Annotated in this window: 52 protein-coding genes and 1 pseudogene (2 of these 53 only partly in view); 10 read left to right on the top strand and 43 right to left on the bottom strand. The window is 58.3% G+C overall.

The genetic code is table 11. The annotated features are described in order from the left end of the window. Positions 1–969, bottom strand: partial view of a dual-specificity RNA methyltransferase RlmN gene (rlmN, locus tag QP965_RS00795; protein WP_034668468.1) — the 5' portion only. It extends 144 nt beyond the left edge of the window; only the first 969 of its 1,113 coding nucleotides appear in the window; the start codon lies at positions 967–969; its stop codon lies beyond the left edge, outside the window. 94 nt (positions 970–1,063) lie between these two features. Between rlmN and QP965_RS00790 the strand changes: the two genes are divergently transcribed. Beyond that, positions 1,064–1,471, top strand: coding sequence for a LapA family protein (locus QP965_RS00790; protein WP_005325219.1), 408 nt, complete (start codon positions 1,064–1,066; stop codon positions 1,469–1,471). An 83-nt stretch (positions 1,472–1,554) separates the two neighbouring features. Here the strand turns inward: QP965_RS00790 and QP965_RS00785 are convergent, their stop codons facing one another. The 5 genes from QP965_RS00785 to rpsB form a co-directional block, all read right to left on the bottom strand. After that, entirely contained in the window at positions 1,555–2,433 is an 879-nt protein-coding gene (locus tag QP965_RS00785; protein ID WP_284843822.1) for a phosphatidate cytidylyltransferase, read from the bottom strand. A 148-nt stretch (positions 2,434–2,581) separates the two neighbouring features. Then, the gene (frr, locus tag QP965_RS00780; protein ID WP_284814038.1) at positions 2,582–3,139 is read right to left on the bottom strand and encodes a ribosome recycling factor; all 558 of its coding nucleotides are present in this window, start codon (positions 3,137–3,139) and stop codon (positions 2,582–2,584) included. Between the two features lie 71 nt (positions 3,140–3,210). Continuing rightward, the gene (gene pyrH / locus QP965_RS00775) at positions 3,211–3,897 is read right to left on the bottom strand and encodes a UMP kinase (protein WP_239277749.1); all 687 of its coding nucleotides are present in this window, start codon (positions 3,895–3,897) and stop codon (positions 3,211–3,213) included. Between the two features lie 266 nt (positions 3,898–4,163). Then, a complete protein-coding gene (gene tsf / locus QP965_RS00770) occupies positions 4,164–4,976 on the bottom strand; it encodes a translation elongation factor Ts (RefSeq protein ID WP_005325225.1) in 813 nt (270 codons plus the stop codon). 300 nt (positions 4,977–5,276) lie between these two features. Beyond that, positions 5,277–6,110 (bottom strand): 30S ribosomal protein S2, encoded by an 834-nt coding sequence (gene rpsB, locus QP965_RS00765; protein ID WP_005325233.1) that lies wholly within the window; start codon positions 6,108–6,110, stop codon positions 5,277–5,279. A 379-nt stretch (positions 6,111–6,489) separates the two neighbouring features. Here rpsB and QP965_RS00760 point away from each other — a divergent pair, with 379 nt between their 5' ends. Beyond that, positions 6,490–7,011, top strand: coding sequence for a M23 family metallopeptidase (locus QP965_RS00760; protein ID WP_284843821.1), 522 nt, complete (start codon positions 6,490–6,492; stop codon positions 7,009–7,011). On the opposite strand, the gene QP965_RS00755 is transcribed toward QP965_RS00760, so the two are convergent. The 14 genes from QP965_RS00755 to rimM all read right to left on the bottom strand — a co-directional run bounded on the left by QP965_RS00755 (position 7,008) and on the right by rimM (position 21,713). Then, positions 7,008–7,925, bottom strand: coding sequence for a tyrosine recombinase XerC (locus QP965_RS00755; protein WP_284843820.1), 918 nt, complete (start codon positions 7,923–7,925; stop codon positions 7,008–7,010). The genes QP965_RS00760 and QP965_RS00755 overlap by 4 nt on opposite strands. Positions 7,926–7,946: 21 nt before the next feature. Further along, positions 7,947–9,128 carry a DNA-processing protein DprA gene (gene dprA, locus QP965_RS00750; protein ID WP_284843819.1) on the bottom strand — a complete coding sequence of 394 codons (1,182 nt, stop codon included), beginning with the start codon at positions 9,126–9,128 and terminating at the stop codon, positions 7,947–7,949. After that, on the bottom strand, positions 9,125–10,687 hold the full coding sequence (locus QP965_RS00745) for a YifB family Mg chelatase-like AAA ATPase (protein ID WP_284843818.1): 1,563 nt from the start codon (positions 10,685–10,687) through the stop codon (positions 9,125–9,127). The genes dprA and QP965_RS00745 overlap by 4 nt, the downstream gene beginning before the upstream one ends. Then, positions 10,674–11,072 (bottom strand): YraN family protein, encoded by a 399-nt coding sequence (locus QP965_RS00740; RefSeq protein ID WP_284843817.1) that lies wholly within the window; start codon positions 11,070–11,072, stop codon positions 10,674–10,676. Before QP965_RS00740 ends, QP965_RS00745 begins: the two co-directional genes overlap by 14 nt. A 173-nt stretch (positions 11,073–11,245) precedes the next feature. Next, complete coding sequence (locus QP965_RS00735; protein WP_005325239.1) at positions 11,246–11,551, bottom strand: DUF2469 domain-containing protein; 306 nt, start codon at positions 11,549–11,551, stop codon at positions 11,246–11,248. Positions 11,552–11,613: 62 nt separating this feature from the next. Continuing rightward, a complete protein-coding gene (locus tag QP965_RS00730) occupies positions 11,614–12,255 on the bottom strand; it encodes a ribonuclease HII (RefSeq protein WP_284843816.1) in 642 nt (213 codons plus the stop codon). Then, positions 12,242–12,979: a signal peptidase I gene (gene lepB, locus QP965_RS00725; protein ID WP_284843815.1), complete on the bottom strand. Its 738-nt coding sequence runs from the start codon at positions 12,977–12,979 to the stop codon at positions 12,242–12,244. Before lepB (QP965_RS00725) ends, QP965_RS00730 begins: the two co-directional genes overlap by 14 nt. Next, positions 12,957–13,760, bottom strand: a complete 804-nt coding sequence (gene lepB, locus QP965_RS00720) for a signal peptidase I (RefSeq protein WP_284843814.1) — start codon at positions 13,758–13,760, stop codon at positions 12,957–12,959. The genes lepB (QP965_RS00725) and lepB (QP965_RS00720) overlap by 23 nt, the downstream gene beginning before the upstream one ends. Before the next feature lie 186 nt (positions 13,761–13,946). After that, positions 13,947–14,291 carry a 50S ribosomal protein L19 gene (gene rplS, locus QP965_RS00715; RefSeq protein WP_005325245.1) on the bottom strand — a complete coding sequence of 115 codons (345 nt, stop codon included), beginning with the start codon at positions 14,289–14,291 and terminating at the stop codon, positions 13,947–13,949. Positions 14,292–14,439: 148 nt separating this feature from the next. Next, positions 14,440–16,554 carry a YhgE/Pip family protein gene (locus QP965_RS00710; protein WP_284843813.1) on the bottom strand — a complete coding sequence of 705 codons (2,115 nt, stop codon included), beginning with the start codon at positions 16,552–16,554 and terminating at the stop codon, positions 14,440–14,442. Positions 16,555–16,756: 202 nt separating this feature from the next. Continuing rightward, positions 16,757–19,093, bottom strand: coding sequence for a Tex family protein (locus QP965_RS00705; RefSeq protein WP_284843812.1), 2,337 nt, complete (start codon positions 19,091–19,093; stop codon positions 16,757–16,759). 146 nt (positions 19,094–19,239) lie between these two features. After that, positions 19,240–19,851: a hypothetical protein gene (locus tag QP965_RS00700; protein ID WP_284814021.1), complete on the bottom strand. Its 612-nt coding sequence runs from the start codon at positions 19,849–19,851 to the stop codon at positions 19,240–19,242. A 495-nt stretch (positions 19,852–20,346) separates the two neighbouring features. Then, positions 20,347–21,219 carry a tRNA (guanosine(37)-N1)-methyltransferase TrmD gene (gene trmD / locus QP965_RS00695; RefSeq protein ID WP_284765823.1) on the bottom strand — a complete coding sequence of 291 codons (873 nt, stop codon included), beginning with the start codon at positions 21,217–21,219 and terminating at the stop codon, positions 20,347–20,349. After that, complete coding sequence (rimM, locus tag QP965_RS00690) at positions 21,216–21,713, bottom strand: ribosome maturation factor RimM (RefSeq protein WP_284814019.1); 498 nt, start codon at positions 21,711–21,713, stop codon at positions 21,216–21,218. Before rimM ends, trmD begins: the two co-directional genes overlap by 4 nt. A gap of 107 nt (positions 21,714–21,820) precedes the next feature. Here rimM and QP965_RS00685 point away from each other — a divergent pair, with 107 nt between their 5' ends. After that, entirely contained in the window at positions 21,821–22,222 is a 402-nt protein-coding gene (locus tag QP965_RS00685; RefSeq protein WP_284843811.1) for a cupin domain-containing protein, read from the top strand. Between the two features lie 41 nt (positions 22,223–22,263). Next, a complete protein-coding gene (locus tag QP965_RS00680; RefSeq protein WP_284814014.1) occupies positions 22,264–22,950 on the top strand; it encodes a TetR/AcrR family transcriptional regulator in 687 nt (228 codons plus the stop codon). Positions 22,951–23,171: 221 nt separating this feature from the next. On the opposite strand, the gene rpsP is transcribed toward QP965_RS00680, so the two are convergent. Further along, positions 23,172–23,687, bottom strand: coding sequence for a 30S ribosomal protein S16 (gene rpsP, locus QP965_RS00675; protein ID WP_005325261.1), 516 nt, complete (start codon positions 23,685–23,687; stop codon positions 23,172–23,174). A gap of 353 nt (positions 23,688–24,040) precedes the next feature. Here rpsP and QP965_RS00670 point away from each other — a divergent pair, with 353 nt between their 5' ends. After that, positions 24,041–26,308 carry an acyltransferase family protein gene (locus QP965_RS00670; RefSeq protein ID WP_284843810.1) on the top strand — a complete coding sequence of 756 codons (2,268 nt, stop codon included), beginning with the start codon at positions 24,041–24,043 and terminating at the stop codon, positions 26,306–26,308. A gap of 130 nt (positions 26,309–26,438) precedes the next feature. Here QP965_RS00670 and ffh read toward each other — a convergent pair whose 3' ends face one another. The 16 genes from ffh to QP965_RS00590 all read right to left on the bottom strand — a co-directional run bounded on the left by ffh (position 26,439) and on the right by QP965_RS00590 (position 47,010). Next, a complete protein-coding gene (gene ffh, locus QP965_RS00665) occupies positions 26,439–28,091 on the bottom strand; it encodes a signal recognition particle protein (protein ID WP_284843809.1) in 1,653 nt (550 codons plus the stop codon). Between the two features lie 51 nt (positions 28,092–28,142). Then, a complete protein-coding gene (locus QP965_RS00660; RefSeq protein WP_284843808.1) occupies positions 28,143–30,266 on the bottom strand; it encodes a [protein-PII] uridylyltransferase in 2,124 nt (707 codons plus the stop codon). 6 nt (positions 30,267–30,272) lie between these two features. After that, a complete protein-coding gene (locus tag QP965_RS00655) occupies positions 30,273–30,611 on the bottom strand; it encodes a P-II family nitrogen regulator (protein ID WP_005325265.1) in 339 nt (112 codons plus the stop codon). 228 nt (positions 30,612–30,839) lie between these two features. Then, entirely contained in the window at positions 30,840–31,208 is a 369-nt protein-coding gene (locus QP965_RS00650) for a Na+/H+ antiporter subunit G (protein WP_239277421.1), read from the bottom strand. A gap of 3 nt (positions 31,209–31,211) precedes the next feature. Next, the gene (locus tag QP965_RS00645; RefSeq protein WP_239277420.1) at positions 31,212–31,502 is read right to left on the bottom strand and encodes a cation:proton antiporter; all 291 of its coding nucleotides are present in this window, start codon (positions 31,500–31,502) and stop codon (positions 31,212–31,214) included. After that, positions 31,499–32,032 carry a monovalent cation/H+ antiporter subunit E gene (locus tag QP965_RS00640; RefSeq protein WP_239277418.1) on the bottom strand — a complete coding sequence of 178 codons (534 nt, stop codon included), beginning with the start codon at positions 32,030–32,032 and terminating at the stop codon, positions 31,499–31,501. The genes QP965_RS00645 and QP965_RS00640 overlap by 4 nt, the downstream gene beginning before the upstream one ends. After that, complete coding sequence (locus QP965_RS00635) at positions 32,033–33,574, bottom strand: monovalent cation/H+ antiporter subunit D family protein (RefSeq protein WP_284843807.1); 1,542 nt, start codon at positions 33,572–33,574, stop codon at positions 32,033–32,035. Continuing rightward, positions 33,574–34,050: a sodium:proton antiporter gene (locus tag QP965_RS00630; protein ID WP_284843806.1), complete on the bottom strand. Its 477-nt coding sequence runs from the start codon at positions 34,048–34,050 to the stop codon at positions 33,574–33,576. Before QP965_RS00630 ends, QP965_RS00635 begins: the two co-directional genes overlap by 1 nt. Then, entirely contained in the window at positions 34,050–37,028 is a 2,979-nt protein-coding gene (locus QP965_RS00625; RefSeq protein WP_284843805.1) for a DUF4040 family protein, read from the bottom strand. Before QP965_RS00625 ends, QP965_RS00630 begins: the two co-directional genes overlap by 1 nt. Before the next feature lie 370 nt (positions 37,029–37,398). Next, positions 37,399–39,336 (bottom strand): signal recognition particle-docking protein FtsY, encoded by a 1,938-nt coding sequence (gene ftsY, locus QP965_RS00620; protein ID WP_284843804.1) that lies wholly within the window; start codon positions 39,334–39,336, stop codon positions 37,399–37,401. A gap of 89 nt (positions 39,337–39,425) precedes the next feature. Next, positions 39,426–42,947, bottom strand: a complete 3,522-nt coding sequence (smc, locus tag QP965_RS00615; protein WP_284843803.1) for a chromosome segregation protein SMC — start codon at positions 42,945–42,947, stop codon at positions 39,426–39,428. A 78-nt stretch (positions 42,948–43,025) separates the two neighbouring features. Continuing rightward, a complete protein-coding gene (locus QP965_RS00610) occupies positions 43,026–43,310 on the bottom strand; it encodes an acylphosphatase (protein ID WP_284597138.1) in 285 nt (94 codons plus the stop codon). Positions 43,311–43,326: 16 nt separating this feature from the next. Beyond that, complete coding sequence (locus QP965_RS00605; RefSeq protein WP_239234713.1) at positions 43,327–44,826, bottom strand: alanine/glycine:cation symporter family protein; 1,500 nt, start codon at positions 44,824–44,826, stop codon at positions 43,327–43,329. A gap of 53 nt (positions 44,827–44,879) precedes the next feature. After that, positions 44,880–45,695 (bottom strand): bifunctional DNA-formamidopyrimidine glycosylase/DNA-(apurinic or apyrimidinic site) lyase, encoded by an 816-nt coding sequence (gene mutM, locus QP965_RS00600; RefSeq protein ID WP_284843802.1) that lies wholly within the window; start codon positions 45,693–45,695, stop codon positions 44,880–44,882. A 2-nt stretch (positions 45,696–45,697) separates the two neighbouring features. Continuing rightward, the gene (gene rnc, locus QP965_RS00595; RefSeq protein WP_239277409.1) at positions 45,698–46,468 is read right to left on the bottom strand and encodes a ribonuclease III; all 771 of its coding nucleotides are present in this window, start codon (positions 46,466–46,468) and stop codon (positions 45,698–45,700) included. After that, complete coding sequence (locus QP965_RS00590; RefSeq protein ID WP_284765811.1) at positions 46,465–47,010, bottom strand: YceD family protein; 546 nt, start codon at positions 47,008–47,010, stop codon at positions 46,465–46,467. The genes rnc and QP965_RS00590 overlap by 4 nt, the downstream gene beginning before the upstream one ends. Positions 47,011–47,160: 150 nt before the next feature. On the opposite strand from QP965_RS00590, the gene QP965_RS00585 reads away from it, so the two are divergent. Next, complete coding sequence (locus QP965_RS00585) at positions 47,161–47,808, top strand: hypothetical protein (protein ID WP_284843801.1); 648 nt, start codon at positions 47,161–47,163, stop codon at positions 47,806–47,808. A gap of 191 nt (positions 47,809–47,999) precedes the next feature. Here QP965_RS00585 and QP965_RS00580 read toward each other — a convergent pair whose 3' ends face one another. Beyond that, on the bottom strand, positions 48,000–48,758 hold the full coding sequence (locus QP965_RS00580; RefSeq protein WP_239277404.1) for a DivIVA domain-containing protein: 759 nt from the start codon (positions 48,756–48,758) through the stop codon (positions 48,000–48,002). A gap of 200 nt (positions 48,759–48,958) precedes the next feature. Further along, positions 48,959–50,305, bottom strand: a complete 1,347-nt coding sequence (gene gdhA / locus QP965_RS00575) for an NADP-specific glutamate dehydrogenase (RefSeq protein WP_239277402.1) — start codon at positions 50,303–50,305, stop codon at positions 48,959–48,961. Positions 50,306–50,503: 198 nt separating this feature from the next. Here gdhA and QP965_RS00570 point away from each other — a divergent pair, with 198 nt between their 5' ends. Further along, complete coding sequence (locus tag QP965_RS00570) at positions 50,504–51,586, top strand: glycerate kinase (protein WP_284843800.1); 1,083 nt, start codon at positions 50,504–50,506, stop codon at positions 51,584–51,586. Here the strand turns inward: QP965_RS00570 and QP965_RS00565 are convergent. Beyond that, positions 51,583–51,981 carry a hypothetical protein gene (locus tag QP965_RS00565; protein ID WP_239277400.1) on the bottom strand — a complete coding sequence of 133 codons (399 nt, stop codon included), beginning with the start codon at positions 51,979–51,981 and terminating at the stop codon, positions 51,583–51,585. The two genes, QP965_RS00570 and QP965_RS00565, sit on opposite strands and share 4 nt — an antisense overlap. 36 nt (positions 51,982–52,017) lie before the next feature. On the opposite strand from QP965_RS00565, the gene QP965_RS00560 reads away from it, so the two are divergent. Both QP965_RS00560 and QP965_RS00555 read left to right on the top strand, forming a co-directional pair. Next, positions 52,018–53,223 carry an amidohydrolase gene (locus tag QP965_RS00560; protein ID WP_284843799.1) on the top strand — a complete coding sequence of 402 codons (1,206 nt, stop codon included), beginning with the start codon at positions 52,018–52,020 and terminating at the stop codon, positions 53,221–53,223. A gap of 99 nt (positions 53,224–53,322) precedes the next feature. Beyond that, positions 53,323–55,713 carry a glycogen/starch/alpha-glucan phosphorylase gene (locus QP965_RS00555; RefSeq protein WP_284843798.1) on the top strand — a complete coding sequence of 797 codons (2,391 nt, stop codon included), beginning with the start codon at positions 53,323–53,325 and terminating at the stop codon, positions 55,711–55,713. Between the two features lie 72 nt (positions 55,714–55,785). On the opposite strand, the gene QP965_RS00550 is transcribed toward QP965_RS00555, so the two are convergent. Genes QP965_RS00550 through QP965_RS00540 form a run of 3 tightly spaced genes read right to left on the bottom strand, consistent with a single transcriptional unit; the run spans position 55,786 to position 56,814 of the window. Then, the gene (locus tag QP965_RS00550; RefSeq protein WP_239234725.1) at positions 55,786–56,301 is read right to left on the bottom strand and encodes a hypothetical protein; all 516 of its coding nucleotides are present in this window, start codon (positions 56,299–56,301) and stop codon (positions 55,786–55,788) included. 39 nt (positions 56,302–56,340) lie between these two features. Continuing rightward, entirely contained in the window at positions 56,341–56,577 is a 237-nt protein-coding gene (locus QP965_RS00545) for an alkaline phosphatase (protein ID WP_239234727.1), read from the bottom strand. A 36-nt stretch (positions 56,578–56,613) separates the two neighbouring features. Next, positions 56,614–56,814, bottom strand: coding sequence for a hypothetical protein (locus QP965_RS00540; protein WP_239234729.1), 201 nt, complete (start codon positions 56,812–56,814; stop codon positions 56,614–56,616). 132 nt (positions 56,815–56,946) lie between these two features. On the opposite strand from QP965_RS00540, the pseudogene QP965_RS00535 reads away from it, so the two are divergent. Beyond that, a pseudogene (locus QP965_RS00535) lies at positions 56,947–57,277 on the top strand (IS256 family transposase); it runs 1,014 nt beyond the window's last position.

The following is a 57,277-nucleotide window of genomic DNA, read 5'->3' as shown; positions in this document are numbered from 1 at the left end:
CGCATCCCACTCCGAGCCCGGCGTGGGGTTCAGCGGAATGACATTGACGTGAACCTTGGAGCCCAGCTTCTGATGCAGCTTGCGGCCCAGCATATCCGCGCGGAAATCCTGGTCATTCTTATCGCGAATCAGGGCATACTCGATGGACACGCGGCGAGCAGACTTATCCGCGTAATAGCGCGCAGCATCGAGCACCTCATCGACGGACCAACGGTTATTGACTGGCACGAGACCATCGCGCAGCTCATCATCCGGAGTGTGCAAGGAAACGGCGAGCGTGCAGGCCAAATCTTCGTCCGCCAGCTTACGGATTGCCGGTGCCAAGCCCACGGTAGACACGGTCACGTTGCGCTGGGAAAGACCAAAGCCGGCACCATCCTGGCCGGTAATCTGTCGCACGGCCTGCACCACGCGCTTGTAGTTGGCCAGTGGCTCACCCATGCCCATGAAGACCACGTTGGACAGGCGGCCACCTTCTGCTGCCATCGCGGCTGCAGCATGGCGGAACTGCTCAACGATCTCGCCCGTGGACAAGTTGCGGTCTAGACCGCCCTGGCCTGTAGCGCAGAACGGGCAGGCCATACCGCAGCCGGCTTGGGAAGAAATACACAACGTGGCGCGTCCTGGGTAGCGCATCAGAACCGACTCCAGCAGCGTGCCATCATGCAAACGCCACAGGGACTTAGTGGTCTCGCCGTCATCCGTGGAAGTAGTCCGGATAGGCTGCATGAGCTCAGGGAAGAAGGCTTCCTTAACTGCTTCGCGCTTGCCGGCGGGGATATCGGTCATATCCTCTACATTGTCGGTATAGTGCTCGTAATAGTGCTTAGCCAGCTGCTTTGCGCGGAATTTAGGCAGGCCAATTTCTGCGAGCTTGTCAATACGCTCGGTTTCGGTCAGGTCCGCGAAGTGCTTAGGGGGAAGTCCGCGGCGCGGGGCGGAGAAGTTAAGTTTCACTGGTTGAGCCATAGTGTTGCCCATCTTTCCACGGTCTGCGTGGGTTTTTCCAATTGAAAGCCATGCCAAGTGGCATAATCGACAGGTTTAAAGAAATAATGGATGCATGACAAATCCGAATTACCCCGCAGATGACTTTTCTTCTTCCGACGCAGACCTCTCCTCGACGGAGCTGAACACTTCTGCACCGGAGACCGATTCTAGCCTAGAGCCGACGGTCTCTGACTCTACTTCTCACTCCACCCAGCCTTCCGGCAAGGCGAAGGGATCTTTCGCAGCCAGCACTTGGATCGCGCTCATCGTAGATTTCCTGCTGCTGATTGTCCTCATTGTTTTCATCATGCAAAACCAGCACGAGGTTCCCATGAACTTCCTAGGCTGGTCCGGTGAGTTCCCTGCCGGAATTGCTTTCCTCATCTTCGCCATTGGCGGAGCACTCATCATGGCTCTGGTGGGTGGCTGGCGCATGTTTGAGTTGCGCCGCCAACTGCGCAAACAGGCTCAGCAGGTATAAGTCTCAACAAGCCGCCTCTCCCCCTTTCCTGCCTTCTTAAGAAGGACTCTTGGGAAGAGGCGACTTTTGCGTACCCGCTGCTTCTATGGCGTAAACGTTGCCAGGAAGCTAATGGCCACCCAGGTGACCATGGCGGAAGGCAGCATGCCATCCAGGCGGTCCATCAGTCCACCGTGGCCTGGCAGCAAGGCCGACATATCCTTGATTCCCAGCTCACGCTTAAACTGTGATTCCACTAAGTCGCCCAAGGTGGCACAAATGACAAGGCCAAGCCCCATTAGGCCGCCCACCCAGGCATCGTGATGGAGCAGGAGCTTCACGGTAAGCGCACCGGTGACCACGCCAAAGAGGATGGACCCGGCAAAGCCCTCCCACGATTTCTTGGGGCTTACTGCAGGGGCCATGGGATGCGAGCCAAACATCACTCCGGCGATATAGCCACCGGTATCGGAGGCCACCACACACAGCATGAAGACCACAATGGAAGCGGCACCACTGGCAAATGGGGTCGATACCAGCGATAGCATGGCCGCGAAGGTGGCAAAAAGCGGAATCCACGTCAAGACAAAAATGCCGACGGACATATCCCGCAGGTAGTTAATTGGTGGGCGATGGCGACCATTATGGAAGAGGCGACCAAACATAAGCGCCAGCACAGCGGTGACATAGACCGCGACAAGGCCGGGCGCGCCCAGTGGCCACGAGACCCAGACCATGGCTTGGCCCAAAATAATGAGCAACGTGCGCGGAATATAGTAGGAATGCTCCCGCAGGCGGCTGAGCACCTCCCACATGGCAACGCCAACTGCAAGGGCCACGACCGCGTACCACGCGAGTGGTCCAGCCCATACGGCGAGCACGACAAGTGCGCCGAGGCCTACGCCAACGCCGATAGCAGCCGGCAAATCGCGGCCTGCACCATTCTTCGGCTGAGGCAATCGGCGGTTAATGGCGTCACTCACCGTGACCGGCTCCTTTCACTGCTTCTTTCGCGCCCCTCGCTGACTTCTACTGCTCGACCTCCCCTACTCCTAACTTCGGAGCTGTAGGCCGCGGAACAGAAAAAGCGCCGCCGGCCGGGGACGGGCACGGCGGCAATGACGGGAGGTCTTAGACCTCCATCAGCTCGTTTTCCTTATTATCTACCAGCTTATCCACCTGCTCGATGTAGCCGGAAGTAATCTTTTCCATTTCCTTTTCCGCTGCGATGACCTCGTCCTCGCCGGCGTCGCCGTCCTTCTGCAGCTTCTTCAACTGCTCCATGGCCTTGCGGCGAATATTACGGATAGCAATCTTGCCGTCCTCGCCCTTGCTCTTGGCCAGCTTCACCATTTCCTTACGACGCTCCTCCGTCAGCTGCGGAACGGTCACGCGCAGAACCTGACCATCGTTGGTGGGATTCACGCCCAAATCCGAGTTGCGGATGGAGTTTTCAATCTCATGAATCATGGACTGCTCATAAGGCTTGATGAGCAGCATGCGCGGCTCCGGTACGGAAATGGTAGCCATCTGGGTAATTGGGGTAGGTACACCGTAGTATTCGGCTACCAAGCCGTTGAACATGGTGGGGTTCGCGCGGCCGGTACGAATGGTCACCAGCTGCTCGCGGGTGTGCTCGACGGAAGCGGTCATGTGCTCTTCTGCTTCGAGCTGAATCTCATCGATCATGAGGCTAAATCATCCTTAAACGAATAGGGGTGGCTGTATAAAAAGGTAGCAGGTTCGCAGCCCTTACAGTATTAGGACTGCACCAGCGTGCCGATAACTTCGCCTCCTGCGGCACGGGCGATATTGCCCTCCTCCAGCAGGTTAAAGACCAAAATTGGCATATCATTGTCCATGCACAGGCTAAACGCCGTAGCATCTGCAACCTTAAGGCCCTTTTCAATGACCTCACGCGGAGTGATTTCGGAGTACAGTTCCGCATCCGGGTTGGTACGTGGGTCATCGGAGTAGACGCCGTCGACTGCCTTGGCCAAGAAAAGAACCTCGGCGCCAATTTCTAGGGCACGCTGCGCGGCAGTGGTATCCGTGGAGAAGTACGGCATGCCCATGCCGGCGCCAAAGATAACCACGCGACCCTTTTCTAGGTGGCGCTCAGCGCGCAGCGGCAGGTACGGCTCGGCAATCTGCGCCATGTTGATGGATGTCTGCACGCGGCAGTCCACGCCTTGCTGCTTGAGGAAGTCCTGTAGTGCGAGGGAATTCATTACCGTGCCCAGCATGCCCATGTAGTCCGAGCGAGCACGATCCATGCCGCGCTGGGAGAGCTCTGCGCCGCGGAAGAAGTTTCCGCCACCGATAACCACTGCAATCTCGATTCCCTGACGGGAAACCTCGGCGATCTGGCGGGCTACGTTTTCAACCACATCTGGGTCGATGCCGACCTTGCCGCCGCCGAACATCTCACCGCCCAGCTTCAGCATTACTCGCTTGTATCCGGTTCGCTTAATATCTGCAGCAGTCACGCCTACTTCGTCTCCTTAACGCGGGGCAGTTTCAATCTCCGCCCTATCTTACCCATATATCTTTCGCATCCTCACACCGCCCGCCGGTGCAGGCCAGTAGGCAATTGCTACGTGCCGGTCCCTCTCCTGCGGATAGACAATCCGCACTAGTCGGCACGGTGAGCGCACAACAAAGCCCACGAAGGATAGTCCTTCGTGGGCTAGTCGTTAAAGCGGGGGTGGGCTTAAGCGCCAACCTCGTAGCGAACGAAGCCGGTGATGGTGGTGCCAGCTTCTTCAGCAACCTGCTTTACGGTCTTCTTGTTATCAGACAGGGAAGCCTGCTCCAGCAGAACGATGGACTTGAAGAAGCCGTTCAGGCGGCCTTCCACGATCTTCGGCAGGGCTGCCTCTGGCTTGCCCTCCTCACGAGTGGTGGCCTCAGCGATCTCGCGCTCCTTTTCAACGATCTCTGCAGGAACGTCCTCGCGGGTGAGGTACTCAGCGTTCATTGCAGCAATCTGCAGGGCTGCAGCGTGAGCGCCCTCCTCGCTACCCTCGTAGGAGACCAGAACGCCCACTGCCGGCGGCAGGTCAGCGGAACGCTGGTGCAGGTAAACGGCAACGTTGTCGCCCTCTACGGTAACTGCACGGCGTGCCTGCAGCTTCTCACCGGTCTTTGCGGACTCCTCGTCCACGACCTCGGAGACCTTCTTGCCGTCGATCTCAATGTTGTTGAGCTCGTCAGCGGAGTTGGCCTTGGCCTCAGCAGCAGCGTCAGCAATCTTGGCTGCGAAAGTCTTGAAAGCCTCGTTCTTAGCAACGAAGTCGGTCTCACAGTTGATCTCGACCATGGTGTTGCCAGAAACGGCGATGAGGCCCTCGGTAGCCTCACGGTCAGCGCGCTTGGAGACGTTCTTAGCGCCCTTGATGCGCAGGTACTCAACAGCCTTGTCGTAGTCGCCGTTGGACTCTTCCAGAGCCTTCTTGCAATCGAGCATGCCGGAGCCGGTAGCTTCGCGCAGTGCCTTGACGTCTGCAGCAGTGTAGTTCGCCATAGTTGGGGCGATCCTCCTTGAAAATCAAACAGTGTTCGTTCAAACAGCGTAGTCGACGCGGTGAAATCGCGCCGCTTTAGGGTGGCAGAAACCACCCCTTTCCCACCTATGCATGAAAGTGGAGCTGGTTTCAGCAGCACCCAGCATAGATAAAACCAACCCCCGCCGCCGTTAAAGCACGGTGGCGGGGGTTGGTAAACAGCCTTGGGCAGGAATTACTCCCCTTGCTGCCCCACACCAAAAGTGCGTGGGGTATTCAGTTAAACGCAGGTGAGGAAATTTCCTAGCGAGAAGTTAAGACTACTTCTCGGCCTTGTCTGCGGATGCTTCCTCAGACTTTTCCGCGGAAGCCGGGTCGGAAGCTGCGGCAGCTGCCTCAGCGTCACGCTTTTCCTTCTCAGCGGAGTCGCCGGCAGCTTCCTTAGCTGCAGCCAGCTGACGCTCCTCACGAGCCTTCTTGCCTTCCTCAACAGCGGAGGCAACGATGCCGGAGAGCAGCTTGGTGGAGCGGATGGCGTCGTCGTTGCCCGGGATCGGGAAGTCAACGTCGTCCGGGTCGCAGTTGGTGTCCAGGATGGCAACAACTGGGATGTTCAGCTTGTGAGCTTCCTTGACCGCAATGTGCTCCTTGTTGGTATCAACAATCCACAGTGCGGACGGGGTCTTGGCCATATCGGAGATGCCACCCAGAACGCGCTCGAGCTTGGCGCGCTCACGGTTGAGCATGAGAACTTCCTTCTTGGTGCGGCCCTTGTAGCCGTCCTCACGCTCGTCCATTGCCTGAAGCTCCTTCATGCGCTTCAGACGCTTGGAAACGGTCTGGAAGTTGGTGAGCATGCCGCCCAACCAGCGGTGGTTGACGTAAGGCATACCGACGCGGGTTGCTTCCTCAGCAACTGCTTCCTGAGCCTGCTTCTTGGTACCAACGAACAGGATGGTGCCGCCGTGTGCAACGGTTTCCTTGACGAACTCGTAAGCCTCGTCAATGTAGGTCAGCGTCTGCTGCAGGTCGATGATGTAGATGCCGTTACGGTCGGTGAAGATGAAACGACGCATCTTCGGATTCCAGCGACGGGTCTGGTGGCCAAAGTGCACACCAGCGTCGAGGAGCTCGCGCATGGTTACAACTGCCATGATTCGCTCGCTTTCTTTTATCTTGTCTTTCGGTTTTCCAATTGTGCGGTGTTTTATTCCGCACCCTAGCAACGAAGGCCCCGCTGACACCTTGTTTCCAAGGACCACGTCAACCGTCAGGCTGTCTCTTCCTTCCAGCAGGAAGCGACAACTTCGCCGCGCGTAGTCAATGCCTCCACGAGGTGGACACACTGCTGCCACAAAGAATAATCCCCATACGCTGGTTTTTCCAAACCGAAGTCAGCTTATCCACAACTTCGCCGCAGCCACTTTGCCTCAATCGTCACAACCGACTCAAACACACCATGTAACCCAAGTTGTCCACAGTTATAAGGAGAACGGACTTCCCAAACGCTTCATTCCAGCGAACACTGTGCCCATGAATCAGTTCCTTTCCTCCTCCACATTTGCCGCTTGCCGACGCCCCACCTTCCTCCCCACCACTTTCCTCACCCTTCTTTCGATTCTTATTCTGTGTTGCCCACCGGCCACGGCCTATGTCGACCCTGCCTCCGGAAAACCTAGCCCGGCACGGGTACTGCGTGGATTCGATGCCCCCGAACAAAAGTGGAGCCCTGGCCACCGCGGCGTCGACATGGCCCTATCCGTAGGCTCGCCGGTAGTAGCCGCCGAAGACGGCGAAGTCGCCTTTGTGGGCACGGTGGCCGGCAAACCAGTTGTCTCCATTGCCCACGCGGATGGAGTGAGAACGACGTATCAGCCCGTGCACGGCTCCGTAAAGCAGGGCCAAGAAGTCCGCGAGGGCCAAGTGATAGGCCGTTTAGGCAATCCAGTCGATGGCTATCCCGGACTGCACTGGGGCGCACTCATCGCAAAAGATACTTACATCGATCCTTTAACCCTGCTGGATATGCCGGCAATTCGCCTCAAACCGCTTTAGGCTCGGGGATGGGCTTGGTCGTATACGCGCTGCAAGCGCTGCGCGGACACGTGGGTATAAATCTGCGTGGTATTAAGCGAGGAGTGCCCCAGTAGTTCTTGCACTACGCGCAAATCTGCCCCGCCTTCTAAAAGGTGGGTTGCGGCAGAGTGGCGAACCCCGTGCGGGGTAAGCCCCTGTGTACCAGTGACTTTGGCGGCCTTTTCTACAATGCGGCGCACCTGGCGCTGATCGATGCGCCCTCCCCTGCTGCCAACAAAAACCGCTTCAGTATCGGCCGCAGCGATTTCTCCACGGCCGTTGCCAATCCACTGCTTTAAGGCGTCTTCCGCTGCGTGCCCGAAAGGCACTACACGCTGCTTATTGCCCTTACCTGTGACGTGCAAGGTACCGCGTTGAAAATCAATATCGCCCAAGTCCAGCCGTACCAACTCCGCCACGCGCATACCGGAGGCATAGAGCAACTCCAGGATGGCACTATCGCGAAGGAAGTGGACTTCATCGGCAGAGACCGCATTGCCCATAAGCTCGTCGGCCTGCTCAGGAGCGAGAACCGTGGGAAGGTGACGCCCCACTTTGGGCGTAACTAGGCGGGCAGCAACGTCTCGCTTCAAGTGCCCTTCGCGCACTGCCCAAGTAGAAAATCCCTTCGCTGCCGCGGTGCGCCGTGCCAGGGTGGAACGCGACTTTCCTTCCGCAACAGCCTCTGCCAACCATTGGCGCAGGCTGTTGAGGTCAAACTCCGCGAAGGTAGGCACACTGCGTGCAAGGTCGCGCAAGTCGGAGCGATACCCGCGCACCGTCGCTTCTGCGCGACCTTTGACATGTAGTTGGAAATCCGCAAAGTCCTCGATAGCTTCAGCCATTTGACCCTCAACTTTCGGAGCCTTCGCGGACTTTCCATCTTCACTCATGCCACAGCAGTGTACTCGCTTTTATTCTGTTTCCCGGCGCGCCCAGGTATTGCCATGCCGGACGACAACGCACATCTTCTCCAGCGCCAGTAGTAAATGAACTGTAAGCGGTAAACGAAGCCCCGCTTCGCGGGCAATGTCTTCTGCCGTTGCTTTCTCCTGTCCTAGCGGTGGCGTCGCGTCAAAGACGCGCAACTCATTGCGGGAGAGGCGTTGGGTCATGGTGGCTGCAAAATTGATTTCGTACTGTGCGCCTGGGTCCACTTCCCCGGCGCGACTTACTAAGGCGCGAATTTCATCAGCACTGGTAACCAACTGTGCGCGGCCTTCTTGAATGCGCTGGTGGCAGCCCAACGAACCGCTAGTAGTTATCGGCCCCGGCACCGCCATCGCAACTCGCCCAAGCGCTTCTGCCCAGTTGAGGGTGTTCAATGCACCAGATCGAAACGCCGCCTCCATAACTACTGTGCCGTGGCTCAATGCTGCCACTAAGCGATTGCGCGTTAAGAACCGGTGGCGCTTCGGCGCGGTTTCCGGCGCGAATTCAGAGATGATGCAACCATTGTCCGCAATCTTAGCGAATAAGTTGGCATTGTGGGCTGGGTAATCCCTATCGATGCCACACGCTGCTATGGCTACCGTGCGCCCGTTGTTGTGCAACGCTGTTTCGTGCGCGACGCTATCCACTCCCAGCGCGCCGCCGGATATTGGAGTCCATTCATGCTGAACCAATCCGGACACGACGTTCTGGGTGGCCTGCCAGCCATAGCGAGAAATGGCACGAGTACCGACGATGGCCACAGCTTGAGCAACCTCTGCCTGCAATGGCGCACCGCGCACCCACAGGCTATGTGGTGGCAATGCTTGGTCATCAAAAGTAGCTGGGGCCTCCCCGCCGTGCTGATAGAAGCCGAATGCAGAGTCAAACTCCTCTGTGGGCCACTCTGGACTTTCTGCCGTAATGAGCCGAGCCCCGACCCTTTCGGCTGCCGCCATATCTTCGGCCTGCCGCAACCAGTCATAGCGGGAGGCCGTACGCGCCAAAAGCGGGCCAATCCAGTCGGCGCGATTGTAGATTCCGTGGGCGATTTCCTCAGCTGGGTATTGCGTAAGCAGGGCCTGCAAAGCAGCAGAGGGGCCTTCCACCACTCGATTGAGGTATACCCAGGTCACATACGAGGAAGAGAGATCAAGGTCGCTCATGCTGCGAGCCTCCCGACGTTTATTGAGCCGCGCAGATCGAGCGCGCGCCCCACTTCGTCCAGGTCCGGCTGTGCCTTTCCTGCTAGATCGGCCAGAGTCCAGGAGAGTTTCAATACGCGGTCCACTCCGCGCTGGGATATTTCACCTTCAGCCAAGTAGGCAGACAACATGACCATCGCAGCCTCTGCAGCGGGTCTCTTTCGGCGCAAATAGGACGAAGGAACTTCCCCATTGGTGCGTGCGGTGATGCCATCCGCCCACCAGCGTGCGGCGGCGCGCTCACGGGCAGCGGCGACGCGCTCGGCGATGACTGCGGATTCCTCTTCACCGTCCGCGTTAATTGTTGCCGCCTGCCCGCTTAAGGTGACCACCATATCCAGACGGTCTCGCAGCGGACCGGAGAGATTGGAGAGGTAGTTCATTCGTTCATGGGGGTTGCATCTGCACTTAGACGGGTCTTCGGCCGCACACCTGCACGGGTTTGCCGCCATGACCAATTGGAAGCGAGCAGGATACGTAACCTCGCGGCGCGAGCGCGCCAACCGCACCTGTCCTTCCTCCAACGGTGCACGCAGACCATCGAGTACCGGCGCGGCTACCTCACTGGCCTCGTCGAGAAAGAGCACACCATTGTGAGCCAAACTCACCGCACCAGGGCGCGGATGTCCGGAACCGCCGCCAAGTAATGCCGCCCGAGTAACTGAGGCATGCGGGGCGATGAACGGGGCGCGCTCGATGACCTCACCTGGGGTTCCGGTAAGCGAATGAATCGCGGTGGTTTCGACCTGCTGGTCCGGGGTAAGTGTAGGCAGGATGGTGGGCAGGCGTGAGGCAATCATGGACTTTCCTGATCCTGGCGGCCCAATCATCATTAAGTGATGGCCTCCGGCTGCAGCAACCTCGGCAGCCCATTTGGCATTAGCTTGGCCAGCGATATCGCCAAAGTCGAGTCGCGACGCCGCCGCAGGCGCGGGGCTGAGCGACCCCGAAAAGCTTCCAGCCTGCGGCAGCCCACGGTTTCCGCAGGCCCATCCGAAAGCTTCCTTCAAAGACGACGCAACCAGTACGTCCATGTCCGGCACCAATGTCGCCTCGGCGGCATTGCCAGGCGGAACAAGGAGAGTTGTTATTCCTTGTTCCCGTGCGGCAAGGAGGGCAGGGATGATGCCTGCTACAGGCCGAACGGAGCCGTCGAGACCGAGCTCGCCTAAGACCAAGGTGCGCTGGAGACGTTGGGCGGGCGAGGGAGTACTGCCATAAGACGGGAAGTCGGCCTCCGCCTGGGCCGCCAGAATCGCAAGCGCTATGGGTAGGTCAAAGTGGGACCCGGATTTGGGAAGCGACGCCGGGGACATGGAGACAACCACTTTCGTCTTGGGCCAGGGCAGATGGGAGTTAAAGGCTGCGGTCTTGATTCGGTCCCGAGATTCGGAAATTGCGGTATCCGTCTGGCCTACAACGTGAATGCCCGGCAGTCCGTGACCGACGTTCGCTTCCACGTCAACCAACTGGGCTAAGACTCCGTTGAGGGACATGGTCAAACAATTACCTAGAGCCATCTTCAACCCCCTTGAAGTGTTCCAGCGCAAACCCCTGCCCGCGCGCGACCAAGGCAATAACGTCGAATCGCACCTCAGATAGTGGCTTTCCATCAAGCCACTGCGCCGCAGCTTTACGCAGTCGCGCGAGCTTCTGCGGGGTCACGGCCTCAGCTACCCCGTAGCGGGAATTGGCGCGGGTCTTAACCTCAACAAAGACGATGGTTCCATCCGCCTCCCGGGCGATGAGGTCGATTTCTCCCACCCGATAAGTGACGTTGGCAGCAATTATTTCTGCCCCGCGTTCGCGCAGATAGCGCGCTGCGAAGGCCTCTCCCCTTTTTCCTAAGACTTGTTTATGACGGGGCTTCTTCGTGGCCAAGCGGTGTTCTGAACTAATGTGCATTGCGGTTTATCCTTGTGCGTCGAGAGAATCATTGACTAGCACAGGACACCGCAGGTGAAAGGGCCTACACAAGGGACACAAAAGCAAAAAAGACCCTAGCTGTGGATAACTACGCTCTGCAGCGCTGTTATCCACAGCTAGGGTGCGGCACGTTGTGCGCCAGCTTGACAAAGTTATTCCGGCATCATGAATTCCGGCTTATCCAGCTCCTCGATATTGACATCCTTGTATGTAATAACGCGGACGTAGCGCACAAAGCGCGCGGAGCGGTACATATCCCATACCCAGGCATCCGACATGCGCACCTCGTAGTAGACATCAGGCCCAGAGGTATGCGGAATAAGCTCTACCGCGTTAGCCAGATAAAAGCGCCGCTCAGTTTCAACGACATAGGAAAACTGGCTGACAACGTCCCGGTACTCGCGGTAGAGGGACAGCTCTACCTCAGCCTCGTAGTTATCGAGTTCCTCTGCACTCACGGTGGACCTCCAGGTTGTGGGTTAGCTCGCTTTAGCTTAGCGCGAGAAAGGCTAGATTTTAGCTAGGCACGCGCGGCAAACTCCGCTTGAGCGCGGCGGACATTCTCGTAGCTCATCCGGTGCTCCGGACACGCTCCAAGCGTCGCAATTGCGGCCTCGTGCACCTTGGTTCCGTACCCCTTATGGCTGGCTAACCCGTAGCCGGGGTACCGCGCATCCAGCTCGTACATCAGGTGGTCACGGCTGACTTTGGCCAACACACTCGCCGCGGCGATACACCGCGCGGCCGCATCGCCGCCGATAATGGGCAGGTGGGGTTGGGTGAGGCCGGGGACAAAAAGGGCGTCGGTAAGCACATAGCCCGGACGTGCTTCCAGGCGCGCAACTGCCCTGCGCATGCCGGAAATATTGGCGTGCTGGATGCCGCGCTTATCGATGTCCCCGGCAGCAATATGCACCACAGACCAGTCCACAGCCTTGTCTTTAATGAGTGGAAAAAGCTTCTCGCGCTGTTTGGGGGTGAGCTTCTTGGAGTCAGTAAGTTCCGATAACTCCTTGATCGGCCGATCAGGCATCACACAGGCCGCGATGGTGATTGGTCCACAGCAGGCACCGCGCCCAGCCTCATCCACGCCAGCTACAGGACCTAAACCGGCCTTGCTCAATGCGACCTCGTAGGTGCGCCGCTGTTTAAGCCGCCGCATGCGAAATTTCCGGGTGCTCCACCCCACCCCAACGCGAAAGCGGCAAAATGACGGCCTCGACGCGCCCGCGGACATTGTCCACCGGCACGGTGCCCTGCAGATGGTCACCCAAGTGCGCACGGGAATCGAGGGAGTTGGTGCGATTATCACCCATCACCCAGAGGCTTCCTTCTGGGACGGTGACTGGGCCAAAATACTCACCGCCGCACTCTTGCGAGCCCACACTGGGATCTACGGGAATCTCCGGCGGATCGAGGACGAAGGATTGGTCAATGGACTTTCCGTTCACCATGACCGCAGGATCGCCAGCCTGACAACTCACCGTCTGCCCGCCAGTAGCAATGACGCGCTTTACCAGGATATTCTCCCCATTAGGAAGCAGCCCTAGGGCCGACAAAGCGTTCTGCGCGCCGCGCACAAAAATATTGTGCGAGCGATTGACCTCAAACTCGTTATTCCATGAGTCGGGCCCTTCAAAAACCACAACCTCCCCGGGCTTGGGGTCCGTGAAGTAGTAGCTGACCTTTTGCACGGCAATGCGGTCATTTTTACAGCCGGGACACCCGTGCAGGGTCGGCTCCATCGAAGCAGAAGGAATGACATACATCCGCCCCACCAGCGCCTGCAGGAGCACCAGCAGGACAAAGCCTGCCACCACGGGGATGAGAAAATCCCGGGTGCGCAGGCGTTGGGAGGAAGGCTTATTCCTGAATGTCCGGGTCATCGACCCCACCAATGCGGGTAAACGGCCAGAATACGAATTTCACCTTGCCGCGGACGTTTTCTACTGGAACCGTGCCGTGGAACTTATCGGTCATGTGGTAGCGCGAATCGGCCGAAGCAGTACGGTTATCGCCCATCACCCAGATATTGTCCTCCGGTACCTCGACGGGACCAAAGTACGGACCGCCGCAGGCCTCCGAGCCGGTCGATTCATCTACCGGGTACGTTGGCGGGTCTTGCACGTAGTCTTGCTCGATGGGCTTGCCATCTACCATGACTGCAGGATCGCCCTCTTGGCAGGACACCGTCTGTCCGCCGGTAGCAACCACACGCTTGACCAGAGTATTTTCGTCTGGCGGTGCCAGGGATACGAAGCTCAACGCATCCTGCACGCCATGAATGACTGGATTGGACGAGCGCGGTGAGACGAAGCTGGAATTCCAGTCCTCGGTGCCTTTAAAGACGACGACATCACCTGGTTCTGGCTCGCCGTCACCGTAGTAAGAGATCTTTTCCGTAAAGATACGGTCATTTGTGCAGCCCTCGCAGCCGTGGAGAGTCGGCTCCATCGAACCCGATGGGATCACATACTGCCGGCCGATAAAGTTCTGGAATAGTCCGACGATCACGAGAACCGTCGCCACTACCAGAAGGGTTTCCAGCAGCCACGGCATTTCCTTCTTCTTAGTCGCCTCTTTGCCTTGCTGGGTGGCGTCTCCCTGTACTGGGTGGGCCCCCTCGCCTTCTGGCGGCTGTTCCTGCGAGATGCTGTCTTTATTCACGCGCTAGATCCTAGCAACCCCACGCCCGATGTCCGGTCTTATCCCCCTCGCGGCAGGGGGATTCACAGCCAACTTTTCGCTTGCCCCCTTCCCCCTCGGCATAGGGATGAAGGGAATTAGGAAAATAGAAATCCCCCTGCACCCACGGTTGGTTGCAGGGGGATGCTGGCGCGCAGCGCGCTAGTACTAGCGACGCTCCTTGATGCGAGCCTTCTTGCCGCGCAGATCGCGCAGGTAGTAGAGCTTCGCACGGCGGACGCGGCCACGGCGGGAGACCTTGATGGACTCCAGGTTCGGGGAGTGAACCGGGAAGGTACGCTCAACGCCGATACCGAAGGAAACCTTACGGACAGTGAAGGTCTCACGGATGCCGGAGCCCTGACGACGGATGCAGATGCCCTTGAAGAGCTGTGCACGCTCGTTGTTGCCCTCGATAACCTTTACGTTAACGTCAAGGGTATCGCCTGGGCGGAAGGACGGGATATCGTCGCGCAGCTGTGCTGCATCAACCTTGTCAATAATGTTGGACATGCCAATATTCCTTTTCAGTTTGGGACAGAGGACCCTAGCGGCATACTGCCTAACCGGTTCGTGCCCGTTACATAGAACGGTGTACTACTTTTCCATATTCGCCAGCAAGAACCAAATTCTTCTATAGCTGGCCCTGGCCCCACCCAAACTATGCCGCCGCAGTGGACTTTGCACGAAAGAGGTGTTCATCAACAATTCTTGCAGTACCTAGGTGACGCGCACGGAAAACCGCTTGAGACGCTAAAAGCGCAAGCAGTGCGGTCACGACCAGCACCCCCATGCCGGTCCAGAAAGTCGTATCATAAATTCCGTCAGTAGCGCGCGTGAAGGCATCCTTTGCATAGGCCATCGGATGGAGGGGGTGAACAACGCTGAGCGGCCGCGGAATAGCGGCTACCGGCCACACACCGCCGAAGACCATCACACCTAAAGCGAAGAGTCCCGCGGCAAACACACCACCTACCTTTCGCCCAAACGTCACCAAGAAGAACTGGTAGGTTGCCGCGCCTGCTGCAGCTATCGCCGCTATCACCCCGAGTATCATTGGCCAGCTTTCAGGTACCCAGCCCAGCGTCGCAGACATGAGTGCCATAAATGCTAGAATAAGAAAGTTGAGAATAGTTAGTACGCCAAAAGCTCCAAGTATTCCGCGCGCTGGATGCACCACACGGACCCCTCGTCGGCCTAAGTAATACGGAAGCATCAGAGCTACAAGCAGCATGACGAGGAAGCCAAAGACGAGGACCAAAAGAAGTGAGGCACCGCCGGTAATGTCCTTGCGAGTAGGGTCCAAGGGGTTTACCACGGTTTGAACCGGATGCACATTGGACGCCGTGAAGTTGATAGGCACGGCCATGTTTTGAGCCGACTTATCGGGCTTGGAAATAGTTGGCGCTTTGGCTACTCCATCCGTCAGCTTCTGGGATAGTTCACCGGAACCAGACTTGAGCTTATCCATACCGCCTTTAAGCTCTGCGCCTCCGGCCGCTAACCGATCGGTTCCTTCTTTAAGAGTACCGGTACCTGCATGAAGGCGGGTGGCACCATCGTGCAGCTGCGAGGCTCCATCGCTTAGCTCTCCCACGCCTCCACGAAGCTGCTTGGTTCCATCCGAAAGACGATGGGCGCCAACATTGAGCTTATTCATTCCCCCCAGATACTCCGAGTTGGGATCTGAAAGGTTGTAATGTAGCTGACCAGTCCCCTCCGAAAGCTGCTCGAGTTTGTCCACCATGTTTCCGCTCGCTTCAGGGTCAAGCTTGGATACGAGCGAATTGAGTTGCTCTGCCTGCTGCTCCATACCTAAATTGCGCAATGCGCCTACCAGCTGCGACAGTGCTGGGACCACAATCTGGGCCTGCTTAAGCACTGGAATAAGCATTCCCGTGAGCTGATTGACTCCGCCATCGATCTGACCGGCGCCGTCAGCAAGACGGCCAGTTCCAGAAAGCAGTTTATCGGACCCTGTGGCAAGCTGAGCCGCACCTTCATCGAGCTGGACCGCACCCTCATCGAGGCGCCCAACCCCTTCATTGAGACGAGCGGTTCCATCGACCAAAGACGAGGTTCCGTCATTAATCTTTCCGGCACCAGCTCCCAATTCCCTGATTCCAGCGACAGCACGGCTACCACCCTCCTGAAGCTTCCCAGCGCCCTGATCAAGACGCCCAGCGCCGTCGGCGGCATTGCCTAGGCCGTCACTTAGTTTGTTGAGCCCCTCAATTACCTGGTCAGCGTATTTCTTCGAAATCGCGTTTTCCACACTGGTTTGCACCTGGGGAATCAGACTTGAGGAAATGACGGAACCATTGGACCCGTAAAAGTCGTTACTAGCAAAATGGATTTCAGGTTTGACGGGATTGTCACTAATGATGGTCACCGCCTGCTGGGAAAAATCTTTGGGGATGGTCACCACCATCAAATACTTGCCCTTGATTAGGCCTTCATCACCCTCAGTCTTTTCCACCTCTGTGAAATTGAGGTAGTTGGTATCTAGCAATCCTTCTACCACCTGTTCACCGTAGTTGGTGTACGTGTCCTGCTTATCTACGCCCACGTCCTCATTGACCACCGCCAAGTCGATCTTGCGCATGTACTTGGAAGGGTCCCACATCGCCCACATCATGGTCCCGGCAATAATGATGGGCGCAACCAAGAAGAACACTATGCATACTCGGGCCAACACGCTGCGGGGCCGCCAATCGAGTAGGCGGTGCCAACCCAATACTCCCCTGCTGTAACCTCTTTTAGCCCCGTTGCTCATTTCTTTCTCCTTGCACTAAACAGTGACTCGAACCAGCAGATATTTAGTTTTGCTCAACTTACCATTTTGGGTTGATATCCGCGCATTTTAGACACCAATCCATCCAAAACTTGCTTCCGAACAGGAAAAACTCCCATCGCCCACGGCGATGGGAGCTACACAGCTGGGCGAATCGGGGCTTCCCAACGGCAGTTGAAAGCGGTTAGAATCCTGCCTTCTTCAGGGCATCGGCCATGGCTCCACCGCCGCCGGTGCTGCCTGCCCCACCCGTGCGGCCGCGCGAGCCACCCCGGGATCCGCGCCCAGAGTTGTGGCCGGAGCGCTTTCCTTCTCCTCTGCCGCCGGACTTAGCGGAACCGCGTGGGGAATCACCGCGGCGCTTGGGAGCCGGCTTCCCCGGTTCATCATCCAAACGGAGCGAGAGACCGATGCGCTGGCGCTCCACATCAACCTCCATGACCTTCACCTTGACCACCTGGCCAGAGCGCACGACCTCGTGCGGATCAGAGACAAACTTGTGGCTCATGGCAGAAACGTGGACGAGACCATCCTGATGGACTCCGACATCCACGAAGGCGCCGAATGCCGCCACGTTTGTCACCGTGCCCTCAAGAATCATGCCTGGGGTGAGATCGGAAACCTTATGTACGCCCTCTTTAAAGGTGGCGGTCTTGAACTCAGGGCGCGGGTCGCGTCCGGGTTTATCCAGCTCGGCGATGATATCGGTCACCGTAGGAATGCCGAAAGTCTCGTCTGCAAAGTCTGCTGGCGCCAGCGTGCTGAGCACTCGGGTATTGCCAATAAGTTCAGAAATACCCAGGCCCGTCTTCTCCGCGATGCGGGAGACGACAGGATAGGCCTCGGGGTGTACGGCAGAGGAATCCAGCGGATCGGTACCGCCGTTGATGCGGAGGAAGCCTGCAGATTGCTCAAAGGCCTTAGGCCCAAGACGCGGTACCTTCTTCAGTTCCTTGCGGGAAGCAAAAGAACCGTGTTCATTGCGGTAGGCCACAATATTGGTGGCGATGGTGGAATTGACACCAGCTACGCGCTCAAGCAGCGGGACGGAAGCGGTATTGAGATCAACGCCCACGCCGTTTACCGCACTTTCCACGACGCCATCAAGGGTGCGGGCGAGCGCCGTCTGATTAACGTCGTGCTGGTACTGCCCCACACCAATGGCCTTCGGATCAATCTTGACCAACTCAGCCAAAGGATCCTGCAAGCGGCGTGCGATGGAGACCGCGCCGCGCAGTGAGACATCCATGTCGGGGAATTCCTCCGCCGCAAGCGGCGAGGCTGAGTAAACCGAAGCGCCGGACTCCGATACCACTACAGGAGTGGGTCGCTGACCGCCGGCTTGCTTGATGAGGTCCGCAATTTCCTGGGCAAGCTTCTCGGTCTCGCGGGAGGCAGTGCCGTTGCCGATGGCCATAAGGTCTACAGAATGCTTGGCGCACAGGGTCGACAGCGTCTGAACTGCTTGGCCCCACTGGTTCTGCGGCTGATGCGGGTAGACAATGGCGGTGTCGAGCACCTTGCCGGTTTTGTCCACTACCGCGCACTTCACACCATTGCGGTAACCCGGATCCAAGCCGATGGTGGCACGCTGGCCAGCAGGTGCCGCGAGCAGCACATCGCGCAAATTGGTCGCAAAGATCTGCAGCGCGCCTTCCTCCGCAATCTCTTTGAGCCGCATGCGAACGTCCAGGCTAGAGGAAATATAGAGCTTGGTGCGCCATCCCCAATGGACGGCGTTGGCGAGCCACTTGGAGGAGCGATCCAGCTCGAAGCGGGAGGCGATTACATCCTCGTAGTCGGCGTCATCGCCGGCATCTAGCTTCAACTGCAGCACGCCCTCATTCTCGCCACGCAGCAGCGCCAAAATGCGGTGCGAAGGCAGCTTGTGGAGGGGCTCGTTGAAATCAAAGTAGTCCTTAAACTTCGCGCCTTCGGCTTCCTTGCCCTCAACAACGCGCGCGCCCATGGAGCCCTCAATGAACATACGCTCGCGCACTTCACCCACCAGATCCGCGTCGAGCGCGAAGCGGTCCACCAAAATGGCGCGGGCGCCGTCGAGGGCCTTCTTGGTGTCCTCAAAGCCCTCGGTGGTAAAGGCCTGTGCCAACTCTTCTGGAGCGGCGTTGGGATCCGCAATGAGCTTATCGGTCAGTTCCTCAAGACCGGCTTCGCGGGCAATATCGGCCTTCGTTTTGCGGCGCTTTTTATACGGCAGATACAAATCTTCTAGGCGCGCCTTGGATTCGCAGGCAAGGATTTGTTCCTTGAGGGCGTCGCTAAGCTTGCCCTGCTCTTCAATCGCCGCAAGGATGGTCTCCTTGCGGTCTTGCAGTTCCTTCAAATAGTTCGCGCGCTCTTCAATGGTGCGCAGCTGGGAGTCATCCAGCCCACCGGTGGCCTCCTTGCGGTAGCGGGCGATAAAGGGCACTGTATTGCCCTCCGCAAGCAGCTGCAACGCGGTAGAAACCTGCGATTCCTTGACGTTGAGCTCGGCGGCGATAGTGGCCGCAATATTCACGTGGTCTCCTCACTCTTTCTCGAGGCTTGGGATTAGACCCACCCAATTTACCGCACGGCCCCTTTACTGCCTTCGCTTGCCGACGCCCCCAATACGCACAAAACCTCCTTTCCCCAGTAAGGAAAGGAGGTTGCCGTAGTGCGTTCTTAGTAGATAACCACGCGGGCGTTATCGCCGCCGGAGCAGGAAACGCGCGAAGAGCTACCGGAGCAGTACATGGTGTAGGTACCACCTGTTGCCGGCGAGTAGACACTCAAGGTAGCGCCGGTTCCGCCGCCAGCGACCCAGTTATTCATAAACGCGGTATAGACGTTGTTGGCAAACCCACTGGAGGTTTTGCTGGTAGCCGCATAGTAGCTAGTGAAGTCACTCCAAGAGTGCCCATTGCTGCTGCCAGAAGACGCTGCCTGTGCCGGCGCTGGAGCTGGAGCATCCTTGGTCTTGGTGACCGTGACCGGGCTGGAATCTTCATCCTCATCGTCTGCATCGTCCTTGGAGGAGCCGGAGCCACTATTCGCATCCGCCTGTTGGAATTGACTATCGGCAGCCGCGCTAGTCGATGCATCATCCTTGTTAGTGGTCACGAACATGATGACCATGGCAGCCACCGCGATAACCGCCACAATGGCTGCGATAATCGCGGCGATCGTGGCGCCACCTACGCCACCGCTTCGCTGCGGCTGGGAATAATACTGCTGATTGTACTGGGGCGGTTGTTGGTTATATCCACCGTAGTTATTGCCATTGGGAGCCGTCATGGTTAAGGGACCACCTTGGGAATAGGAATCTGAAGGGAAAGTCCCCTTTACTATAACCCTAGAAGGCATATGCGCTGCAGTTTAGGCAGGAAAAAGCGCTAAAGAGTTTTCCAGATTGCGCTTATAACCCAGATTCGGCCCGCCACACCGCTGGGGCGCCAAGCCCCATCTCTGTAAAACCGATTTCCGCACTGCCCACCCACGAGGCTGCCGGCGGCAAGCAGTCTGCCACCAGGGCGGCCACTGTGGCCAGGGGCTGTGTGGTCTCTCCGTTTACGATGAGCCGCCACACCGGAATTCTCTGCGGCCACTGGCCGAATCTGAAGCGATATTCCTGCGCTAGCGGGCCGCTTTCAGTGCACTCCTCCGCTACCTGGAGGGCAAAAATGCTTATTGGCTTAAAACCCCGGACACGTATCGCCTCCGGTAATGCTTCGAGGCTTTTCTCCCACTCCTGGGTTACTAGGAGTACCGAGAGGTCAGCGCTTACCTCCATTAGCTTTCACCCTGGGTGTTGGCTTCTTGTTCCAACTGCGCGATGAAGGCCTTGTCGTCCTTATCGAGCTCAGCCGCCTCCAAAAGTTCGGGACGGCGTTGCCACGTGCGCAGCAATGCCTGTTCCCTCCGCCATTTGTCTACCAAACCGTGGTTTCCCGAGGTGAGCACGTCCGGCACGGCTAGGCCACGCCACTCTCGCGGCTTAGTATAGCTCGGGCCTTCTAAGAGACCATCAGAAAAAGAATCTTCCTCATGAGAGCGCTTATTTCCCAGCACCCCGGGGATGAGGCGCACCACAGCCTCAGCAATCACCAACGTTGCCACTTCCCCACCGATCAACACATAATCGCCGATAGAAACCTCGCGCACGCGGTAACGCCGAGCGGCGTCATCCACCACGCGCTGATCGATGCCCTCATAACGCCCGCAGGCAAAAACAATATGCTCCTCATTGGACCACGCCCGCGCATCTGCTTGGCTAAACGGTTTTCCCGTTGGCGTCGGCACGATAAGCAATGGGAGGTCGCTATCCTCATCGGCCGTGGCATCAACCGCATAGGCTTGTGCCTCTACCCCTTCTAATTCATCGTGGCGCGGACGGTTCAAATGTGGCAGCGCAGACTCTAGATTGGGCGCACTTTCCCGCGCAGCAACGCTATCGAGCGCCGGCCCCCAAACTTCTGGCTTCATAACCATGCCGGGACCACCACCGAACGGCGAGTCGTCGACAGACTTATGCGCATCCGTAGCCCACTGCCGCAGATCGTGCACACCTACTTCAAGGCGACCTTGTTCAATGGCCTTTCCCAGAAGCGCATGCCGCAACGGGTCCAGGTACTCCGGAAAGATGGTGATGACGTCAAGCCTCATAGATCAAGCAGTCCTTCCGGCGGATCGATGGTGCACGTTCCAGCCTCTAGGTTCACCTCAGGAACAATGGCATGCACGAAGGGAATGAGCGCCTCCTTGCTGTTATCGAGTTCTACCTCCAACAAATCCTGGCTTCCGCCGTGGATGACCGATGTGACCTTACCGATTTCCTTGCCCGCTAAAAGAACGCGAAGCCCTTCCAGCTCATGGTCATAAAAGCCACCATCATCACTGTCGAGCGGCGCGGCAAAGAACTTGGTACCACGTAGGCTATCCGCCACTGTTCGGTCTTTGATCTCTTCGAAGGTGACGAGCAGCCTTCCCTTATGGCTCCGGACCGCCTTGGTAGTTAGTGTGTGCCCCTTCTTGCCCTGCGTGCCATGAAGAACTTCCCCTACCGCAAAGCGCACCTTCGGCTCATCCGTAGTGGCCTCGACTACGACTTCGCCTTTCACGCCGTGCGATTTAATCACGCGACCAATCATCAATTCCATAGCGGAAAGTCTACAACACAGACCTCTTTGCCCTTGTCAGTCATAAACTTCCGCCACTTTAGAAAGCTAACCCAGAATTTGAGTGTCATTGTCGTTAAAGTGGGTCCATGAGCAACCTACCTACCAACTCCCCGGAAACCTTTGGCGCGGCTTCTCATTCCAGTGGCACCTCTGCCATGACCGCGCTCAACCTGCTCGACATCGCACCAGATACCGATCCGCAACGCCCGCGCCCAGGCGTCCAGCGCATCTTAAGCGCCGATGGTGCCAACCTCATTCTCTTTAGCTTTGCACCAGGACAGTCCCTGCCCGATCACAAGGCCGCACATCCGATCACCGTGCAGGCGCTGCGCGGTGAGCTTGACTTCAGCTACGGCAGTGAAACCATCACGCTCACCCCCGGCTCTATCGTGCACCTTCCTGCATATGAGGTACATAAAGTCGAGGCTACAAGCGAGAGCGGCGACCCTTCTACCCCCGCAATTTTGCTGCTCACCATGCTGACTTAATAGTTTATACGTACATAGGTTTTGTTGATAAAATGAGTTTTATGGAAACGTACAATAAGCCCTACCATCATGGAAACCTCCACGATGAGCTGCTCCGTATCGCTGTTCAACTAGGCAAAAGAAGCGGCCCCGACGCAATTACCGTTCGTGCGGTAACTCGCGAAGCAGGAGTGTCCCCTACCTCTGCATACCGCCATTTCAAGGACCAAGAAGAACTGCACGATAAGGTCGCTGAGCTTGCCACCGATGAGTTGGTCCGGCGTTTACACGAGACTACCGAGACTGCAGAGGGCCTAGATTTTCCAGAGCACCTGATGCAGATTGGTTACGCTTACCTCGAGTTTGCCTTGGATGAGGCCAATTTCTTCCGCTGCATGCTGGAGTGGAAGGCGCTGCGTTTCATGCTTGGTGTAGATCCCAATACGGAAGATGATCCGAAGATGGATCACCTACAGCAGATTCGCGATTTCTTCGCGCTGTTGTCCCGCCACGCGGAAGCGCTGGACAATACCACTGACGCTACGTATTTCATGCAGAATGCTCTGCTGGCCTGGTCGGCCATTCACGGTTTTACCGTACTTGCCATCAACGGCCCTATGTCCCGGCTTCCACGCGAGCAGATCCTCGAGCTTTTCACACCGGTTGTTACAGGCGCCCTGCGCGGCATGGACTTTAAGGATCCATCCAACGTCCACAGCCGCTACCCCAAATACAAGCCACAGAGCTAAAGGCGAACCGGCACATCCCCGAGAGGGACGCCGAAAGTTTCCTTGCGCGCCAATTTCACTAGCGACCGCGCACGCAGCCCCGCCACGGGCTAGCGTGCACGGTCGTTTTCGTGTGCCGGCATTATAGGCACCAAAAACTACAAAGGCCCCGCCACTACGACCAGTGATCGTAGCGACGGGCCCAAAGCTAGAAGCGCTATGCGCTTAGCAAGGGAGGCAGATTACTCTGCGGACTCCTCGGAAGCTTCCTCAGCCTTCTCCTCGGCCTCAGCGTCAGCTTCGCCGGCGGCAGCAGCGGCAGCCTCTGCAGCAGCAGCTTCCTCAGCAGCCTTCTTCTCAGCCTCTTCCTTTGCCTTCTTCTTCTTTTCGGTGATGGCCTCGATGGTCGGGCCGTTGTTGGCCTCAGCCAGTGCCTCGTTGAAGATCTCCAGCTTGGACTTCTTCTCCTCAGCAACCTTCAGGGTGCCCTCTGCGCCCGGCAGACCCTTGTGCTTCTGCCAGTCACCGGTAACCTTCAGCAGAGCGAGAACCGGCTCGGTTGGCTGTGCGCCAACGGACAGCCAGTGCTGTGCACGCTCGGAGTCGATCTGGATGAGGGAAGGCTCTTCCTTCGGGTGGTAGATACCGATGTTCTCGATGACCTTGCCGTTACGACGGGTGCGGGCATCAGCAATAACAACGCGGTACTCAGCAGCGCGGACCTTGCCCAGGCGCTGCAGCTTGATCTTGACAGCCATGTTGGCTCCTTTACTAGTCACTGGGCAGTACAGACGCGCACTAGGTTGTGCGCCGGTTCAACCCTTGGATTTTATCTGCGCGTGACATACCGGCCGACCGTAGACGGGAACGGTGCTACGCAGAATATTACGTTCTTCAATTTATCTAGCTCAGAATATCCGAGTAGATAACCTGGGATATTTTAGCGCGAGTAGCTGCATTTTCAAAAATCACTACGCCACGCACGCAGGTTCGTTATGCCTGCGATACTGAAGCAGAGTACCCTTAGGGGCCGAATATAGACATTTCGTTTCATATGTATGGCGCGCCTTCCGCCTTACCATCCAGGCATAGGCGCACGAAAAGACAGTTTATGACTAAAGAATCACCGCGAAATTTCCGGTACCGCTATGACCTTGATGGTCTGCGCGGTATTGCCATCGGCCTAGTAGTTATCTACCACGTATTCGTCGGACGCGTTTCCGGCGGCGTCGACGTATTCTTGCTGCTATCCGGCTACTTCTTCTTGGGCTCCCAACTGCGCTACGCGAGCAAGCCCAACGCCTCGCTGAACCCATGGTGGCCCATCTGGCGTACCTTGCGGCGCCTGGTACCAAGCTTGGTTTTGGTCATCGGTGTGACCTACATTCTAGTGCGCATTTTCACCCCGCAGCTCATGCGCACCGAGCTCACTCAACAGATCACAGCCACCATGCTGTACTACCAGAACTGGGAGCTAGCGGAACAAAACGCCGACTACACGGCGGCCGCGGCTGATACCTCACCGCTACAGCACATGTGGTCCATGGCCGTGCAGGGCCAGTTCTACATCATGGGCATTGCCTTCGCGCTCATCTTGGCGGCCATCATGAAGTTCCGGCCAAAGCAGCAACCTTTGGGCAAGCGCAGTTTCCCCACGGTCAACCAGATTGCTGGCCCGATCCTCATCGTGGTCACGATTGCTTCCTTTGCCTATGCTTCGCGCCACGGCCTCTACGGAACTCCGGAGAACTACTACTCCACCTGGTCGCGCGCTTGGGAGTTGACCTTGGGCGCGGTCCTGGCCATCTACGGTTCCTCCTGGAAGATTCCAGCCCGCCTCTATGATCTCTTTACTGGTTTGGGCCTTCTGATGCTCATCTTTACTGGTGCCATCATCGCGGATACCACTGCGTACCCTGGCCCGCTTTCCCTCTTGCCACTAGGCGGCGCCGTACTCATTATCTTGGGCGGCGGTGGCAAGATTTCCAAGGCCATGGCCTCCAAGCAGGCGCGCTGGCTGGGCGACGTAGCCTATCCGCTCTACCTGTGGCACTGGCCGTTGCTCATTTTGTCCACCTCCTACCTGGGTCAAGAAACCCCATCGTGGTGGTTGGGCGTCATCATTATCGTCATTTCGCTGGTGTTGGCGGACCTCACGCACCGCTTTTTGGAAAAGCCCCTACGCCAGCATCGCAAGCGCCCCACGTCGGAGGATCTACCGGTGCGCAAGGGCCTGTCGACCTTGCAGAAACCCGCCGGTGCCGCACGCGGTGTGGGTGGCGTTGTTGTCGCCGCGGCTGTTATCGGCCTCTTGGCGGTCCAACCGCTATGGATGCGCACACTGAATGATGCTGATGCAGAGCTTTTGGATCCTGCCCTTTACCCCGGCGCAACGACGTTCATCAACGACATCACCCCGCCGGATAATGTGGAAATTAAACCTGATCCGATCCTGGCCGGCGGCATCCAGCCACCGGTAGCGACAAATTGGTGCTTCGTACCAGATAGCCAGCCTGCTGACTTCTTCTTCGAAACCCGCAAGGACGGAAAGACCCCCTGCATTTTCGGTGACCCCAACGCAGAGAAGGAAGTCTATTTGGTGGGCGGTTCCCACGCGGAGCAGTATTCTGCCCCGCTGGACCGCTTAGGCAAGGAAATGGGCTTTAAGTTGGTACCGCTGCTGCGCCAGGGCTGCCCGATTGAATTGGGTGACGATGTCACCGTGACCCCAGAATGTGCCGAGTGGGGCAAGCTGGTCATGGATCGCATCGAAGAGGCGAACCCGGCCTTGGTCATCTCGAATACCACTCGCCCGCAAAATGAATATGGCACCGGCCCTGATGCCGTGCCCGCCGGCTACCAGGCGTTCTGGGATGAATTGGCCGACCGCGATATTCCTTTCTTGGGCTTCCGCGATAACCCGTGGGGATTCGATGAAGAAGGCCGCCCACGCGAGTTTGATGAATGCTACGTCGCTTCCGAAGATGCTTATGGCTGCGGCATGCGATTTGAGCAGGTCTACCAGCCTTTTGACCCCGGTGCGGTCGTGCTGTCGAAGTACCAGAATATGCTCTCGATTGATACCGCTCCGTGGTTCTGCGATGCCAATGGTGACTGCCCGGTCATCATCGGCAATACGATGGTCTACCGCGACATGCACCACATCACCAATGCTTTTGCGGAATCTGCAATGCCAATGATCCGCGAGGCCCTAAAGCCCTTCCTTAACGGGGAAAAAGTCCAGCAGGAGGCGCCGGATATTCCACCGGAGCAGGCTGCAGGAGCCGTGGAGCAAGCGCCCGCAGCGCCTACCAACGCCGGCAAGCAACATGCCAACCCAGTCCCCTACCCCAACGCTGGCCAAGATGAGGCAGTCTAGCCCCTAAGATCCAAGACCGGCTGCGCTTTCGCGAAGCCGGTTTAGGGGGGGCGTCGACAAACGCAAGCACAAAAAGGGGCTTCCGCGCGAATGCGGAAGCCCCTTTTGCTCTGGCTACGGGCCAGAAAGACTACTTTGTGCCCTTGCCAAAGTCCAGGTTGTCGAGGTCGATATTTTCCATTCCCTTCGGCATCTTTGGCATGCCGGGCATACCTGGCATGCCACCGCCACCGCCCATTTGCTGCTGGAGCTTTTGCAGCTCCTCCATGGATGGCATGCCGCCGCCACCGGGCATTCCTGGCATTCCGCCCATGCCCGGCATACCGCCCGGCATCTTCGGGCCGCGGTTGCCACCGCCGCCTTTGCCCTTCTTTCGCTTGCCATTCTTGCCCTTGCGGCCCTTGGGCTTCTTCTTGGTAGCGGAGCGACCGCCCATGCCGCCCATGCCGAATTGGCCGGCCATCTTGGACATCATCTTCTTAGCCTGGTTGAAGCGCTCAATGAGCTGGTTGACCTCGGAAACGCTTACACCAGAACCATTAGCAATGCGCTTGCGGCGCGATGCATTGAGAATCTTCGGATCCTCACGCTCCTGCGGCGTCATACCGCGAATGATCGCCTGGATGCGGTCCAGCTGCTTTTCATCCACCATGGCGGCCATTTCATTCATCTGCTTGCCGCCGGGCATCATCTTCAGCAAGTTGCCGATGGGGCCCATCTTGCGGATCATCAGCATCTGCTCAAGGAAGTCATTGAGCGTCAGCTCGCCAGAGCCCAGCTTAGTGGCTGCCTCTTCGGCCTTCTGGTGGTCTAGGGTTGCTTCAGCCTGCTCGATAAGGGAGAGCAAATCACCCATGCCCAGAATACGGCTGGACATGCGCTCTGGGTGGAAGACATCGAAATCATCGAGCTTCTCACCGGTAGAGGCGTACATGATGGGCTTGCCGGTGACCTCACGGATAGACAAGGCCGCACCACCACGGGCGTCACCATCCAGCTTGGTGAGAACGACGCCGGTAAAGTCCACGCCATCGCGGAAGGCCTCGGCCGTCTGCACGGCGTCCTGGCCGATCATGGAGTCGATGACAAAAAGGACTTCGTCCGGGTTGACGGCATCGCGGATATTGCGTGCCTGCGTCATCAGGGTCTCATCGATGCCCAAGCGGCCAGCGGTATCGATGATGACCACATCGTGCTGCTTCTGCTTGGCCTCAGCAATGCCCTGCTTGGCGACGTCCACCGGGTCCCCGTGCGAGGTACCCATTTCATGCTCATTGGAGTCCAGGGAGGTTCCCGGATCCGGTGCGAAGGTCGGCACCTCAGCGCGCTCGCCGACGATTTGCAGCTGCTGCACTGCGCCTGGGCGCTGCAAGTCACAGGCCACCAGCATCGGGGTGTGGCCCTGCTTAGCCAGGTGCTTGGCCAACTTACCGGCCAAGGTGGTTTTACCAGCACCCTGCAGGCCGGCGAGCATGATCACAGTCGGCGGGTTCTTAGCCAAGTTCAGGCGGCGAGTTTCGCCACCAAGGATCTCAATGAGCTCCTCATTGACGATCTTGACTACCTGCTGGGCTGGGTTGAGCGCCTCAGAAACTTCCGCGCCGCGGGCGCGTTCCTTGATGCGCTTGATAAAGCCACGGACGACGGTCAAAGACACGTCGGCTTCCAGCAGCGCGAGGCGGATCTCGCGGGCAGTGGCATTGATATCAGCCTCGGTCAGTTTGCCCTTACCGCGCAGGCCCGCCAGGGCTGACTGTAGGCGGTCTGATAGTGAGTCAAACACTACGGATGCGCTCCCTTTATTTAGATCGATCTAAAGTTCAACTATTCAATCTTAGTCCCTAGCCAGGGCCCTGGTCACATTCCCCACCACGGTAGCGCGAGAAACCTGCCCGGCGAGGTACACATTGACAATCATCGTCGCGCCCAAAATCTCATGGCGCAGCCACACAAAGTCCGGCAATGCCTCAACCAAGTGCCCTAAAGCGCCGATGCGCTCGACTGTCCGGATGACCAAAATGCCGCCCACATCGAATGCCGCAGTGGTCACCTCTCCAGTAATGGCCGGCAGCTCCGTATAAGTTCGTGAGTTATAGGACTGGATAAACCTTATCTCCTGCGCTGCTTCCTTTAGGGTCTGTTGCACCGTGCGGATGAAAAACTCCGCCTTATAGGCACCGTCCTCCTCGCGAACGATTTTCGCCCGCACGATGGTCCACCCCAGAGCCGATAACAAGGCAAAGATGCGCTTTAACTCTTCTTGCGAGGAACCGCACCACGACACACTAACTTCTTGGTCTTCCCAATCCACTTTGAGCGCAACGCCTTCGCTAGATAGCGGTACATGCACAGCAGGGCGGTCGAGAACACGTGGTTTGAGCGCCTCAAGTGCCCGCGCGACGATCAGCTTCTGTGCTTGCTCCACCCGCGGTGTCCACACGCCCGGCCCAGTCGATTGGGCATCCGCCTCAGCCAACACCGCTAACAGGGATATAGTCAGCTGATCATAATGCGCGGCAGCCAAGAGGGCGTCGCGAGCGGCATCGGAAGCTGGGTCCATCGTCGCTGCTAACCGCGCCAAGGTGGTATGTTCTGCCACCAGGGTTTGGGCGCGCGACCTATCGGCGACGCTCAGCCGCATACGGGCTGCCTGGCGGGTAATCATCTCCGCACCGACTTGGGCGTGGGGGCGCCCGTAGCCCTTGCCTATGTCATGGTAAAGCGCGGCCAGCAGCAATAAATCCGGACGAGCCACCGACGTACGCACCTGCGCGCACCGCGTTACCGTTGCGATGAGATGATGGTCCACTGCATTGACGTGGCTGCGCTCGCGGGGCAACAAGCCGCGCACATGCCCCCATTCTGGGACTAAGCGTTCCCATAAGCCATAGTGGTCCAAGTCCTGTATGACGCGCGGCGTGCATCGCGGGGAGGACAAAATAGCGAAGAAATCATCCACCGCTGCCCGCGGCCAGTGTGGCGGCAACTCGGGCAGGTCTTGGAGCTGGTGCCACGTGGTCTCTGCGATGATATATCCCGTGCGTGCCGCGGCAGCCGCCACGCGGGTGAGCAGCCACGGGTCCTCTACATTTGGATTGCGGGAAAGGAAAATGTTGCCGCCCTCGGACACCACGTCCACATCGAGCGGGCGGCGCCGGCCCCGGCCGGTCGCTGAAGCATTACGTCCTAGTACCCCACGGGCGGTTGCAAGGCCGCGCTCCACGGCCTTATTGACCGTGGCCGCAGCGCTGACCAAAGCTGCTGTCAAGGCATAACGGTTTTCAAACCCCAGGTCCGCGGCTACGTCCGCGGCGAACTCGGGGTCCAAGATATCCCGGTGGCGCCGGGCTGTGACGTGCAGGAGCGTGCGGGCGTCGAGAAGCAGCCGCTGCTCAATGTCTAAATCTGGAAAGTCGCACAGGTTGCCCAAAGCCATCGCGCGCAAGAGCTGAATATCGCGCAGTCCCCCGCGCCCGTTCTTCAGGTCCGGGTTCGTCATCGCTGCCACCGCGCCAGAGCGCTTCCACCGAGTAATCGCGGTATCCAAGAAATCATCAAAGCCGCGTTGCAGCTGGCGCCGCCACGCCGCGAGCAATTGTGCCCGCGCCTCATCCACCAGAACCTTGCGCCCTGCTACAAAGGCCAAATCCAACTGGGCAAAGCCGGCCGAGGCATCTTCGGCAGCAATCGCCCCGCACTCTTGTGGGGTGCGCAGGGCATAATCCAGGCGGTACTTGGCATCCCACACGGGGTACCACAGCTGCTCCACCAGGGCCGGATCTGGCTCGTGACCTTCCGGATAGATGAGGATGACATCAATATCCGAGTGCGGGGTCATCTCATTGCGCGCAAAGGATCCGGTGGCAGCGAGCGCGGTTCCAGGTGGAAGCTCGAGACTGCGCAATACACGAAGCGCCGAGGCATGGGCCTCGGCGCGAATCTGTGCGGCGGTATGCATGCGGGCTTAGAGTGCCGCCTCGCCGCGCTCGCCAGTGCGCACGCGAATAGCATCTTCAACTGGTGTTACCCACAGCTTGCCGTCGCCGATCTTGCCCGTGTAGGCAGCATCCACAATGGCGTTAATGATGTCTTCGACGTGGTCATCCGCCGCAACAACTTCCAGCTTGACCTTAGGCACAAAGTCAGTGGCGTATTCTGCCCCTCGGTATACCTCGCTGTGCCCACGTTGCTGCCCGAAGCCCTGGCTTTCTGTAACAGTGAGGCCGCGAACTTCCTGCTGCTCCAAAGCCTGGCGGATTTCCGGCAGGGTGAAGGGCTTAACGATGGCCGTGATGAGTTTCATTGTTACTCCTTGCTATCTCTTCGGGGCGGGTCTAGAGGCACCGAATAATGTGCACCCATTCTAGCCCGAGCACGGCAATTGCTGTGCAACTTTATCCACATTGCGAATCTAGGGCGCTGGTGGGTTCAGAAGACCCACTGTGCAACCGAAAAGCGACGAGCTCCTCTCCTCCCCCGCAGCTACGCGCAGGAGCAGAAAAGGCTCGCCGCCAGAAGGAGCTGGAAAAGACTAGATATCGTCTTCCTCTGCTTGTACGGTCTGAACTTCTTTATTGTTGTGCTTGGCGTGCTTGACGTCGGTGACGGTTACGCCATAGATGGAACGGCCCAGATAAAAGGAACCTACTGAGCCGATGATCCATACACCGAAGCAGGCGATCAGTGCCTGGATGAGCAGCCACAGCGAAAAGCCATCACGGCCAAAGTCCACTACTAGCTTAGCCACGATGATCAGCGGTACCGCAAGTCCCACGGTAGGGCCCAGCAGGTTGGCACGGGTCAAGGCATCGGGCGCTCGCCACAAAGACACCACCGTTGCGACCACCAAGAGGGTAGCGATGATAAGCAGGACCGAAGCGATAATTTCAGAAATGGCCATGGTTTATCGCCTGCCCTTCGAAATAATGCGGGCCATCGATAGCGTCGGTAGCACACCTGCCGCAATGGCTGCGAGGAGTGCAATGTAATACGCCATCGGGGCATTATTGGTCATCGACCAGGCTAAATACATGCAGATCATGCCGTAAAAAACGATGTCCGACGTAATGGCGCGGGTGAGCTCATCGCGCGTACGAAGCCCCAGCAGCACGCCGCACCACGTGGCGATGCCCATGATGAATACGCATACAAATACGACCCAGCCGAACGGGGACAATGTGGCAAAGTCAATCATCGCTCGGTCTCCTTTCTGCGTTGTACGTTGCGGGCGCGGCGCTTTGGCTTTTCGACGTCCGCTTCGCTTTCTGAAAGCGGAGTGTCCTCCGCCCGTGCCAAGTCAGGCGAGCGCATATAGCGTCCCACGGACTCGAGCGGGTACTCGTAGAACGCCTCATCCAATTCTGTAGTCTCCCCTTGACCCGGGACGCCGTAGTCGATGTCCTTAACCCGCGGGGCGAGGCGCTGTTCCATATCAGCCAGATCAGCGACGATTCCCGCTGGGTCGGATCCTTGGACGGCCTGTACCAGCACGATGCGCGGCAGCCCCTTGCGGGGCGGTTCACGCAAACCGAGCGAGAGCGTGCCCGGAGTTGCGGTAATGGAAGACGTAAACCAGAAGATCTCCCAGGCGCTAGTCACGCGCAGTGGGTAGCGAATGATAACCGGGTTGTATTCGGTATCGGGTTTGAAAGCCGCCAATGCCAAGCTAATGCCGGCGACGAAAATCTCCTTGATGAGCCACAATGCATACACAATTGCGTTCATTTAACGGCCCTCCTGGATGTCATCGATATTGGGAACGGCAATCGGCTCGTCACCCAAGACGGTTTCAGTATATGCGTTAGTGTCCAGCAGCTGCTCCGCTGCGGCATCCACAACATCGAGGACGATGCCGGAGAAGATGAACATGCACAGCGAACCAAGGATGAGAGCCGCGGATGGGGCCATGAGCTTTTTGCGGATGACCAATTCATCCGGGACCTTGTCCTCCGGCAGACCCTTGCCCCAGAAGACCTTGCGCCATACGCGCAGCATAGCCAAGAAGGCAGCGAAGGAAGCGATGATGATGGCCGCGATGGCAATCCAGGCCCAAGCACCGCCCACGCGGGCAATCTCGAAGACAATCATCAGCTTGCCCCACATGCCCGAGAACGGTGGGAAGCCCACGACGGAGAATGCACCGGCAGCGAAAATCCACGCGATGATGGGGTCGCGGCGAGCAAGGCCGGAAAGCTTGCTGAGCAAGCCTGTGCCGTAGGTTTCCTCAATGGCACCAGAGGCCAAAATCAGCGAACCAACGGTCAGCATGTGGTGAATCGTGTACATGATGCCAGCTGCCAGTGCGCGACGTGGGTCATCAGAGGTAAACGCAAGCATAACCAAAATGAATGGCATGCCGTTGAGCATCTGGTAGCCGAGGACGCGGCGGATGGAATTTTCCGCTAGGCCACCAAAGGCGCCGATCATCATGGAGATAATCATGATGACGATGATCAACACATTCCAGCGCTGTTCCAGATCGAATAGCTGCACGTAGAGCCGGTAGAGCATGTAGACGGCCACTTTGGTGTGTAAGCCGGAAAACAGGCCCATCACCGCGGCGGAGGTCCCTGGGTAGGTGCGCGGCAGCCACGACTGCACGGGGAACACGCCGGCCTTGGCGGTAATCGCGATGAGGATCAAGCCTGCTGCCACGGTCACCGGCCCATTGCCTGCCGCTGCGCCCTTCAGCGCGCCTAGGTTGACCGCACCGGTAACCGAATACATATAACCCACGCCAACAACCAACAAGGTAGAGGCGAAAAGGTTAACCAAGACGAAGGCACGGCCGGCTGCCAAACGCGACCACGTACCAGACATGGTGATAAGGCCGTAGGACGGCAGAAGCATGACCTCAATAAAGACGAAGAAGTTAAAGAGGTCGGCCGTGAGCAATGCACCGCACACACCGGTGATCAAAATCAGGGTAAGCGAAGGATAGTAGCGAGACTTAGTCTCCCCGCCCACAATGGCAAACCAGTTGGCACCAAACGCGACGATCATCGTAGTAATGATCATCAACGCGGAGAAGGCATCCGCCGCAAACGGAATACCCACATTGCCTTGGTAGAGGCCAACGGTGTGAGCTACTACCCCATTGTTCATGGTGTAGATGAGCAGGCCCAGGCCGGCGAAAATTCCAACACCCGGGATGATAAGCATGATGGAATCGCGTACCGCACGCCACGGTGCCAGCAGTGCGAAGGCCGCTGCAATCAGCGGGACCGCTGGAAATAGCGGAAGGAGTTGAGCTACAGCATCAGCCATTATTTGTCATCCTCCTTCTGTTCAGTTGCCCCGCGTTCTGCAACGGGAGTGTTGTGGTCCACCTGACCGATTCGGTCCAGCTGATTGGTGGACTCTTCCAAAATTTGGCGATTTTGGGCGTCTCGACCCAAGGTCGAAAAGGCATGGTCGATGGTGTTGTCATCAACCGGCTCCACCACGTCGGTGTCGTCGTTCTTGCCCATGGCCGCCATCGTCAACAAGATGGTCGAGGTTGCCATGGAAATAACAACGGCGGTCAGCACGAAGGCCTGCGGCAGCGGGTCGGCCATCTGATCGTGCGGAACCTGGGATGGGAAGGACTCTCCGCGATAGGAATACACGCCCGTAGCCAGCAGCATCAGGTTGGCACCGTGGCCAAAGGCCATCATGCCCAACACGATGCGTACCAGGCCGCGCTGCTGGATGAGATAGACAGCACTGCCGATGAGCAAAGCAATAGTCAATGCAAGGATCATTACTTCTCCCCTCCCCGGATAGCAGCGGAGCGCTTATTCTTCCTCTTCGTCTTTGCTTCCGAAGGCGTCAGCAAGGCCAACGGATCGGTCGAAGGGTTGATCGGGTCTGGGTACGGATCGTCGACGTCTTCAAGCGAAATTCGTGGAGTCGTCGGCAGCGCGGAATCATCATCATGAACCCATGGCAAGAATTCACGCTCCGTTCCTGGGCGCAGGTAGCCGCCCAATGCGTTAATCGCCATAGTCAACATACCCAGCACCGCTAAGTAGATGCCCAAGTCGAAGATGAGAGAGGTGGTCCAGTGTTGGCCAAAGGCTTCGGCATGGATTGCAGCCAGGAAGCCACCATTGCCAATGCCGTGGTGCAAGTAGCCTACAAAGCCGGCGATCAAGGCGGTGATGATGCCGATACCGGTCAGGCGAATCGGAGTCATGCGGCCGAAAACAATTTCATCAGAGCCACGGGACAGATAGATAAGCCCGATTGCTGCACCCATGATCAGCGCCGCGGGGAAGCCGCCGCCGGAGGCATTGTGCCCGCGGAAGAAAACGATGACGGACATAATGACCAACAGCGGGATGACAACGTGCACGCCCTTGCGCAATGGCACGGAGTTCAGCTGGGACTGGCCAAACGGCGCTGGGCGTGTACCCGACTTGAACGGGAATCGCGGCAACGTCGTAGTGATGGCTGCAATAACCACCGCAGCCATACCCAGAACGGAAAGCTCGCCCAAGGTATCGAGTGCACGGAACTCCACGATGATAGTAGCGACAACGTTGTCGCCGCCGGTGATGTCCGGAGCATTGTCCAGGTACCACATGGCCAAATCGGATCGCTCGTGTCGGCCCATGAGCCCCCACACGCCCAGGAACGCAGCCACACCGGCAAAGACCGCAATGACGATAGAGCCGGTCTTGCGGGATTTGTTCTTCACCGGCTGGAAGGTTTCTGGCAGGTAGCGCAGCACCATCATCATGACGATGACGGACAGGGCCTCCACCATAAACTGCGTCAGCGCTACGTCAGGTGCGCCAAGCAGGAACATCTGCAGGGTCACGCCCGAGCCGGCAATGCCAATCATGATGGCACCGGTCAAGCGGTTCTGGGTGCGCACCAGCCCAAACATCGCTAGGGCGATAATGCCCAGTGGCAGCAGGTCCCATGGGTTATCCAGACCATCCACCCGTGGCTGCAGTGCTACCCCGTCAACGCCATCGCGGATGAGAGTGGTAGCAGCCAGCACGATGATCAAAATGACAATCGGCAGCATGTGGCGGGATGGATTATGCGAGTCGGACATCTTGCCCAGGACGCGCCCCAACTGGGAGCAGCCCTTCATCAAGGAATACAGCAAATCATTGCCGCTGCGCGGAATGAACTCGTGAGCTTCAAAGCTTGCCCACATCTTCTTGCGGGCAAAGATACCGGCAATACCGAGGATGAGGACTACTAGCGAGATAAGGAAAGGAACGTTGAGCCCGTGCCAGAGGGCAAGGTGCGAATGATGCTCCAATCCCACGGCAGCCACTGCATCATCAATCGGGGCATCAAAGAGCCCGAGCACAAACACCAGTGGCAGGGACATAAAGCCCGGCAAAGCTGCGGGCAGCCACAGCGACACTGGGGCTTCATGGACATCTCCCATGTCGCGAGGTCCATCGAAGAAGGCACCGAAGACAATCTTTGCGGAGTAAGTAAAGGTAAAGAAGGCACCGATACCAGCAACGATGAGTAGGATTACCTGGCCCGCGCCGCCAATCGGGGCGTCCTCAAACGCGGTGAGCATTCCTTCCTTGGACACAAAGCCCAGAAGCGGTGGCACCGCAGCCATCGAGGCTGCACCAATTACTACGGAACCAAAAGTCCACGGCATCTTATTCCACAGTGGTCCAAGGCGGCGAATATCGCGCGACCCAGCCTCGTGGTCGATAACGCCAATGAGCATAAACAGCGAGGACTTAAACAGCGCGTGGGCCAGAGTATGGACCAACGCGGCGGCGATAGCGAACGGGGTGCCCACACCGATGGTGGCAACGATCCAACCCAGATGGGAGACGGTGGAATAGGCCGTAAGCTTCTTCAAATCCGTCTTCTGCACTGCAAATACCGCGGACATCACCGCGGTGCCCATGCCTACGACGATGAGCAACCAATTCCACACCGCCACATCGTGGAAGATGGTTGAAAAGCGAATAAGCAGGTACACACCGGCCTTGACCACTGCTGCTGCGTGAAGGAAGGCCGATACCGGGGTGGCGGCGGCCATAGCCTCTGGCAACCAGAAATGGAATGGGAACTGTGCCGCCTTAGTAAAGGCGGACACCGCAATCAACACTGCTACGGCTGCCGTTATCCCTGGGCGTTCCGTCCATACAGGGGACGCCAAGATATCAGAAACGGTAGTCGATCCGGTCACCGTCGCGGCAATACCCAAGCCGGTCAGCAGGGTCAATCCGCCAATGAAGGTCAGGATCAGTGTCCGCTGCGAACCAGCCTCGCCGCCGGAACCGGAGCGAGCAATCAACATAAACGAAGCCAAGGAGACTAGCTCCCAGGCAAGGAACAAAACCACCACGTCGTTGGCCAGAACCAGCAACAAGATGGACAGCGTGAACGCTGTCATCAAGGTATAAAAGCTGGTGTTGCCCTCATTCTTGGGCAGATAGGCCGCCGAATACGTGAAAACGACGGCGCCAATGACCAGCGCCAACATAGCGAAGAAGATGCTCAACGCGTCCCCGCGGAGAGCAAAACTTACGTCGACGCCTGGTGCGATGAAATCACGCACCCAAGTGGCGTGGAAACTTAATTCCTCCCCGGCTGCAATGGCAGGAAATTCCTTGGCGATAAGGACCGCTGCAATAAGAAAAAGGCCAGCTAGTGGATAGCCTGCCTTTCGGTCAATAACCTTTACGGTTACCGGTGCCAAGATCACTGCCAGCGCCGCGAGGAGGACTGCATAAAGTAGCGTCACGAAATACTTGCCTCACGAACCTTGATCTAGGTTTAATGCGAATTTCGCATTAAATACAGCCCTTTCAGGCTACCATTCTCGCCAAGGTCAAACCACATTGCAGCACTCCCCTACGCTTCATAAAAGGCAAGCACAACCGCCACAATTACGCTCACAAGCAGAGAATTCACAGGCGCTCAGCAGGACTTATTCCCGCGCCAATTGCATACGCTTTTTGCATAGTCTGTGAAAAGACGGAGAGATGAAAGCGAAAAGAATTCCCGAGACTGCTGCACGCTGCACCGAGACTATGAAAACGACAAGCCCCCCAGCACACCGTGGCGCACGTACGTGGCACCCGGTATGCAGGGGGGAGTTTCAAGGTTAGCTACTACTTCTCACCCAACAGGGCGTCGACGAAGCCTTCAACCTCGAATGGTGCGAGATCATCGGCGCCTTCGCCCAAGCCCACAAGCTTGACTGGAACACCCAATTCTTCTTGTACCTGGAAGACGATTCCGCCCTTGGCGGTGCCGTCCAGCTTGGTGAGAACCACACCGGTGATATCTACTACCTCGCGGAAGATTCGTGCCTGCGTAAGGCCATTTTGCCCCACCGTGGCATCCAATACCAGCAGGACCTCGTCCACATCGGTCTTCTTTTCTACCACGCGCTTGACCTTGCCTAGCTGGTCCATCAAGTCCGTGGAGGTATGGAGGCGGCCTGCGGTGTCGACCAAGACCACATCTACTTGCTGTTCCACGCCGGTTGCTACCGCATCGAAGGCTACCGATGCTGGGTCAGCGCCTTCCTTGCCGCGCACGGTATCGGCGCCAACGCGGCGGCCCCACGTCTCAAGCTGATCAGCGGCCGCAGCTCGGAAAGTATCGGCCGCGCCCAAAAGGACCTTGTGGCCCATGGCTACCAGCACGCGAGCAAGCTTGCCGGTGGTTGTGGTCTTGCCGGTGCCATTAACACCGACGACCATTACGATTGCTGGCTTGCCCTCATTCGGCATGGCCTTAATGGAGCGATCCATCTCTGGGTGGCCAGCTTCAATCAGGCATTCGCGCAGCATGGCACGTGCCTCATCCTCGCTGGAAACGCCGCGCTCAGCGATCTTCTCGCGCAGGGAATCGGTCACCTTCATCGTGGACTTGGTACCCAAATCCGCCATGATGAGCGTGTCTTCGACTTCCTCCCAGGCGTCTTCATCCAGATCGCCTGCGGACAAAATTCCCATGAGCCCCTGGCCGATGGCATTTTGCGAGCGCGAAAGGCGGCCACGCAAGCGGCCAAGACGCCCACCGGCGGGTGCAATATCATCCTGCGGAGCTGGCGCTGGAGCAGGTTCTCCCTCTGGAGCCTCGGTCTGTTCCTTGGCAGCTTCAGCTGCACCGGTTTGCGCCTCGGCAGCGGCTGCGGCTTCTTCGGCTTCCTCGCGGTCGTCCACCCGCTCCTCGATGTCTTCGGCATCATTGTCTTCAACAACCTCGTCGAAGACTGGGGACTCCTCTTCTACCTCAGCATTCTCCACGGAGACGACGTCTTCTGGATTTTCTGCCTTTTCAGCAGCTGCCGGCTCTTCTGTCTTGGGCGCAGCTTCTGGCTGCTCAGCCTTTTCTGGGGCACGGTCCGCGTGCGATTCTTCGCTTTCCGACGCCCCAGCTGCCGCACCCGCTACGCCTGCCGCGCCGGCAGTCGCCGCCGCGGCGGCAGCGCCAGTTCCCTTGGACTGTGTTTTGTCTGCCTTATCAGCGGAAGATTCTGCCGCTTGCTTCTTCTCCTCCGCTGGCGCTTGGGCCTGGGCCTGCTTAGAAGGCTCTGCCGGTTTGTCGGTCTTCGCCGGCTTCCCCTGCTGAGGTGCCGGCTTGGTTTCTGATTCCTCTGCCACAGGCTTGTCGGCCACGGGCTTGTTTGCCGTGACATCAGTCGTAGGCTGGGCAGGCTGTGGCTTATCAGCCTGCGGCTTAGCCTGTGCCTTCGGCTTTTCCTTCGACTGTGAGGTCTTGCCGCTGAGCTGCTCGTTGGCGATGTCAGTTGCGTTCGGCTCGGCCTTAGCTACCTGCTGTGCTTGAGCCGGCTTGTCCGCCTGAACCGGGGCTTTCTGCGCTTCCTTAGCGCCGCCAGCAGGAGCGAAGTTAAAGCCGGACTTGGCTTGATAGTTGCCGGACTTTTGCTCCTGGGTCAGCTGCTTCGGTTCTTCCTCAGCGGGCTTATCAAAGGACACCTTCTTGGCGTCGCCGCGCTTTTTGCCGATTACCACGAGAAGAATAATCAGCACGATCACGACGATCGCAATGCCGATCCATAACCATAAAGAATTCATGCCTCTATAGTGCCAGTCTTCTCAGCTCGCGGCACGCCAAACCCCCTCCTAACGCAGAAGAGGCCCTGCGGGAAGTCGACGAACCCAGGCTACTTCCCCACCTCGTCACCGCGAGGAGCATCTACGCCCAAGCGAGTGGCATCCTCGCTGGCTTGCTCCGTTCCAGGGGCGCTGCCTGCGGGATTCATGCGCTGCGAAATTACGCGAGTAACACCATCGCCGCGCATGGTTACGCCATAGAGGACGTTGGCGACATCCATCGTCGGCTTTTGGTGCGTAATGACGATGAGCTGCGAGTCTTTACGCAGCTCCTCAAAGAGGGCAATGAGCCGGCGCAGATTGACGTCATCAAGCGCTGCCTCGACCTCGTCCATGACATAGAACGGGCTGGGGCGGGCGCGGAAGATAGCTACCAGCATCGCAAGCGCAGTAAGCGACTTCTCGCCACCAGATAGCAAGGACAGGCGCTTGACCTTCTTGCCCGGTGGGCGCGCTTCCACCTCGATGCCGGTGGTGAGCATGTCGTCCGGCTCTGTGAGGATAAGGCGTCCCTCGCCACCGGGGAAAAGGGTCTGGAAAACCTTTGGAAATTCTGCTTCGACGTCGTGCCATGCATCGGTAAACAGTTGCAAGATCTGCGCGTCTACATCCTCGATAACGCCCGTAAGATCCTTGCGGGCTTGGATGACATCCTCCAACTGAGTGGAAAGGAAGGAATAGCGCTCCTCCAAAGCCTTATATTCTTCCAGCGCGAGCGGATTGACCTTGCCTAGTGAATTGAGGTCCTTTTCTGCTTGCTTCAAGCGCGCGTTTTCCGCCCCGCGGTCGAAATCTTCGCCTGGAGTGTAGTCCTGCAGGAGATCCGAAATCGCAATGCCCAGCTGTTCCACAATCTTGGCTTCTGCTTCGTCCACACGCACCTGCGCCTGGGAGCGAGCAATTTCCGAGTCATGGGCGCGATTGGTCAGCCGGTCCAGCTGCTGCCGCGCGGCCGAGACGTGTTGCTTGACCTGCTGCAGCTGCGAGTTGAGGGAGGTGCGCTGCGCAAAGTAGTCATCGCGCTCAGAGGTAGCGCGCTCAAGCAGCTGCGTGGCGCGCGCGGCCAGATCGCGTGAATGCTTGGCTACCGCACCGGCCAACTCTCCCTGGGCCTTGCGCCGCGCCATGGCTTGCTCATGGCGGGCCTTGGCTTGGCGTTCATGCTGCGCTTGGCGACGCAACGCCTCCCCCTTCCCCGCTACCTGACCCACGTGGTCTTGGGCCGAGCGGGCTGCCACCTGCGCCTCCATTTCCATGGACTTGACCTGCTCTAATGCTGCGGAGGCCTCGTCGCGCTCTACCGAAGAGGGCTCGTCGGGCTGCTCGTCCGCATCGACGCGGGCGAGCCTATCGCGGGCATCGGCAAGCTGCGTGCGGGCCTCGGTGAGCTTGACCTCGATCTCGGTAGCCCGCGCCGCGGCCTTCTCGTGCTCATTCTTATTGGCCTCGTACTGCTTGAGCAGGCGCTGGTGATCGCGTTTCCACGCATCAACTTCAGTATCATGCTCGCGCAAGGCAGCCTTCGCCGAGGCTGCAGTCACCCGGGCATCCTCCGCCGCGATCTTCGCGCCCTCAAGCGTGCCGGAGAGTTCTTCCAGCTCCTGCGTGGCAGATTCCAACTGCTCCTCTGCCTCCGCGATGCGGGCGGAAACCTCGACGGTGGATGAGGCACCGGTGCCTACTTCTACCCAACCTTCACCCAACACCACGCCGGATTCGGTGACGGCACGCAGGCGGGGGTCCTCGGCCACCAACTTTTTCGCCTCCGCGACATCGGAGACGAGCACTACATCCGCAAGGAGGCGGTGCAGCGCTGCGGAAACTTCCGGGACCACCACAATGTGGTCGAGCAACCACGAGGTTCCTGCGGGCAAAGTCGCATCCACGCGCCAGGAAGTGGCGGGGGCGGCCGCGGAGACGTCGATAAGCGCGGAGCGCGTGCCCTTTTCTAAGTCCGCAATCAGCTGGGCAGAAATCTCGCCGGCCTGGGCCTCTGCAAAAGCACCCAACGCGGCTGCTACCGCGGTCTCGTACTTGGTGGTAATGAACTCGGCCAACGGTTGGAAATGCTCGCCGACCTCAATCTTTTCCGGCGCAGTTTGAGCCAAGGTATCGATGCGGGAGCGCAACGTGTAGACGGCGCGCTCGCGCTCGCGCTGCTCATCGCGTAGCTGCTCCAAACGCTTATCGGCCGCACCCGATTCACTGGCCGCTCGCACATGGGCTTCCTCCAGCGGCTCACGCTCGCCGGCCAAAGACTGCAACTTATCCGCTACCTCATCGGCCTCCGCCTGGGCAGCTTGGGTGCGCTGCTTGGTAGAAGTCAGGGTTTCCTCTTGGCGCGCCAGCTCCTCTTCTGCCGAAGTAACCTGGCCTGCCGCCTTTTCCTCTGCTGCGATGAGGCGGACGACGCCCTCGCGCCTATCCGCGATGGCACGCAGCTGCGCCATGTGCTCGCGCTCAGCGGCCTCGAATGCCTCACGACGCTCTGCTACCTCTTCGCGGATAGCCTCCAGGCGTTCCGCAGCTTCCTCCGCTGCGGCGAGAAGCTCTGCATGTTCTTCGTCCGCGCGGGCAGCCCTTGCCTCTAGGTCATCCGGATCCTGGCCGGAATAGGCCACTTGCGCGCCGGCATTGGCCGCTCGTTCCTCCGCGATGCGCTGGGTGGCGGAAATGCGCTCGGATAGAGTGGACAGGTCGAACCACAGCTTTTGAGCCGACTCCGCCTTGGGGTTTACCTCTTCCAGCTGGGCTTCCACTTCTAACTGAGAAGCCGTTGCTTCTTCCAGCTGCGCGGTAACTTCTTCAACCTGCTCGGCCAAAACCTCGGCCGCGCGCTCGGCCTCCTGAAACTTGCTGCGCAGGCGCACCACCCTATCACCAGCCAGCCGCAGGCGGGCATCACGCAAATCAGCCTGCACAGTGGCGGCGCGCTGCGCGGCCTCTGCTTGGCGGGCCAAAGGCTTGAGCTGCTTGCCCAACTCATCAGTAAGGTCTTGCAGGCGATCCAAATTGGCCTGCATGCCGGTGAGCTTGCGCTGCGCTTTTTCCTTGCGGCGGCGGTGCTTGAGCACACCCGCGGCCTCTTCGATATACGAGCGCCGATCCTCGGGCCGCGATTCTAGGATCTCAGAAAGCTTGCCCTGGCCGACGATAATGTGCATCTCGCGGCCAATACCGGAATCAGAAAGCAGCTCCTGAATATCCATCAGGCGCGCTTTGGAGCCATTGATTTCGTATTCGCTGGCGCCATCGCGGAACATGCGGCGGGTGACCGATACTTCCGAGTATTCGATTGGCAGCGCACCGTCCGCATTATCGATGGTGAGGGTGACTTCGGCGCGCCCCAGCGCTTTGCGATCACCAGCGCCGGCGAAGATGACGTCCTGCATCTTTCCGCCGCGCAGCGTCTTGGCGCTTCCCTCACCCATAACCCAGGCCAGAGCGTCCACCACATTGGACTTGCCGGAGCCATTTGGCCCGACGACGGCGCAAATTCCTGGCTCGAATTTCAGAGACGTCGCCGACGCGAATGATTTGAAGCCTTTCAGCGTCAGCGATTTCAGGTGCATTTGGGTAAGTTTAGCAAGCCTTGAACGCAGCTGCCCAGCCGAGCCTCGGGGCTCGCTCCAGCGGGCTTGTGCTGCGAGTTAACGTTCGATGAAACCAGATTCGCCCTTAGGGGCAGCCCACTGTTCGACAACCAGATCCACCGTTCCCGGGCGGCGGGTAGTACTCGGCTGCTCATTGAGGAGTCCCAGTAATTCCTCGCATTTCTCCCGCGGACCTTCTGCTACCACCTGCACCCGGCCATCGCTCAGGTTGGTGGCATGCCCACTCAAGCCGAGCTCAAGGGCACGGGAGCGCGTCCACCAACGAAAGCCCACGCCTTGGACGTTCCCGTGGACAAAAGCGGTCATTCTTTCCAGTGCCATGCTGCCTTTCTAATTTCTAATAGCGGTCGTGGTGTCCCTTATCGCGCAACACGCGGCGATCCTCTTCGCTGCGGCGAGTGACAGGATCCGATCCATCCCAGCACTCTACGCCCTTCAGCTCCGGCATCATATCGCGGTGGAATACCGGATCGATGCCGTGGCTGCGCTGCTCGTTGTAATTCTTGAGCAGCTTAATCGCCACACCGGATAGTGGCACGATGGCGATGATATTGAGGATCACCATGGTTGCCGCACCGGTATCGGCCAAAGCAAAGACCAGCGGCAGGGAACCCACTGCGCCGAACCAGACAAAGAAAAGCACGACGAGGCGGAAAATTACCAGCGCAGGCTTGCTTTGGGTGAGGTACTCCAGGTTAGATTCCGCCAAGTAATAATTGCCCAGGATAGAGGAGAAAGCCAGGAAAAAGAGGATGAAGCTGACGAAGTGGATTCCCCACTCGCCCACCTCAGAAGACAAAGCCGCCTGGGTCAAGGAGACGCCTTCTGCTTCAGCACCGTAGGCAATCTCCGGCCCCAGCAAGATGATAAAGGCGGTGATGGTACACACCACCAAGGTGTCGAAGTACACGCCAAGGGTTTGCACCAGGCCCTGCTTGACCGGGTGCGAGACTGCCGCGGTAGCGGCTGCGTTCGGAGCAGAGCCCTCACCAGCTTCGTTGGAGAACAGTCCGCGCTGAATACCCTTCATCATGGCCGCGCCGAGACCGGCGCCTGCGATTTCCTTAATGCCCAGTGCGTGGCCGACAATATCGCCAATCATTCCCGGCACCTTGTCAAAGTTGGTGATGACTACAAAGCCGCCGATAAGCAGGTAGGCCACTGCCATAAAAGGCACGATGATCTGGGTGATATTGGCAATGCGGTTCACGCCGCCAAAGATGATGAGGCCCGCAACCACGGCAATAACAACACCGATAATGGAGCGGAACATGGTGTCATCGCGGTCAAAGGAGAAGGACACCGCATCTGCAATGGCGTTGGTCTGAAAGGCGTTGTAGACCAAACCAAAGGTAAAGGCGATAGCGATGGAGAAAAGCGCGCCAAGCGGGCCCCAGCCCAAGCCGCGTTTCATGTAGTACGCCGGGCCGCCGCGGTACCCGTCGCCATCGCGCACCTTCCACAGCTGCGCCAGGGTGGACTCGATAAATGCAGTTGCACCACCAAGGATGGCGATGAGCCACATCCAAAAGACAGCACCTGGGCCGCCCACGGAAATAGCCACGGCCACGCCGGCCACGTTACCGGTGCCAACGCGGGAAGCGGCCGAGATGGTAAAGGCCTTGAAAGCAGAGATGCCGCCATAGTCCTCGTCCTCATCGCGGCCCTCCCCCTTGGGTCGCTCGACGACGGCGCGGAACATGTCCGGCACCATGCGCACCTGCACCAACGCGGTACGGATGCCGAAGAATAGGCCCGCAGCGATGAGCAGCCAGGGCAGAATCCACGACCAGACGCCGTCATTAAATGTCGTTACGACATTTTCAAGAAAATCCATGCAGAATAATTTACTGCCTTGAGGTTCACAACGTGAACCCCATGCGCCATAACTTATTGACAATGGGGGCAGAAATGGGTGGAACGCCCTGAAATTACGCAGCGTTCTAAGGGCGTTCCGCAGCGCTGACAGGGCTGGCCAGCGCGCCCATACGCGGCCAAGGACCGCGAGAAGTATCCCGATTCACCATTCACGTTGACGTACAAGGAATCAAAGCTCGTGCCACCCACTTTTAGGGCGGCGGCCATGACCTCCTGGGCCGCTTCGAGCAGGGCCACGGCATCCTTTTGCCGCAACGTCGATGCCCTTTTGCGTGGCGGAATCTGTGCCGCCCACAGGGATTCATCGGCATAGATATTGCCGATTCCAGAAGCCAAGGTTTGATCCAAGAGTGCGGTCTTTACTGCAGTCTTCTTTGCCCGCAGGCGCCGGGCGGTTGCCACAATGTCGAAACCTGGTTCCAACGGGTCAATGCCTATGTGCGAGATCTTCGCCCACGGTGCATAGAGCCAATAGCCAAAGGTGCGCTGGTCCACAAAGCTAAGCTCTACCCCACCGCTTAGCTGAGCGCTAATGCGCAGATGCGGCGAATCGGTCGCACCGATTCGAACCTGACCCGACATGCCTAAGTGGATGAAGAGGACGTCGCGGTGGGGATCCATGGAATCTTCGCCCACAAATTCCAGCCACATAAACTTTCCCCGCCGAGCCACAGCGGCGATCTCTTTACCGACAAGAAGACCGGGAAGTGGCTCATCTTGGCCACGGTTGGCACGCGGGTGCAGGACGTGCACAGACTCAAAAGTCCGCCCCACCACGTGGGGCTCAAGACCCCGGCGGACGGACTCGACTTCCGGCAGTTCCGGCATACTTAGCCTTCTTTATGCGCGGTGCCCTGCACCAAAAGCGGGGTTTCGCGGAGGGTCTGGCACGCCTCTTGAGCTGCTTGCTGCTCGGCCAGCTTCTTATTGTGTCCCACTCCATTGCCCACGGTCAGACCAGCAACGGTGGCTACCGCGTTAAAGGTCTGGTCATGTTCTGGGCCGGTGGAGGTAGCCGAGTAGACCGGCATTGGTGCCTTAAGCTCGGCGCACAGCTCCTGCAAAGTGGTCTTCCAATCTAGGTGGCGACCGCTCACAGTGGCGTTGTCGATCTTTTCTGCAAATAGGCGCAGGATGACATCTCGCGCAGTTTCGAATCCATGCTCACGGTAGATAGCGCCAAAGATTGCCTCGGTGGTATCGGCAAGGATGGAATCCTTATCGCGTCCACCAGTGGACTGCTCGCCCTTGCCCAGCAAAATGTGCGGGCCGAGGTTTATCTCACGAGCGATATCCGATAGCCCGTAGCGCGAGACGATCGAGGCACGCATCTTGGAAATATCCGATTCCGGACGAGAAGGATAAGTGATGTAGAGCTGAGAGGCCACCGACAGGCCCAGCACCGCATCGCCCAGAAACTCCAAGCGCTCGTTATTAGGCAAATGCCCATTCTCATTGGCAAAAGAGCGGTGAGTAAGCGCCAAACGCAGGTGCTCCGGCTTCAACTCCACGCCGAGCGATTCCAACAGTGGGGTGTGGTCTACTGCAGCAAATTCGGCTGCCAGTGCCTCTTCCCCGGTTAGCTTCTTTTTGCGGCTCATAGGAACTTCTCCAAACCAGCCCAGCGGGGATCGACCTTATCTTCCTCTTCTTCACCAGAAATACCGGTGGTCACGCCTTCAGGCGTGTCAATCTCACAGCCATCTTCACACACCGGCGCGAAGGGAAGGTTGAGGCCTGCCTCATCGATCACGGCCTGCAAAAGGTCCAGCTCATCATCCTCGATCTCCGGAATCTCATCTCCGGAACCTTCATCATCGGTTGCAGGATCATCGCCAGAGACGAAGGATTCATCGGCAGCAAAGACCTGCGTGACATGCAAGTCCAGCTCTGGGTGCAGTTCCTTCAAGCACCGAGAGCATTCCCCTGTCAGCCGTCCAGATACGTTGGCATCCACCAAGACACCTGCACCTAGAGGGGTCAAGGTGGCGTCTACGGTGAGCTCCTCGCCCTTCGGAATGGCGATCATCTCGACGCCGATCCTCTCAGGTGCGGGGCCTGTCTGGGTGCGTTGCTCCGGCAGTGCGTCAGCGCCTTGGGCGTTCAACAATTCGCCCACATCGAACTTCAATGGTGATGTCATAACACTAGGTAGTCTACCTTGCCCCGCAAACTCCGCCTAGCGGCCAGCACAGGCAAACTTTCTGTCAAGAGTCTGTCGTTTAAAGTAAAAGGGCCTATGCCTTTCCGGAGTAGCCTTTTCCCAAGCCAAAGCCGTCTTTAGTGTGGAGACATGACTTACCACTTGGCGCTAGCCTCCCCGGATCCACGCAGCATCGCACTCGGATTCGTCATGTTCAGCTGCCTTCCTGCCGCGGTATTAACCATTTCCGGCACGCTCGTACACGCCACTCCACAGCCGGACCGTTCAGGCATCTATGGCACTAGTGGGATTCGCCTATTTACTGCACTTATCTGCAGCATCGTTGCTGGTTTAATTGCTGGCACCATCCTGGTATTGCCCACTGGCATGGATCTTTCGGTGCTTACCGGCGCACTCATCTTTTCCCTAAGCGCAGGCGCCATTACCTGGTTCTCACGGGAGACCATTCCTACCGCGCTTATTTCTGTAGGCACCATGCTAGTTGCCACAGGTGCGCTAGTGAGTATGTGCGCGGTGTGCTTTCCGCAGAACTTTAGTGATAGTTCTTTGACGTCACTGTCTTCCTATTTCTTTACCGCACTCGTTGCATTCCTTTTCCCTGGCTTAGTGACCGCAGTCATTGCAGCATGTATGGCCGTCCAGTCCGCCGCGCCTGCGCATCTCACCTCGGGGAAGGAAGGCGGCGCCACGTCTGCACACACGCCGTTAACAGCGGCTTCCCATGCAGCGAATACGGCAGTGCCCACCACACGTCCTCGCTCCCGCGCAACTTCCTGAACTGCCCGCACTGGTAGGAAAACATAAAGACCCTGGTGGGTGGGCAGACGGTGTACGACAAACCGTCTGCCCACCCACCAGGGTCTTTGGCCGTGCCTGATGTATGGGACTAAACCATCCCTCACCCCTTAAGTTCCCCAGCCCGGGTACCTCCGGGAAATGAAACTTGAGGGCAGAAAGAACTTAAAGGCTTAGCGCTCGTTATAGCGACGCTCGTAGGCCTCGCCTTCTGCGTAACGGGAGCCGCCCGCAACGCCACCGGCACGACCCGAGGACTGGTAGTCGCCGCCACGGGAACGGACTCCGGCACCGCCGCGCAGTGCAGAGCGGTCGGAGCTTACGGTGCGTAGTAGTCCATTGAGAGTGGTTTCAAATTCGCTTAGCTTGCCGTCTACAAACTCGTCGCATTCACTACGCAGACGGTTGGACTCGGTGTGGGCGGACTCCACGATGCGGTGTGCTTCCTCATCAGCGCGGCGCACAACTTCAGATTCCGAAACCATACGCTCTTGCTCGGCACGGCCTTCTGCCACGGAACGCTCATATTCATCATTGGCCTGAGCGATGGTGCGGTCTGCTTCCGCGCGGGCCTGTTCCACCATGGACTGAGCGCGAGCTTCAGCATCAGCCACTAGCTTGGCGGCATGCTGTTCTGCGTGGGACACCGTGGCATCCGCCTCCTCGCGAGCATGGCCCACGATGTCGTCGGCCTGCGCATTAGCATCATTGATGGTCTGGTCCGCGCGCTCTTCGGCGCCGTGGAGGATTTCATCCTGCTTATCCAAGACATCCTGCGCGTCATCAATTTCAACGGGCAGGGCGTTTCGGAGGTCGTCGAGAAGCGCGAGCATTTCATGGCGCGGAACCATGCAATTAGAGGTCATGGGGAGGCTATGGGCCTCTTCCAAGTGCTGGACTAGTTCATCTAGGGACTCAAAGACACGGTACATGCTGCGAATTTTACATGCCCTCACGCGCCAGACGTGGAGGCCACGCACCGAGTGTGTACTGCGGATTTACCCTCCAGTGCCGACAATCGCCTTGCAACCGCCCACTCACGCAATCTATGGCGCGTATTTACAGCACAAGCTCCCCTTCCCCACTACACAAAGGCAGCACAGAAGGGGGGCTTGAAAGAAGAAGTGAGCAGCTAGATAACGCCCTGTGCCAGCATGGCGTCCGCTACCTTCTTGAAGCCAGCAATATTTGCACCGGCAACGTAATCGCCTTCACGGTCATATTCCTTAGCCGTGCTATCGATGTTTTTAAAGATATTGGACATGATCGCATGGAGGCGATCATCGGTGTACTCAAAGGACCAGGAGTCACGGGATGCGTTTTGCTGCATTTCTAGCGCGGAGGTAGCAACGCCACCAGCGTTGGCGGCCTTGCCCGGCGCGAAATTGATCTTAGATTCTTGGAAGATGTGGACCGCCTCTGGGGTAGACGGCATATTGGCACCTTCGGCTACGTAGCGCACGCCGCCGTCAACGAGCTTCTTTGCGGATTCGCCATCGAGCTCATTTTGGGTGGCACACGGCAGAGCCACGTCTGCCTGTACTTCCCAGATATTTCCGCCTTTGTGGAATTCCACTCCGTTTCCAGCCTCTTCGGCGTAGGTGGAAATACGTTCACGGCGGGTTTCCTTTACATCCTTGAGCAGTTCAATGTCCACTCCATTCGGGGTGGTGATGTAGCCGGAGGAATCAGACATCGCAACTACGGTGGCGCCGAGCTCTTGGGCCTTAGCGGCAGCGTAGATGGCCACATTGCCAGAACCGGAGACGATAACCTTGGCGCCGTCGAAAGACTCGCCGTGCGTCTTCATCATCTCATTGGTGAGGTAGACCGTGCCAAAGCCCGTGGCCTCAGTACGAACCAGGGAGCCACCCCAGGTCAACCCCTTGCCGGTGAGGATGCCGGATTCGTGCTGGGTGGTCAGGCGACGGTACTGACCAAAGAGAAAGCCGATCTCACGGCCGCCGACGCCAATGTCACCGGCCGGCACGTCGCGGTATTCACCGATGTGGCGGTGCAGCTCCGTCATAAAGGACTGGCAAAAGCGCATGACCTCTACCTCGGACTTGCCCTTAGGATCAAAGTCAGAACCGCCCTTGCCGCCGCCAATGGGCAGGCCGGTCAGGGAGTTTTTGAAGATCTGCTCGAAGCCAAGGAACTTGATAATGCCCAGGTTGACCGAGGGGTGGAATCGCAGGCCACCCTTGTAGGGGCCGAGCGCGGAGTTGAACTGGACGCGGAAGCCGCGGTTGACCTGGATTTCGCCATTATCGTCGATCCATGGCACCCGAAAGATGAGCTGGCGTTCAGGCTCGCACAGGCGCTCCACCAGGCCGTAGTCCGCGTACTGCGGGTCTTTTTCTAGGACAATTTTCAGCGAATCCAGGACCTCAGAAACAGCTTGGTGGAATTCTGGTTCTCCCGCATTGCGCTTGAGCAATTTGTCGTAGTACTCAGAGATTTGGCTATCTACTGACATGGTGTGCATTCCATTCTGTGGACTTGTAAGAACAGATACCAGTTTCCTATCACACTACCGATAATGCAAGCAGGTTCGAGGGTTCAGGTAGATACATACCCCCTTTACCAGCCACGTTAAAGATGGATATTTTCTGTAGTCCGTTCGAATCCTAAGCCGCGCCGTGCCCCAGCGCGGGCGGGCTTTATAATCACGGGCATGCATATTGTTGTCGCCCCAGACTCGTTTAAAGGCACCGCCTCCGCGCCCGAGGCCGCAGCCAGCATTGCTATGGGAGTGCGCCAGGCGCTTCCCGACGCCACGGTGACCACCCTGCCCATGGCTGATGGCGGCGAGGGCACCGCCGCTGTCCTTGCACAGGCGGCAGCGGCCGGTGGACAATCCGCCGAGACCATCACCCTGCCCACTACCGACGCCAATGGCCGCTTGACTCAGGCGAGCTATGTTCTCGCCGGAACCACGGCATTCATTGACGCCGCCTCTGCCACCGGGTTGCCCGCTGTGCAGGACAGCCTGGATCCGCTCCACGCCGATTCCTATGGCACCGGGGTGCTGATCGCGGACGCAGAAACACGTGGCGCTACCTCGATCGTGCTGGGATTAGGCGGCACCGCCAGCATTGACGCCGGGATGGGCATCCTCACCGCACTCGGCGCCGCCGCGCACGACGCCCGCGGCTATGCCCTCCCTAAGGGCGGCGCTCCCCTCGTTCAGCTGGACCACATCGACACCGCGCAGCTCAATATCAAGGCGGGCATGCTCGACTTCACACTGCTGGCAGATACCCGCGCTACCCCAGTGCAGGCGGCAACCATGTACGGCCCCCAAAAGGGAGCTAAAGGCGAACAAGTAGCGCTGCTGGCCGGCGCCATGCTCCAGGCATGCAAGGTTACCGACACCGATGCAGATTCTGCACATTATGGCGCCGCGGGTGGCCTTCCCATTGGCCTGTCCTGGCTCTCGCGCACCCTTTGGGGTTCAGAGGAACACGTGCGCGTCCTGTCCGGCGGCACCCATGTGGCCGCAGCATTGGGGCTTCCGGAAAAGATCGCCGCTGCCGATCTCGTCATTACCGGCGAGGGCCGCTTTGATGAACAGTCTCTGACCGGCAAGGCAGTCGGAACCATCACGGATCTCGCCCGGCAAGCCGGAACACCGGTGGGCATTGTCGCCGGCTCCTTCGAGCATGACACCGACGCCTACTGCGCTCCCCTTAGCCAAGAAGGCTCGTTGGCCCAGCAGCTAGCGGCGGCCGCCGGGGACATCGTCAAGCAGCTCTAAGGCCGAATGGACAGCGACCACGGGAAGATGGCGGGCCGCTCATGTGCCAGCTCATCTTCTAGCAATACGTGGTCCTTGGGCAGCACTGCATGCGGGGTTAGAAGGCGCGAGAGCACCATGCCCAGCTGGTTGACCGAGCCGCTCACGCCCGCCACCGCAATGTCATAGCGGTGCACGCTCGCGTCCGCAAGGTCACGGTCCTCATGCTCGTCGCGATAATTTTTCCGCAGCTGCTCCTCCAGCCCCTCTGGAAACTGCGGTGCCTTGGGGTGAGTAACGTCAGCGGAAGAAAGCGAACCGCTCTCCACCAGCTTGTCGGTGGCGGTGGTAAAGATTTCCGCGACGCGCTCTGCTTGCCCGTTGGGAACCAAAACATCAAATTGAATAACCGGCATAGCGCCAACCCTACCCAATCCCTAAGGTGTGAAACCATGTCTAATTCTGCCCGCATCGCCCAGCTCGTCACGTCCCAGGAAGCCGACCTGGGGTGGCAGCAGGACTTTTACGAAGACCTGCACCGCCACCCCGAGCTTTCGCATGAAGAAGAGCGCACCGCCGGTCGTATCCGCGCCAAGCTCGCCGATTTTGACTGCGAGGTAGTAGAAAACATCGGCGGCTTTGGTATGGTCGCTATCTTCCGCAACGGCGATGGGCCTACCGCCCTGCTGCGCGCAGACTTCGATGGGTTGCCTGTCGAGGAAGCCACCGGCGTGTCCTGTGCCGCCACTAATGGAAAGATGCACGCCTGCGGGCACGATATGCACACCACGGCGCTGCTGGGCGCTTGCGCGCTTCTCGACGCCTCCCGGAGCTCTTGGTCCGGCACTTTCCTCGCCCTTTTCCAACCGGCTGAAGAATCCTCCATGGGAGCAAAGGACATGTTGGCCGATAAACTCATCGAGCGCGTGCCGCGTCCCGATATTTGCCTTGGCCAACACATCATGCCCGGCCGAGCTGGCACTGTGCGCCACACCGCAGGCCCCATCATGGCCGGCTGCGATTCCCTGCGCATTCGCGTCTTTGGAAAATCGGCCCACGCCTCCATGCCCCATAACTCCATCGACCCCACCTATATCGCGGCCATGATCGTCACCCGCCTCCAAGCTATCGTGGGCCGCGAAGTTGCCCCACACGAGTTCTTTGTCATCTCTGTAGGCGAGCTACACTCCGGCGATAAAAACAACATCATTCCCGAATCCGCCGAGCTCGTGCTCAATACGCGCTATTACGATCCCGCACTCGCGGAAAAAGTCTATGCCTCCCTCGAGCGCATGGTCAAGGCCGAGTGTGTGGCGTCCGGAAGCGAGCAAGACCCGACCTTTGAGTACTACGCTCACGGCGAGGTCACTGATAACGACGCCACGGCCCACGCACCAGTGGCCGAGGTTTTCGATGCCGCCTTCGGCTCCGATTCGGTCATCGCCTCCCCTTCTACCGCCTCTGAGGACTTTTGCTATCTACCACAGGCATGGGGCGTACCTTATGTCTTTTGGCACATCGGCTGCACCCCGGAAAATGAGTTAGAGGATCCACCTGTCAACCACCAAGCGACCTTCCTTCCGGACTATGCCCCGACTGTCTATGCCTCCACCCGGGCAGCATATGGTGCGGCATTGACCTACTTGGCTAAGTTCTAGGTACCCGGCGCGCCTTTCCCTATTCCCTCCCTGCAAGGCTGCGCCAATCCTATTAAGCTGGCAGGCGTTTCGTGACTTTCCACTAACTTAAGGTTTCACATGAGCCAGCCACGGCACTCTGTTTTCGAATCCACCGTTCCCTCCCATGTTCGTGCGGCCTCCGGTGTGAGCCCGCACAGCGCTTCCTACCGCAAGTTCTGGTCGGGCCTATCCGGCGCCGTCATGGAGCAGATTGCCGATAACTGGGAGCGCACCCGTTCCGCCTATGCCGCGACCCGCCAGCAGCATTACTTCTCTGCGGAGTTCCTGCAGGGCCGCGCGCTGCTCAATAACCTCACCAACCTGGGCTTGGTCGACGATGCCAAGGCAGCGGCCACCGCTGCCGACCACGAGCTGAGCGATGTCCTCGAAGCTGAGCACGATGCCGCGCTCGGCAACGGTGGCCTCGGCCGCCTTGCCGCCTGCTTCCTCGATTCCGCTGTCACCCAGGACTACCCCGTCACCGGTTATGGCCTGCTCTACCGTTACGGCCTTTTCCGCCAGTCCTTTGAGAATGGGTTCCAGAAGGAACAGCCTGATGAATGGATGGAAAACGGCTATGACTTCATCATCCGCCGCGCCTCCGAGCAACGTCGTGTCCACTTCGATGACATGGATGTGCGCGCCATTCCCTATGACATGCCTATCACCGGCTATGGAACCGATAACGTAGGCACGCTACGCCTGTGGAAGTCCGAGCCCATCGATGAATTCGATTACGACGCCTTCAACTCCCAGCGTTTTACGGAGGCCATTGTCGATCGCGAGCGCGTCATGGATATCTGCCGCGTGCTCTACCCCAACGACACCACCTACGAAGGCAAGGTACTGCGCGTTCGCCAACAGTATTTCTTTGTCTCCGCCTCCCTGCAAACCATGGTGGATAACTACATTGCCCAGCACGGCGAGGACCTCACCGGTTTTGCGCAGTACAACTCCATCCAGCTCAATGACACTCACCCAGTGCTCGCCATCCCAGAGCTCTTGCGCATATTGCTCGATGACCATGGTCTGAGCTGGGATGCGGCGTGGAAGATCGTCACCGAGACCTTCGCCTACACCAACCACACCGTGCTCGCAGAGGCACTGGAGAGCTGGGAAGTGTCCATCTTCCAAAAGCTGTTCTGGCGCATCTGGCAGTTGGTGGAAGAAATCGATCGCCGCTTCCGCGAAGATATGGCCCATCGCGGCCTGGATCAGGGTCGCATTGACTACATGGCGCCGGTGTCCAACGGACAGGTTCACATGGCCTGGATCGCCTGCTACGCCGCTTACTCCATTAACGGTGTCGCCGCCCTGCATACCGAAATCATCAAGGCCGATACGCTGTCCGAATGGCATGAGCTCTGGCCAGAAAAATTCAACAATAAGACCAATGGCGTCACCCCGCGCCGCTGGCTGAAGATGTGCAACCCCCGCCTGGCAGAACTGCTCACCCAGCAGGCTGGTTCCGATGCGTGGGTTACTGACCTCACCCAGCTGGCCAGACTCGCCGATAAGGCCGACGATACTGACCTGCTACGAGAACTGATCGCCATTAAGCAGGCCAATAAGCGCGACTTTGCGCAGTGGGTAAACGACCACCAAGGCGCCGAAATCGACCCTCATTCCATCTTTGACGTGCAGATCAAACGCCTGCACGAGTACAAGCGCCAGCTGATGAATGCCCTCTACGTCCTCGACCTCTACTTCCGTATCAAGGACGAGGGTGAAACCGTGCCGAAGCGCACTTTCATCTTTGGTGCCAAGGCCGCGCCGGGCTACGACCGCGCCAAGGCGATTATCAAGCTCATCAACACCATCGCGGATCTGGTCAATAACGATCCAGCGACCAAGGACATCATTCGTGTCGTCTTCGTGGAGAATTACAACGTCTCCCCCGCCGAGCACATCATCCCGGCCGCTGATATCTCCGAGCAGATTTCTGTGGCTGGCAAGGAAGCCTCCGGCACGTCCAATATGAAGTTCATGATGAATGGTGCCCTGACCTTGGGCACCATGGATGGAGCAAACGTAGAAATCGTCGAGGCGGTTGGCGAGAACAACGCTTATATCTTCGGCGCCCGCAATGAGGAGCTGCCGCAGCTGCGCGCCGAGTACAACCCGGGCGAGCTTTACCAGAGCGTGCCAGGCTTGGCCCGCGTACTGGATGCGCTTGTCGACGGCACCCTGGGCGCAGACAATGCCGGTATCTTCGGCGATCTGCGCGCCTCGCTTCTCGACGGCTTCGGGGAGCACGCCCAAGACCAGTACTACGTCCTAGGTGACTTCGCCGACTACCGCGAAACCCGTGACCGCATGGCTGCCGAATACGAGGCAGACCAACTTGCCTGGGCCAAGAAGGCGTGGCTCAATATTTGCTACTCTGGCCGCTTTTCTTCCGACCGGACCATCGCGGACTATGCCAACGAGGTCTGGAAGATCCAACCAACTCCGATTTCCCAGAGCTAAGAAAAGTCCTGCCCTCCGCTTCTGCAGCTGAGGGCAGGACTTTAACGTGGCGTTAGGCCTACTTCCGTTTGTTTAGCGCAGGCCGACGCGCTTTAGCTGCTCATAGATGGGCTTTAGGTCAATATTGAGCACACCCATCTGCGTGGCTAGGAAACCGAGTCCGCCAACGACAGCGCCCAAGATTCCTAGGCCTGTAGCTAGACCTGCGGCAAAGCCCTTGCTGCTGCCCTTCTTTCCTGCATCATCCGCCGGATTAGTAGTACTTCCCGGCTGCTCTGGCTCGTCGGCAGAGCCGGCGTCACCATTCCACCACTCATCAAAGACCAAGTTGGCCACCAAGGTGTTATCGATGAAATCGCCGCGCACCGAATCCGTACCGGAGGTATTAGCCATGATGTCCTCAGAGCCTGCACCCTTGAAGAAGAATGGCACCAATTGGTTGGTGTGCTGCCCGGAGTACCAACCGTGCCGAGCGACCTTGCCCTTTTCGCCTTCCATGGCGTTAAAGCGGTCTTCCGCATCAGGGTTGTCGTCCGTCGCTGCCTCATTCGCACCGGATAGATAACCGGTTTCGTGATCCGCGGTCACGACGAGCAAAGTGTCCTCCCACGAGGAGTTCTCCTCTACCTACTTGATGGCAGCATCAACCGACTTATTAAAGTCCTGAGTCTCCTCGATATCGCGCACTGGGTTATTTCCGTGGCCGGCCCAGTCGATGGCACCGCCCTCAATCATGATGGAAAAGCCATCCTCGTCCTGTCCCAGCGCATTGAGGGCGCCAGTCGTCATGGTGGGGAGATCGACGACGTCGTTAAGCTCGTCCGAGTATGGAGCCTTTGCCTCGCCCGAGCGGGAGTTCTGCAACGTGGAACCTACCTGCGCGATACCCCAATACTTCTGCTACGGCTTGACGTCACCTTGCGCCATCTTCTTGAAGTCATCGTTGGACTCGAAGTAATTCCAGTCGGTCTCGCCTCCGGAAAGCTTGGCGTAGTCGTCCTCGTACATGAAGCTATAGTCGGGAGTATCGACCTTCTGGTGGTCATTATCGTAGAACGGGTGGCCAGCGGCCATGACCAAGTCGAGGGCGCTGCCGAGCATCTCACGGCTAATGTCCTGCAGCTTATCGCGGTCCTTGTTGTGCGCGGCCCACGCCGCCGGAGTGGCTTCGGAATAGAGAGTGTCTGATGGTTTGTGTGTGGGTACCTAACCTGCATGAGGAGATGGACCAGAATGACTACTGTGGCGAGACGAGATCCGGCTGATAAGGCCAAGATTGATGCGATTGAAAAGAAGCTTCTTGCTAACCCTGAAATCGCGAAGCTGATTGATGACCTAGGCACGTCTACAACGGATGCCAACGACCTGGTTCGCGGCATGTTGCAAGCCTCGATTACCAGGGGGACTCAACGCTGAAATGGATGCCCACCTGGGCTACGAGTCTGGCGACAGGAGCGCTAAAGCTGCAGCTAGAACAGACAATCACCGCAACGGGTCGTATCCAAAGACTGTGGATTCTAACTACGGGCCAGTTACCGTTGATGTGCCGAGGGATAGGGCTGGC

Source organism: Corynebacterium sp. MSK074 (assembly GCF_030229735.1).
Lineage (GTDB): Bacteria > Actinomycetota > Actinomycetes > Mycobacteriales > Mycobacteriaceae > Corynebacterium.
This window is presented reverse-complemented; position numbering and strand designations above follow the sequence as displayed.

What these genes read in the sequence shown, in the direction of transcription:
- QP965_RS00670 (WP_284843810.1), top strand. Translation starts at nt 24,041, where the DNA reads ATGACTAAAGAATCACCGCGAAATTTCCGGTACCGCTATGACCTTGAT.
- rpsB (WP_005325233.1), bottom strand. Translation starts at nt 6,110, where the DNA reads ATGGCAGTTGTAACCATGCGCGAGCTCCTCGACGCTGGTGTGCACTTT.
- QP965_RS00610 (WP_284597138.1), bottom strand. Translation starts at nt 43,310, where the DNA reads ATGGCACTGGAAAGAATGACCGCTTTTGTCCACGGGAACGTCCAAGGC.
- QP965_RS00680 (WP_284814014.1), top strand. Translation starts at nt 22,264, where the DNA reads ATGGAAACGTACAATAAGCCCTACCATCATGGAAACCTCCACGATGAG.
- rpsP (WP_005325261.1), bottom strand. Translation starts at nt 23,687, where the DNA reads ATGGCTGTCAAGATCAAGCTGCAGCGCCTGGGCAAGGTCCGCGCTGCT.
- QP965_RS00790 (WP_005325219.1), top strand. Translation starts at nt 1,064, where the DNA reads ATGACAAATCCGAATTACCCCGCAGATGACTTTTCTTCTTCCGACGCA.
- QP965_RS00685 (WP_284843811.1), top strand. Translation starts at nt 21,821, where the DNA reads ATGAGCAACCTACCTACCAACTCCCCGGAAACCTTTGGCGCGGCTTCT.
- QP965_RS00740 (WP_284843817.1), bottom strand. Translation starts at nt 11,072, where the DNA reads ATGCACATTAGTTCAGAACACCGCTTGGCCACGAAGAAGCCCCGTCAT.
- QP965_RS00580 (WP_239277404.1), bottom strand. Translation starts at nt 48,758, where the DNA reads ATGTACCGTGTCTTTGAGTCCCTAGATGAACTAGTCCAGCACTTGGAA.
- pyrH (WP_239277749.1), bottom strand. Translation starts at nt 3,897, where the DNA reads ATGCTGAAGCTGGGCGGTGAGATGTTCGGCGGCGGCAAGGTCGGCATC.
- QP965_RS00570 (WP_284843800.1), top strand. Translation starts at nt 50,504, where the DNA reads ATGCATATTGTTGTCGCCCCAGACTCGTTTAAAGGCACCGCCTCCGCG.
- QP965_RS00645 (WP_239277420.1), bottom strand. Translation starts at nt 31,502, where the DNA reads ATGATTGACTTTGCCACATTGTCCCCGTTCGGCTGGGTCGTATTTGTA.
- ftsY (WP_284843804.1), bottom strand. Translation starts at nt 39,336, where the DNA reads ATGAATTCTTTATGGTTATGGATCGGCATTGCGATCGTCGTGATCGTG.
- lepB (WP_284843815.1), bottom strand. Translation starts at nt 12,979, where the DNA reads ATGACCCGGACATTCAGGAATAAGCCTTCCTCCCAACGCCTGCGCACC.
- QP965_RS00660 (WP_284843808.1), bottom strand. Translation starts at nt 30,266, where the DNA reads ATGCATACCGCCGCACAGATTCGCGCCGAGGCCCATGCCTCGGCGCTT.
- QP965_RS00710 (WP_284843813.1), bottom strand. Translation starts at nt 16,554, where the DNA reads ATGAGCAACGGGGCTAAAAGAGGTTACAGCAGGGGAGTATTGGGTTGG.
- QP965_RS00560 (WP_284843799.1), top strand. Translation starts at nt 52,018, where the DNA reads ATGTCTAATTCTGCCCGCATCGCCCAGCTCGTCACGTCCCAGGAAGCC.
- QP965_RS00635 (WP_284843807.1), bottom strand. Translation starts at nt 33,574, where the DNA reads ATGGCTGATGCTGTAGCTCAACTCCTTCCGCTATTTCCAGCGGTCCCG.
- QP965_RS00640 (WP_239277418.1), bottom strand. Translation starts at nt 32,032, where the DNA reads ATGAACGCAATTGTGTATGCATTGTGGCTCATCAAGGAGATTTTCGTC.
- QP965_RS00730 (WP_284843816.1), bottom strand. Translation starts at nt 12,255, where the DNA reads ATGCGGCGGCTTAAACAGCGGCGCACCTACGAGGTCGCATTGAGCAAG.
- gdhA (WP_239277402.1), bottom strand. Translation starts at nt 50,305, where the DNA reads ATGTCAGTAGATAGCCAAATCTCTGAGTACTACGACAAATTGCTCAAG.
- smc (WP_284843803.1), bottom strand. Translation starts at nt 42,947, where the DNA reads ATGCACCTGAAATCGCTGACGCTGAAAGGCTTCAAATCATTCGCGTCG.
- rplS (WP_005325245.1), bottom strand. Translation starts at nt 14,291, where the DNA reads ATGTCCAACATTATTGACAAGGTTGATGCAGCACAGCTGCGCGACGAT.
- QP965_RS00605 (WP_239234713.1), bottom strand. Translation starts at nt 44,826, where the DNA reads ATGGATTTTCTTGAAAATGTCGTAACGACATTTAATGACGGCGTCTGG.
- QP965_RS00590 (WP_284765811.1), bottom strand. Translation starts at nt 47,010, where the DNA reads ATGACATCACCATTGAAGTTCGATGTGGGCGAATTGTTGAACGCCCAA.
- QP965_RS00565 (WP_239277400.1), bottom strand. Translation starts at nt 51,981, where the DNA reads ATGCCGGTTATTCAATTTGATGTTTTGGTTCCCAACGGGCAAGCAGAG.
- QP965_RS00540 (WP_239234729.1), bottom strand. Translation starts at nt 56,814, where the DNA reads ATGCTCGGCAGCGCCCTCGACTTGGTCATGGCCGCTGGCCACCCGTTC.
- QP965_RS00745 (WP_284843818.1), bottom strand. Translation starts at nt 10,687, where the DNA reads ATGGCTCTAGGTAATTGTTTGACCATGTCCCTCAACGGAGTCTTAGCC.
- QP965_RS00585 (WP_284843801.1), top strand. Translation starts at nt 47,161, where the DNA reads ATGACTTACCACTTGGCGCTAGCCTCCCCGGATCCACGCAGCATCGCA.
- rnc (WP_239277409.1), bottom strand. Translation starts at nt 46,468, where the DNA reads ATGAGCCGCAAAAAGAAGCTAACCGGGGAAGAGGCACTGGCAGCCGAA.
- tsf (WP_005325225.1), bottom strand. Translation starts at nt 4,976, where the DNA reads ATGGCGAACTACACTGCTGCAGACGTCAAGGCACTGCGCGAAGCTACC.
- QP965_RS00755 (WP_284843820.1), bottom strand. Translation starts at nt 7,925, where the DNA reads ATGAGTGAAGATGGAAAGTCCGCGAAGGCTCCGAAAGTTGAGGGTCAA.
- QP965_RS00650 (WP_239277421.1), bottom strand. Translation starts at nt 31,208, where the DNA reads ATGGCCATTTCTGAAATTATCGCTTCGGTCCTGCTTATCATCGCTACC.
- QP965_RS00655 (WP_005325265.1), bottom strand. Translation starts at nt 30,611, where the DNA reads ATGAAACTCATCACGGCCATCGTTAAGCCCTTCACCCTGCCGGAAATC.
- trmD (WP_284765823.1), bottom strand. Translation starts at nt 21,219, where the DNA reads ATGAGGCTTGACGTCATCACCATCTTTCCGGAGTACCTGGACCCGTTG.
- QP965_RS00630 (WP_284843806.1), bottom strand. Translation starts at nt 34,050, where the DNA reads ATGATCCTTGCATTGACTATTGCTTTGCTCATCGGCAGTGCTGTCTAT.
- QP965_RS00700 (WP_284814021.1), bottom strand. Translation starts at nt 19,851, where the DNA reads ATGACGGCTCCCAATGGCAATAACTACGGTGGATATAACCAACAACCG.
- dprA (WP_284843819.1), bottom strand. Translation starts at nt 9,128, where the DNA reads ATGAGCGACCTTGATCTCTCTTCCTCGTATGTGACCTGGGTATACCTC.
- QP965_RS00555 (WP_284843798.1), top strand. Translation starts at nt 53,323, where the DNA reads ATGAGCCAGCCACGGCACTCTGTTTTCGAATCCACCGTTCCCTCCCAT.
- rimM (WP_284814019.1), bottom strand. Translation starts at nt 21,713, where the DNA reads ATGGAATTGATGATTGGTCGCGTGATTAAATCGCACGGCGTGAAAGGC.
- QP965_RS00760 (WP_284843821.1), top strand. Translation starts at nt 6,490, where the DNA reads ATGAATCAGTTCCTTTCCTCCTCCACATTTGCCGCTTGCCGACGCCCC.
- mutM (WP_284843802.1), bottom strand. Translation starts at nt 45,695, where the DNA reads ATGCCGGAACTGCCGGAAGTCGAGTCCGTCCGCCGGGGTCTTGAGCCC.
- frr (WP_284814038.1), bottom strand. Translation starts at nt 3,139, where the DNA reads ATGATCGATGAGATTCAGCTCGAAGCAGAAGAGCACATGACCGCTTCC.